The organism is Algoriphagus antarcticus, from assembly GCF_002150685.1.
GTDB lineage: Bacteria > Bacteroidota > Bacteroidia > Cytophagales > Cyclobacteriaceae > Algoriphagus > Algoriphagus antarcticus.
On record NZ_MSSW01000004.1, the window covers coordinates 57,672 to 115,342 of the forward strand.

At 40.9% G+C, this 57,671-nt stretch carries 52 protein-coding genes (2 of these 52 cut by a window edge); 44 read left to right on the plus strand and 8 right to left on the minus strand.

The window, feature by feature from the left end; all coding sequences use genetic code 11:
- The 5 genes from BVH04_RS03230 to BVH04_RS03250 all read left to right on the plus strand — a co-directional run.
- A protein-coding gene (locus BVH04_RS03230) for a tetratricopeptide repeat protein (protein WP_086539895.1) crosses the window boundary here: on the plus strand, nucleotides 1-1,143 show its 3' portion. It extends 51 nt beyond the left edge of the window; 1,143 of the gene's 1,194 nt are visible here — the last part of the coding sequence; the start codon falls outside the window, past its left edge; the stop codon is at nucleotides 1,141-1,143.
- A gap of 209 nt (nucleotides 1,144-1,352) precedes the next feature.
- On the plus strand, nucleotides 1,353-1,835 hold the full coding sequence (locus tag BVH04_RS03235) for an Lrp/AsnC family transcriptional regulator (protein WP_086539950.1): 483 nt from the start codon (nucleotides 1,353-1,355) through the stop codon (nucleotides 1,833-1,835).
- A gap of 56 nt (nucleotides 1,836-1,891) precedes the next feature.
- Nucleotides 1,892-2,434, plus strand: a complete 543-nt coding sequence (locus BVH04_RS03240) for an NUDIX domain-containing protein (protein ID WP_086539896.1) — start codon at nucleotides 1,892-1,894, stop codon at nucleotides 2,432-2,434.
- Nucleotide 2,435: 1 nt separating this feature from the next.
- Entirely contained in the window at nucleotides 2,436-3,791 is a 1,356-nt protein-coding gene (locus BVH04_RS03245) for an MATE family efflux transporter (protein WP_086539897.1), read from the plus strand.
- Between the two features lie 70 nt (nucleotides 3,792-3,861).
- A complete protein-coding gene (locus BVH04_RS03250) occupies nucleotides 3,862-5,214 on the plus strand; it encodes a M24 family metallopeptidase (protein WP_086539898.1) in 1,353 nt (450 codons plus the stop codon).
- On the opposite strand, the gene BVH04_RS03255 is transcribed toward BVH04_RS03250, so the two are convergent.
- From BVH04_RS03255 to BVH04_RS03265, 3 genes are all read right to left on the minus strand, one after another.
- The gene (locus BVH04_RS03255; RefSeq protein WP_086539899.1) at nucleotides 5,211-6,389 is read right to left on the minus strand and encodes an MFS transporter; all 1,179 of its coding nucleotides are present in this window, start codon (nucleotides 6,387-6,389) and stop codon (nucleotides 5,211-5,213) included. The two genes, BVH04_RS03250 and BVH04_RS03255, sit on opposite strands and share 4 nt — an antisense overlap.
- A gap of 50 nt (nucleotides 6,390-6,439) precedes the next feature.
- Nucleotides 6,440-7,541, minus strand: a protein-coding gene (gene prfB, locus BVH04_RS03260) for a peptide chain release factor 2 (protein ID WP_116116472.1) whose coding sequence is annotated in 2 segments (ribosomal slippage) — nucleotides 6,440-7,480 and nucleotides 7,482-7,541 — 1,101 coding nt in all. Because the reading frame shifts where the segments join, the coding sequence is not laid out codon by codon here.
- A 66-nt stretch (nucleotides 7,542-7,607) separates the two neighbouring features.
- Nucleotides 7,608-8,114: a hypothetical protein gene (locus BVH04_RS03265; protein WP_086539901.1), complete on the minus strand. Its 507-nt coding sequence runs from the start codon at nucleotides 8,112-8,114 to the stop codon at nucleotides 7,608-7,610.
- Between the two features lie 198 nt (nucleotides 8,115-8,312).
- On the opposite strand from BVH04_RS03265, the gene BVH04_RS03270 reads away from it, so the two are divergent.
- The 9 genes from BVH04_RS03270 to BVH04_RS03310 all read left to right on the plus strand — a co-directional run bounded on the left by BVH04_RS03270 (nucleotide 8,313) and on the right by BVH04_RS03310 (nucleotide 14,751).
- On the plus strand, nucleotides 8,313-8,747 hold the full coding sequence (locus BVH04_RS03270) for an RrF2 family transcriptional regulator (RefSeq protein WP_086539902.1): 435 nt from the start codon (nucleotides 8,313-8,315) through the stop codon (nucleotides 8,745-8,747).
- Between the two features lie 29 nt (nucleotides 8,748-8,776).
- On the plus strand, nucleotides 8,777-10,594 hold the full coding sequence (locus tag BVH04_RS03275) for a cbb3-type cytochrome c oxidase subunit I (RefSeq protein ID WP_240510819.1): 1,818 nt from the start codon (nucleotides 8,777-8,779) through the stop codon (nucleotides 10,592-10,594).
- A 3-nt stretch (nucleotides 10,595-10,597) separates the two neighbouring features.
- Nucleotides 10,598-11,611: a cbb3-type cytochrome c oxidase subunit II gene (locus tag BVH04_RS03280; RefSeq protein WP_086539904.1), complete on the plus strand. Its 1,014-nt coding sequence runs from the start codon at nucleotides 10,598-10,600 to the stop codon at nucleotides 11,609-11,611.
- A 4-nt stretch (nucleotides 11,612-11,615) separates the two neighbouring features.
- The gene (locus BVH04_RS03285) at nucleotides 11,616-11,885 is read left to right on the plus strand and encodes a hypothetical protein (RefSeq protein WP_086539951.1); all 270 of its coding nucleotides are present in this window, start codon (nucleotides 11,616-11,618) and stop codon (nucleotides 11,883-11,885) included.
- Nucleotides 11,886-11,888: 3 nt separating this feature from the next.
- Complete coding sequence (locus BVH04_RS03290) at nucleotides 11,889-12,311, plus strand: cytochrome C (RefSeq protein ID WP_086539905.1); 423 nt, start codon at nucleotides 11,889-11,891, stop codon at nucleotides 12,309-12,311.
- Nucleotides 12,312-12,330: 19 nt separating this feature from the next.
- On the plus strand, nucleotides 12,331-12,774 hold the full coding sequence (locus BVH04_RS03295) for a hypothetical protein (RefSeq protein WP_086539906.1): 444 nt from the start codon (nucleotides 12,331-12,333) through the stop codon (nucleotides 12,772-12,774).
- Nucleotides 12,771-13,499: an iron-sulfur cluster repair di-iron protein gene (gene ric, locus BVH04_RS03300; protein WP_086539907.1), complete on the plus strand. Its 729-nt coding sequence runs from the start codon at nucleotides 12,771-12,773 to the stop codon at nucleotides 13,497-13,499. The genes BVH04_RS03295 and ric overlap by 4 nt, the downstream gene beginning before the upstream one ends.
- A complete protein-coding gene (locus BVH04_RS03305; protein ID WP_205635783.1) occupies nucleotides 13,492-13,971 on the plus strand; it encodes a hemerythrin domain-containing protein in 480 nt (159 codons plus the stop codon). Before ric ends, BVH04_RS03305 begins: the two co-directional genes overlap by 8 nt.
- A gap of 393 nt (nucleotides 13,972-14,364) precedes the next feature.
- Nucleotides 14,365-14,751 (plus strand): GreA/GreB family elongation factor, encoded by a 387-nt coding sequence (locus BVH04_RS03310; RefSeq protein ID WP_086539952.1) that lies wholly within the window; start codon nucleotides 14,365-14,367, stop codon nucleotides 14,749-14,751.
- Between the two features lie 163 nt (nucleotides 14,752-14,914).
- On the opposite strand, the gene trpF is transcribed toward BVH04_RS03310, so the two are convergent.
- Nucleotides 14,915-15,535: a phosphoribosylanthranilate isomerase gene (gene trpF, locus BVH04_RS03315; protein ID WP_086539908.1), complete on the minus strand. Its 621-nt coding sequence runs from the start codon at nucleotides 15,533-15,535 to the stop codon at nucleotides 14,915-14,917.
- Between the two features lie 129 nt (nucleotides 15,536-15,664).
- On the opposite strand from trpF, the gene BVH04_RS03320 reads away from it, so the two are divergent.
- The 10 genes from BVH04_RS03320 to BVH04_RS03365 all read left to right on the plus strand — a co-directional run bounded on the left by BVH04_RS03320 (nucleotide 15,665) and on the right by BVH04_RS03365 (nucleotide 30,321).
- Nucleotides 15,665-16,324, plus strand: coding sequence for a hypothetical protein (locus tag BVH04_RS03320; protein ID WP_086539909.1), 660 nt, complete (start codon nucleotides 15,665-15,667; stop codon nucleotides 16,322-16,324).
- Nucleotides 16,311-17,975, plus strand: coding sequence for a S8 family serine peptidase (locus BVH04_RS03325; RefSeq protein WP_086539910.1), 1,665 nt, complete (start codon nucleotides 16,311-16,313; stop codon nucleotides 17,973-17,975). The genes BVH04_RS03320 and BVH04_RS03325 overlap by 14 nt, the downstream gene beginning before the upstream one ends.
- Nucleotides 17,976-18,344: 369 nt before the next feature.
- Nucleotides 18,345-19,004, plus strand: coding sequence for a ribulose-phosphate 3-epimerase (rpe, locus tag BVH04_RS03330; protein WP_086539911.1), 660 nt, complete (start codon nucleotides 18,345-18,347; stop codon nucleotides 19,002-19,004).
- 113 nt (nucleotides 19,005-19,117) lie between these two features.
- Nucleotides 19,118-19,627 carry a hypothetical protein gene (locus tag BVH04_RS03335; RefSeq protein WP_240510820.1) on the plus strand — a complete coding sequence of 170 codons (510 nt, stop codon included), beginning with the start codon at nucleotides 19,118-19,120 and terminating at the stop codon, nucleotides 19,625-19,627.
- Nucleotides 19,628-19,721: 94 nt separating this feature from the next.
- A complete protein-coding gene (locus BVH04_RS03340; protein ID WP_086539913.1) occupies nucleotides 19,722-20,753 on the plus strand; it encodes a hypothetical protein in 1,032 nt (343 codons plus the stop codon).
- A 97-nt stretch (nucleotides 20,754-20,850) separates the two neighbouring features.
- Nucleotides 20,851-23,424, plus strand: a complete 2,574-nt coding sequence (gene gyrA, locus BVH04_RS03345; RefSeq protein WP_086539914.1) for a DNA gyrase subunit A — start codon at nucleotides 20,851-20,853, stop codon at nucleotides 23,422-23,424.
- 27 nt (nucleotides 23,425-23,451) lie between these two features.
- A complete protein-coding gene (locus BVH04_RS03350; protein WP_086539915.1) occupies nucleotides 23,452-24,660 on the plus strand; it encodes a tetratricopeptide repeat protein in 1,209 nt (402 codons plus the stop codon).
- Nucleotides 24,661-24,835: 175 nt separating this feature from the next.
- Nucleotides 24,836-25,966 (plus strand): acyloxyacyl hydrolase, encoded by a 1,131-nt coding sequence (locus BVH04_RS03355; RefSeq protein WP_086539916.1) that lies wholly within the window; start codon nucleotides 24,836-24,838, stop codon nucleotides 25,964-25,966.
- Between the two features lie 82 nt (nucleotides 25,967-26,048).
- Complete coding sequence (locus tag BVH04_RS03360) at nucleotides 26,049-28,505, plus strand: PIG-L family deacetylase (protein ID WP_086539917.1); 2,457 nt, start codon at nucleotides 26,049-26,051, stop codon at nucleotides 28,503-28,505.
- 103 nt (nucleotides 28,506-28,608) lie between these two features.
- Nucleotides 28,609-30,321, plus strand: coding sequence for a sodium:solute symporter (locus BVH04_RS03365; RefSeq protein WP_086539918.1), 1,713 nt, complete (start codon nucleotides 28,609-28,611; stop codon nucleotides 30,319-30,321).
- Between the two features lie 297 nt (nucleotides 30,322-30,618).
- On the opposite strand, the gene BVH04_RS03370 is transcribed toward BVH04_RS03365, so the two are convergent.
- Entirely contained in the window at nucleotides 30,619-31,464 is an 846-nt protein-coding gene (locus tag BVH04_RS03370; protein WP_086539919.1) for a DUF2911 domain-containing protein, read from the minus strand.
- A 189-nt stretch (nucleotides 31,465-31,653) separates the two neighbouring features.
- On the opposite strand from BVH04_RS03370, the gene BVH04_RS03375 reads away from it, so the two are divergent.
- Together BVH04_RS03375 and BVH04_RS03380 are read left to right on the plus strand one after the other, a co-directional pair.
- Nucleotides 31,654-32,574, plus strand: a complete 921-nt coding sequence (locus BVH04_RS03375; protein WP_086539920.1) for a 2-hydroxyacid dehydrogenase — start codon at nucleotides 31,654-31,656, stop codon at nucleotides 32,572-32,574.
- 194 nt (nucleotides 32,575-32,768) lie between these two features.
- Nucleotides 32,769-33,611, plus strand: a complete 843-nt coding sequence (locus BVH04_RS03380; protein ID WP_086539921.1) for a universal stress protein — start codon at nucleotides 32,769-32,771, stop codon at nucleotides 33,609-33,611.
- Nucleotides 33,612-33,789: 178 nt separating this feature from the next.
- Here BVH04_RS03380 and BVH04_RS03385 read toward each other — a convergent pair whose 3' ends face one another.
- A complete protein-coding gene (locus BVH04_RS03385) occupies nucleotides 33,790-34,509 on the minus strand; it encodes a tetratricopeptide repeat protein (protein WP_086539953.1) in 720 nt (239 codons plus the stop codon).
- 402 nt (nucleotides 34,510-34,911) lie between these two features.
- Here BVH04_RS03385 and holA point away from each other — a divergent pair, with 402 nt between their 5' ends.
- The 16 genes from holA to BVH04_RS03465 all read left to right on the plus strand — a co-directional run bounded on the left by holA (nucleotide 34,912) and on the right by BVH04_RS03465 (nucleotide 52,901).
- Nucleotides 34,912-35,940 (plus strand): DNA polymerase III subunit delta, encoded by a 1,029-nt coding sequence (gene holA, locus BVH04_RS03390; protein WP_086539922.1) that lies wholly within the window; start codon nucleotides 34,912-34,914, stop codon nucleotides 35,938-35,940.
- A gap of 218 nt (nucleotides 35,941-36,158) precedes the next feature.
- Complete coding sequence (locus tag BVH04_RS03395) at nucleotides 36,159-39,149, plus strand: tetratricopeptide repeat protein (protein ID WP_086539923.1); 2,991 nt, start codon at nucleotides 36,159-36,161, stop codon at nucleotides 39,147-39,149.
- A 3-nt stretch (nucleotides 39,150-39,152) separates the two neighbouring features.
- Complete coding sequence (locus BVH04_RS03400) at nucleotides 39,153-40,871, plus strand: TonB-dependent receptor (RefSeq protein ID WP_086539924.1); 1,719 nt, start codon at nucleotides 39,153-39,155, stop codon at nucleotides 40,869-40,871.
- 67 nt (nucleotides 40,872-40,938) lie between these two features.
- Nucleotides 40,939-41,724: a hypothetical protein gene (locus BVH04_RS03405; RefSeq protein ID WP_086539925.1), complete on the plus strand. Its 786-nt coding sequence runs from the start codon at nucleotides 40,939-40,941 to the stop codon at nucleotides 41,722-41,724.
- Between the two features lies 1 nt (nucleotide 41,725).
- Nucleotides 41,726-42,415, plus strand: coding sequence for a MotA/TolQ/ExbB proton channel family protein (locus tag BVH04_RS03410; RefSeq protein ID WP_086539926.1), 690 nt, complete (start codon nucleotides 41,726-41,728; stop codon nucleotides 42,413-42,415).
- Between the two features lies 1 nt (nucleotide 42,416).
- A complete protein-coding gene (locus BVH04_RS03415; RefSeq protein ID WP_086539927.1) occupies nucleotides 42,417-42,806 on the plus strand; it encodes an ExbD/TolR family protein in 390 nt (129 codons plus the stop codon).
- Nucleotides 42,807-42,809: 3 nt separating this feature from the next.
- The gene (locus BVH04_RS03420; RefSeq protein ID WP_086539928.1) at nucleotides 42,810-43,766 is read left to right on the plus strand and encodes an energy transducer TonB; all 957 of its coding nucleotides are present in this window, start codon (nucleotides 42,810-42,812) and stop codon (nucleotides 43,764-43,766) included.
- Nucleotides 43,767-43,784: 18 nt separating this feature from the next.
- Entirely contained in the window at nucleotides 43,785-43,922 is a 138-nt protein-coding gene (locus tag BVH04_RS25360) for a hypothetical protein (protein WP_169714348.1), read from the plus strand.
- A gap of 407 nt (nucleotides 43,923-44,329) precedes the next feature.
- On the plus strand, nucleotides 44,330-45,724 hold the full coding sequence (locus BVH04_RS03430) for a bifunctional folylpolyglutamate synthase/dihydrofolate synthase (protein ID WP_086539930.1): 1,395 nt from the start codon (nucleotides 44,330-44,332) through the stop codon (nucleotides 45,722-45,724).
- Nucleotides 45,725-46,384, plus strand: coding sequence for a tRNA (guanosine(46)-N7)-methyltransferase TrmB (gene trmB, locus BVH04_RS03435; RefSeq protein WP_086539931.1), 660 nt, complete (start codon nucleotides 45,725-45,727; stop codon nucleotides 46,382-46,384).
- Between the two features lie 41 nt (nucleotides 46,385-46,425).
- Nucleotides 46,426-47,124, plus strand: coding sequence for an SIR2 family NAD-dependent protein deacylase (locus tag BVH04_RS03440; RefSeq protein WP_086539932.1), 699 nt, complete (start codon nucleotides 46,426-46,428; stop codon nucleotides 47,122-47,124).
- A gap of 49 nt (nucleotides 47,125-47,173) precedes the next feature.
- Nucleotides 47,174-48,109, plus strand: coding sequence for a DUF5996 family protein (locus BVH04_RS03445; protein WP_086539933.1), 936 nt, complete (start codon nucleotides 47,174-47,176; stop codon nucleotides 48,107-48,109).
- Between the two features lie 102 nt (nucleotides 48,110-48,211).
- A complete protein-coding gene (locus BVH04_RS03450; protein WP_086539934.1) occupies nucleotides 48,212-49,333 on the plus strand; it encodes a serine hydrolase domain-containing protein in 1,122 nt (373 codons plus the stop codon).
- A gap of 13 nt (nucleotides 49,334-49,346) precedes the next feature.
- Nucleotides 49,347-50,681, plus strand: coding sequence for a YfcC family protein (locus tag BVH04_RS03455; protein ID WP_086539935.1), 1,335 nt, complete (start codon nucleotides 49,347-49,349; stop codon nucleotides 50,679-50,681).
- A 22-nt stretch (nucleotides 50,682-50,703) separates the two neighbouring features.
- The gene (gene mgrA, locus BVH04_RS03460) at nucleotides 50,704-51,723 is read left to right on the plus strand and encodes an L-glyceraldehyde 3-phosphate reductase (protein ID WP_086539936.1); all 1,020 of its coding nucleotides are present in this window, start codon (nucleotides 50,704-50,706) and stop codon (nucleotides 51,721-51,723) included.
- Nucleotides 51,720-52,901, plus strand: coding sequence for an MFS transporter (locus BVH04_RS03465; RefSeq protein WP_086539937.1), 1,182 nt, complete (start codon nucleotides 51,720-51,722; stop codon nucleotides 52,899-52,901). Before mgrA ends, BVH04_RS03465 begins: the two co-directional genes overlap by 4 nt.
- Before the next feature lie 727 nt (nucleotides 52,902-53,628).
- On the opposite strand, the gene BVH04_RS03470 is transcribed toward BVH04_RS03465, so the two are convergent.
- Nucleotides 53,629-54,420 carry a hypothetical protein gene (locus BVH04_RS03470; RefSeq protein WP_169714349.1) on the minus strand — a complete coding sequence of 264 codons (792 nt, stop codon included), beginning with the start codon at nucleotides 54,418-54,420 and terminating at the stop codon, nucleotides 53,629-53,631.
- Between the two features lie 198 nt (nucleotides 54,421-54,618).
- Here BVH04_RS03470 and BVH04_RS03475 point away from each other — a divergent pair, with 198 nt between their 5' ends.
- On the plus strand, nucleotides 54,619-55,743 hold the full coding sequence (locus tag BVH04_RS03475) for a pyridoxal phosphate-dependent aminotransferase (protein ID WP_086539939.1): 1,125 nt from the start codon (nucleotides 54,619-54,621) through the stop codon (nucleotides 55,741-55,743).
- Complete coding sequence (locus BVH04_RS03480; RefSeq protein WP_086539940.1) at nucleotides 55,743-56,297, plus strand: GNAT family N-acetyltransferase; 555 nt, start codon at nucleotides 55,743-55,745, stop codon at nucleotides 56,295-56,297. Before BVH04_RS03475 ends, BVH04_RS03480 begins: the two co-directional genes overlap by 1 nt.
- Before the next feature lie 637 nt (nucleotides 56,298-56,934).
- Here the strand turns inward: BVH04_RS03480 and BVH04_RS03485 are convergent.
- Nucleotides 56,935-57,671, minus strand: the 3' portion of a protein-coding gene (locus BVH04_RS03485; RefSeq protein ID WP_086539941.1) for an Nramp family divalent metal transporter. It continues 493 nt past the right edge of the window; only the last 737 of its 1,230 coding nucleotides appear in the window; the start codon falls outside the window, past its right edge; the stop codon is at nucleotides 56,935-56,937.

The following is a 57,671-nucleotide window of genomic DNA, read 5'->3' on the forward strand; positions in this document are numbered from 1 at the left end:
ATCGCTCAGGCTCAGGGGGCAGAAGCAGATTCTATGATCTTTGCACCTTCCAAGTATCTATTGCTGGACAGAGGCCTTCAATTTAGGATTACCAAGTCGATCAACAGCATGTACAATTTTGATTTCCCTACGGCTGAGCGGGATTATGCTGTACTTGCGATTCAGTATCCAAATCATCCATTGCCCGAATTCTTGGTTGCCCTGGGCTACTGGTGGAGGATAGAGGTAGATGTGACCAATAAGAAGTATGATGCAATTTTCGTCAAATACTTGGATAGAGCTATCGCAAAAGCGGAGGTTATGTTTGACGAAGATGAGACTAATAAGGAGGCTGCTTTCTTTTTGGCAGCTGGATATGGATTTCAATCACGATTATATTCTGAACGAAAAAGCTGGACTAAAGCCGCTTGGGCAGGAAGAAACGCGCTGAAATACATGGATTTGAGTAGAGGTGAGGAAGAGTTTAATCCGGAATTGCTTTTGGGAGATGCACTCTTTAATTATTTCTCCGAATGGATTCCTGAAAATTATCCACTTATGAGGCCAGTAATGGCACTTTTTCCAAAGGGGAATAAGGAGCTAGGCTTGCAGCAACTGGAGCAAGTAGCGAATAATGCTTTTTACACCCGGGTGGAAGCGCAGTATTTTTTGTTTAGACTTTATGCATCTGAGGAGAAGGAACCTTTTAAAGCATTACAGATTTCAGAGTATTTGCATGGAAAATTCCCCAACAACCCCTATTTCCATAGATCGTATGCCCGACACCTTTACGCAGTGGGACGTTGGACGGAATCTGTGCAGCAATCAAGAGAAATCCTGGATCGAATAGATGCTAAATTGCCAGGCTATGAATCTAACAGCGGGCGTTATGCAGCATTTTATATTGCTCAATTCAACGAGCGGCTGGGAGATCGGGCAGAAGCCAAGAAATATTACCTCAAAACACTATCCTTTGGAGAGGAATCTGAGTCACAGGAAAGCGGATACTATTTACATTCCTTGGTACAATTAGGAAAGATAGCGATGGAAGAGAAAAACAAGACTTTGGCTAAAAAGTATTTCAAGGAAGTGAAGAAGTATGCTAAGCGAAAACACCCAGCTCATCAAGAAGCCAGAGAATTCATAAAAAAGAATAAACTTTAACTGAAAAAGTGACGTTCCCACACTAAATAACAGGAGATAATTTGAATTATGTAGAGGTGGCAAGTGATTTTGAAAGGATTGTTTGTATAATGGCTTAGAAATATTAAGAATATTTCGAATTTACTCTTCAAAATTCTGATGAATGGTTTAAAACAATCATCAATTATATTAACTTTGCACCGTATAAAATTCTGTAAATGCACGAGATCATGGATCATAGCTTAAGAATAAAATTCGATAAAATCGATAGAAAGATTCTGGAAATCCTTCAGGCTAATGCCAAAATTACAAACGCTCAACTTTCAAAAGATATAGGGCTTTCTCCTGCTCCTACGTTAGAGCGTGTGAAGAAATTGGAGCAATCAGGTATCATAAAGAGTTACCACGCTAAGCTAGATCCTGAGAAGATCGGGCTGGGTGTTAGTACGTTTGTTTTGGTCAGCTTGATCGGTCACAACAAAGGGAATATTGATGCATTTATGCGGGAAATCAATATAATTCCTGAAGTGATAGAATGTCATCACATTACCGGAACCGGCGATTTTATCCTAAAGATCATCGCAAAAGATATTACCTCATACCAGAGTTTGATGCTTGAGAAAGTATCAGAAATCAAGGAAGTAGATTCTATGCAATCCATGGTTATTTTATCTACTTTCAAGGATTCTAAAGTAATGCCTATCCCGGCTTAATCAGCCTTTAATTATTTTCTTAGGGTGGCGAAAGTCACCCTTTTTTTTTTGAACAAATGGAACACAATCCCTGGAAAACCAAGAAGATTAATCCGATGTATGAAAATCCCTGGATTAAAGTAGAGCATCATGATATCATAAATCCTGCTGGCAACGAAGGCATTTATGGTAAAGTGCATTTCAAGAACAGAGCAATGGGTATAATTCCCATTGACAAAGACGGGAATACCTGGATTATTGGTCAATTTCGATATGCGCTGGATGAATATGCTTGGGAGATCCCGATGGGAGGTGGGCCTTTGGATGAGGATAAATTAGAAAGTGCCAAGCGTGAACTTAAGGAAGAAACGGGGCTCATCGCTGAGAAATGGACAGAAATCATGAAAATTCACACCTCCAACTCCGTCACAGACGAAGTGGGTTTTGTGTACTTAGCTGAGAACCTTTTGCAAGGAGAAACTGAGTTTGAGGAAACTGAAGTTCTCAAAATAAAGAAATTGCCATTTACCGAAGTTCTTACAATGGTGATGAATGGAGAAATCACTGATGGAATCAGTATTGCCGGCATTCTCAAGGCAGCTAGAATTCTAAACTTATAATATGACTACCAAAGAACATTTCAACACCACCTTCACTTTGGCTTTTCCTGTGGTCATGAGCCAATTAGGTCAAGTATTGGTTGGAGTAGCTGATAGTATGATGGTAGGACGAATGGGTGCGGTGCCGCTGGCTGCTGCATCATTGGGTAATAGTATATTTTTCGTGATTCTGATGTTTGGAATGGGGATTTCTATGGGGATTACCCCGTTAGTATCCGTGGCAGAAGGAAAGGGAAAATTCAAGAGAATCGGCCATCTGTTTCAGCATGGTTTGTGGATCAATATTACCACAGCAGTGCTTCTCACTGTTGTGGTTGTAGGCTTATCTCAAGGATTACATTTTCTTGACCAGCCTGAGGAGGTAGTGACTCTTACGATTCCTTACCTCTATATAATCACGGCGTCACTTTTTCCTTTCATGATTTTCCAGTCCTTTAAGCAACTTGCTGAAGGAATTTCACAGACAAAGCAGGCGATGTATGTCACGATTTTCTGTAACCTAATCAACATATTTCTAAACTGGGTGCTTATCTATGGAAATTTAGGGGCTCCTGAAATGGGATTAAACGGTGCGGGATTAGCAACATTGATTTCCCGGATTTTGATGCCGATCGTGATGGGGCTTTATGTAATGCGATCTAAGAGATATCGCGTGTTCAATCTTCAATTGGGACTCAGTAAGCTGAGGTTTTTATTGCTGAATAGAATTTTGAAAATCGGCGTTCCTACAGGTTTTCAATTCATTTTCGAAGTGAGTGCCTTTAGTGCCGCAGCTATTATGATGGGATGGATAGGCGTAAATGCACTTGCTGCTCATCAGATTGCTATTAATCTAGCTTCAATTAGTTATATGATGGTTTCTGGTCTCAGTACGGCTGGGATGATAAGAGTAAGTAATCAGATCGGTCGGGGGAATTACAAAAGTATGCGGGAGGCTGGAATGGTTGTTTTTGGTATGGTTTTGATTTTTATGGCAATTACAGGATTGCTTTTCATTCTCATGCGATTCTATCTCCCTACGCTGTATATTGATAACGATGAGGTGATTGCTTTGTCTGCGTCTTTGTTGATCATTGCTGGATTGTTCCAGCTTTCTGATGGAGTACAAGTAGCGGGCTTGGGAGTATTGCGAGGTATGGAGGATGTTAGATTCCCTACTTTGATCACTCTGGTAGCTTATTGGGTGATTGGTCTCCCGCTTGGATATTTCTTGGCTTTTGAACTGGGAATGGCTGAACTCGGAATTTGGTATGGATTATTGATAGGCTTAAGTATCACTGCGGTCGTATTATTTTACCGCTTCCATAAGTTGAGTAATCGGATGATAGCTGCAAATAAACCGATAGTCACCGCTTAAGTATTCTCAATCCTAATTTTACTGCCTGTTCTTACTTTTTGTTTTATATTCAGCATTAATCAACCCTTTTATGATCAAAAAGCTACTATTCGTATTTTCCCTTTTCCTGATTTCTAATCTTAGTTCTGCGCAAGATGTGGCAGTACTGACTCAGCGAGAGCAAGCTGAAGTCATTGATGGCTGGCTTGACTACCGCATTCAAAATCTTCTTCCTAATTTGATGACGGAGACAGGCATTGACATGTGGGTGGTAATTTCCAGAGAGTACAATGAGGATCCGGTAATTCGAACTTTGCTACCAGCTACTTGGATGGCAGCGAGACGCAGGACGATCTTGGTAATGTATCAGCCTTCGGCAAATGCACCTGTGCAAACATATGCTGTCGCCAGATACGATGTAGGTAAATCTTTCAAAAGAGCTTGGGATCCAGAGGCACAGCCAGATCAATGGAAAGCTTTGATGGAATTAATCTCCTCAAAGAATCCTAAGAAAATAGGATTGAATTATGCCAAAGATTATGGGCATGCAGACGGTTTGACCACCAATGAGCATCAAATATTCTTAGAATATTTACCTCAAAATCTTCAGCAGAATGTAGTATCTGCACAAACTCTCGCCGTGCGTTGGTTAGAAACTAGAACTGAACCTGAAATGGCTACCTACAAACATATTCAGGAAATTGCCCATTCAATTATAAGTGAGGGGTTTTCGGAAGCTGTCATTACACCTGGAGCAACTACCACAGAAGATGTAGTCTGGTGGTATAGAGAGAAGATCAAGGAACTGAAATTGGACACTTGGTTTCATCCATCGGTGGATATTCAGCGAGCTGATCCAGCTAATATGGAGCAAAACAGAAACTTTGCTACTAAGTCTCCTGAATCAGTCATTATGCCTGGGGACTTGCTGCATGTGGATTTTGGGATCACTTACCTAAGGCTGAATACAGATACCCAGGAAATGGCTTATGTACTTAAAGCTGGCGAAACCGAGGTTCCTGATTATTTAAATAAAGCTTTTAAGCAGGGGAACAGAGTGCAGGATATCCTGACTTCTAATTACGTAGCAGGGAAAACTGGGAATGAAATACTTCGAGCTTCTCGTAAAGTGTTGGATGCCGAAGGTATCAGAGGAAGTATCTACACGCATCCACTTGGTTTTTATGGACATTCCGCTGGTCCAACGATCGGAATGTGGGACAACCAAGGCGATACTCCCGGAGCTGGCGATTTCCCTCTTAATGCAAATACAGGCTATGCCATCGAATTGAATGCAGTGGTATTTGTGCCAGAATGGAATAAGGATGTGCGGATTATGCTGGAAGAAGGAGCTTTTTTTGACGGGCAAAAAGTGACGTATTACAACGGTCGTCAGAAAGAAATTTTCGCCATACCAAGAGTGAATAAACACCTAGGTAATTAAATAGCTTCTGGGATTCGGTTTTCCTTTTTGATTAAAATCAGAAAAATGAAAGCGAGTCCTGCAAAGCCAGCACTGGTAAGAAATACCAAGCGGAAATTCTCAGGACTATTTGCAAAAAGAAATCCGGAAACTAGTGCGCCTATGCCTATTCCAGCTTCCAAAGCAATGTACATCGTAGCTAAAGCGCGTCCGCGAAATTGATCTAACGATAGATCTATGACCCATGCAGCTGTAGTAGGACTATACATCCCCACTGCACAGCCAAAGAGAACACCTGATCCCAATAATGCGAATTTACTTTCTGCAAAAGCAATCAAAGCCATTGCACAAACTAACGTAGCGCTGGCGGCGCGCATTACCGGAACTCTGCCGTATCGGTCGGAGGTTTTGCCTGCCAACAGCCTGATTCCCAAGGAAGAGACGGTAAAGACACCAAAGAAAAGCCCTTTGTTTTCTATGTCCAAATGAGTGGAGAAATCTGGTATGATTGTCAGCACTACTCCAAAAGAAAAGGCACATAGGAATAGTATTCCAGAGGGAACCAGAACTCTTTTCTCAATTATCTCATCCTTCTGTAACTGAAACATTTTCCAGGAAATCTTTTGCTTGTTTGGTAGTGTTTCTTTGAGCTTTAGTAAAATAAGAATTGAAAATATGGCTGTAAATGCGGATACATAGAAAACTGTGTCTATAGAAAATAGAGTGCCCAGCCATCCACCGACAGCAGGTCCTGCAGCCATTCCCATAGAGCCGAAGAGCGAAAATAAGCCCATCGCTTCGCCACGTTTTTGATAAGGGACAATATCAGCGACATACGCTGAAGCCCCAGTAGGGGTGAACCCTGTCGAGAAACCATGCGCGAACCTCAGAAATAGAAATCCACCAACGAAACTGAGTAGGGGATAGAGCATTCCGACCACAAAGCATACACTTGCTCCGATCATCATCACGGGAATTCTTCCGATTTTGTCTGCTAACTTCCCGCTGAATGGTCTAGAAAGTCCCGCTGAGAGTGTGAACAAGGCTATGATGAACCCCTTGTAGTCTTCTCCACCAAGTGAGGTGAGATATTCTGGAAGCTCCGGAATGATCATATTGAAGGAAGAGAAAAACAGGAAGGAGCTTAAACAGAGTAGAGAAAAATCTACAGTAAAAAATGAAGAGCTAATTTTCATATAAACCTTGATGTAGAAAAAAGGCCAGAGTTAAACCCTGGCCCTAAGTATTAATCTTTACTTGCCTGCTCTTCGCTTTGCGCCAGCAAAAATGCTTTCATAAACTCATTCAATCCGCCATCCAGTACATGCTGGGTGTCAGAGGTTTCATGTCCAGTTCGATTGTCCTTTACCAGTTTGTAAGGATGAAGCACATAATTTCGGATCTGCGATCCAAAATCGACACGCATTTTGGAAGATTCGATCTTTGCGATTTCCGCATTTCTCTTTTCCAATTCCATCTGAAACAAACGAGATTTCAGCATTTGCATAGCCTTCTCTCTGTTGGCAAGCTGGGAACGCTCGATCTGACAGACCACCACGATTCCAGTAGGCTTGTGAGTCAACTGAACTTTTGTTTCCACCTTGTTCACGTTCTGTCCACCGGCACCACCTGATCTAGATGTATGCAATTCCACATCTGCTGGGTTGATCTCGATTTCTATGGTGTCATCCACTTCTGGATAGGCATACACAGAGGCAAAAGACGTATGTCTTCTTCCCCCTGAGTCAAATGGAGAGATTCGAACCAAGCGGTGAACGCCAGTTTCAGATTTCAAAAATCCATAAGCCAGTGGTCCTTCAAATTCCAAAGTACAGGATTTGATCCCTGCCACTTCGCCTTGTTGTACATCTACTTCTCTGACCTTGTAGCCATTTTTCTCGCCCCACATGATATACATTCTCATGAGGATAGAGGCCCAGTCATTACTTTCTGTTCCCCCAGCTCCCGGATTGATTTCTATTACCGCATTCAGCTGATCCTCTTCCGATGAAAGCATTTTCTTGAGTTCTAGCTCTTGTACCTCAGCCTCAGCTTTGATATACTCAGCTTTGATTTCTTCTTCAGAAACCTCCTCTGCGCTATAGAACTCATATAAAACTTCGAGATCCTCAATGGTTTTACTAAGATTTTCAAATGAACTGGTCCAGGCTTTACGGGCTTGAATCTGTTTCATACTTTTTTCTGCCTCTTCTGGATTGTTCCAAAAATCAGGCTGGGCCGATACGGCCTCTAGGTCTTCTATTTCTGCTTTCTTACGATCGTAGTCAAAGATACCTCCTCAAAGCCGATGTGCGGGCTTTCAAGTCTTTCAGTTGTTCTGAAGTCATCTGTCTAGGTTAAAATTTAGGGTGCAAAAGTCCGAAAAAATATCTGTTTTTGCCAGTATTCCTCAATTAATCCATTCTCATCAGAATGAGCTGGATTTTATTTCGGCCAGTATTCTTAAATGTCTTGTACCGCAACGGAAGCAAAACGAGTCCAGTTCCCACTAGAATACCAGAAGCAAGCCCAACTCCGCTGCTGATGGCGAATTCATTGTCATGGTAAATGCTATTGATGGATTCGGCTCCGAACAATATGACTCCCGCACTTATGGTCAATACACTCAATGCTCTCAAAGTACTGTTTCTTCGATCTTTATCCCGAATGTCGATTTCAGTAATAGTCTCAGGCGAAAGGATGTTTTCGCTGAGATAGATGTAATTCTGATCTATGCTCTGGATCACATCTGTCACGAAGTAGTTTATTTTTGTGCTTTTGTAGGTGATTTCCTCGCCTGGATAAAATCGGATTTGGGATTTTTGTTTGGTTCCTTTTTTCAGTAGTATGAAGTCAGTTCCTTGAGCGAAAGAAGTGAGTGAGGATGTAAAAATCAGTAACAGGACTAAAAGACTTTTCATTCCGCTAAATAAAACAAAATGCGGAAAGAAGCATGCTGTATTTTCCAGAATTCTAGTCTTACGCAAACTTTATTTAACTAATCTCTTAAAGAAATGGTGTTCTAATTCTGAGAAGTTTCTGAGCTAACTGAAAGTTTATTTAAGATAAATTTGTCTTAAATAAAAATCTACTTACTTTTGGCATATCAAAACCTAACTATGTTTTCAAAAGCCTGCGAGTACGGAATCAAAGCAATCATATACATAGCCTCTCAGTCTATGCTCGAAAGACGTGTGAAGATAGGGGAGGTAGTGGAGCATATTGATTCGCCAGAAGCTTTCACAGCCAAAATCGTCGGAGCTTTGGTAAAGGAAAATATCGTTCAATCTGTCACTGGACCCTATGGCGGTTTTTATATTGATAAGTACCAAATGGGTCAAATAACCATGATAGACATAGTCACGGCGATTGATGGGGATTCCATATTTAATGGCTGTGGTCTTGGGCTGAAAGATTGTGATGCAGAACAACCTTGTCCTATGCATTCCAAATTTGTAAAAGTCAGAGCTGACCTCAAAAGCATGCTAAATTCCACTTCTATCTTTGAATTGGCTGAAGGCCTTAAATCTGGAAAATCTACTTTAATGAGATGAAAAAAAATTTGATTTTATTTACGACAAAAATGTCTGAAAAAAAAGTTGGATTAACGATCTTACTTTCATGCTTGGCTTATTTGCCACTAGCCGCACAACCAACGCCAAATCCAAGTACAAATAATTGGCTTGCAAGTCCAGGGATTATTGGCACTTTGGTATTGATTGCTTTGGTATTGATGATTGCGATCTTAATCGTGGTAAAGCGTGCATCATCCATCATGAATTTTTTCCAACGGAAAAACGAAAAAGTAACGATTCAAAAGCTCCGGGAGGAGCTATATCAACTTGAAGAAGATGAAATAGATGAAGTACTGGAGGAGCGGAAAACGGCCAAAACCTATAAGCTAACTGGCGATGAACTATATCAAGGTGGGAAAGCAGTGGACCGAAAAGGAATTGTCTCCAGCTATACGAATGATCCGCAAAATCCTCTTGTAGATGAAAAGAAGCGATCTCGCTCTGTCTTGCAGATTCCCGTTGAGCTGAAAAACTTAGTGGTTTGGTACATTGGTGCAGCTACTTTTTGGTTGGTTTTTGGAACCCTCGTAGGTCAGTATTTAGGGATGAAATTTATGTGGCCTGATTTAGATCAGGTGTCTTTTCTGTCATTCGGTAGATTGAGACCTGTTCATACGAATACAGTGTTTTGGGGATGGGCATCTCTGGCTATGATTGGGCTAGGGTATTTTGTAATTGCCAAAACCTCCAACACTAAGATTTATAACTATAAAATCGCTTGGACTACCTGGGTTTTGATCAACCTTACCTTAGTGATCGGCAATATCTTCTTGATGTCGGGGATCAACAATGGAGGTGGAGAATATCGTGAGTACATCTGGCCGGTGATGATCATGTTTGCCATCGGGCTGATTCTTACTTTTTACAATTTCTACAAGACCATTCAGCTTCGCAAAATTGAAGAAATCTATATTTCCAACTGGTATATTATGGGTGCCATGGTGTGGACAATCGTCTTGGCGATAATCGGTTACTTGCCATGGTACCAAAATGGCTTGGGAGAGACAGTGATTCAAGGGTACTACATGCACCAAGGCGTGGGAATGTGGTTTATGACCTTTACACTTGGGTTAGTCTATTATTACCTGCCTTCGTCACTCAACAAACCAATCTACTCTTATTCTCTTGGTGTATTGGCATTTTGGACTCAGATGCTGTTTTATACCATGATCGGTACGCACCACTTTGTGTTTAGTCCACTTCCATGGTGGTTGCAGACGGTGGCGATTGTATTCAGTGCTGGGATGTTTATTCCCGTAGTGGCCGGCACTACAAATTTTCTGATGACCATGCGCGGTAGCTGGAATGACATCTCCAAAAGCTATGTATTGCCTTTCTTTTTGGTTGGAGTGGTCTTCTATTTTGTAGGATCTACTCAGGGAAGTTTGCAGGCATTTCGCTTTACCAATTTTGTATGGCACTTCACAGACTTTAATGTAGCCCACTCGCATATGACCATGTATGGGATTATCACATTTTTGCTCTGGGCGGCTATCTATGCTTTACTGCCCAAAATTACTGGAAATGAACCCAAGCAGCTTTTTGTTGGTGTCCATTTTTGGCTTGCATTCGTGGGATTATTCGCCTATATGATTTCGCTGATGGCTGGCGGTACGCTACGTGGGCTGAGTTGGATTGCTGGCGATACCTTTATAACGTCAGTAGTACTGATGCAGCCTTATTGGGTTTGGAGAGCCATAGGCGGCACACTGATGTTCATTTCGCATCTGATCTTCGCTTATAATTTCTACGAGATGGTAAGAGAAAGGAAAGATGCTGCAAAGCCAGCAGTAGTTCCTATGAAATCCACACTAGCTAACGTATAACACATGTTTAATTTTCATAAAAATCTAAATAGTCTGGTTTTGACATCCTTCCTGGTTTTTCTGGGCTTGACGTTGATCGTGGCAGTGATTCCAGCTTTTCAACTTCAGAAAACAGAACCGCTTCCAACTATGCTCGAACCTACTGCAGATGAACTGGAAGGACTTAAAGTCTATGTAAGTGAAAACTGCGTCGCCTGTCATACCCAACAAGTACGGAATATCGAGATGGATCAAACCTGGGGCGATAGACCGTCTATTCCATCGGACTACTACTACAGCAAGCAACGACTGAATGTCTGGCAACAATCCCCTTCTGTATTGGGAAGTGAGCGAACCGGGCCAGATCTGACCAATGTAGGGAAAAGACAGCCCGGCAAAGAATGGCACCTTTTACACTTATATAATCCTCGGATAGTCGTAAAGGAATCCATCATGCCAGGTTATTCGTGGATGTTTGAGGAGAAAACTCCTGATCAAGTGAAGGAAACAGATGTAATCGTATCAGTTCCCAAGGAATACTTAAGCCATCCTGACAATAAGATTGTAGCTACCCAAAAGGCAATGCAGCTGGTAACTTATCTACAATCTCTGAAGCAAACCGATATGCCTGGAATGGATGCGACAGCTTTCATTCCTTCTTCGAAGAAAAAAGTGGCTCCTGCAAATTCGTCAACAGCAGGGGAGGCAGTTCTTCCAGATGGACTAGCACTATATTCACAGTCTTGTGCAGCCTGTCACCAAGCGAATGGTGAAGGTATAGCTGGAGCATTTCCACCGCTGGCTGGGTCGGAGATCATAAATGAAGATAATCTTGAGACACTTATCAGAATCATCTTGCAAGGATATGACGCAAGGCCTGAATATGGAGCTATGCCCCCTTTCGGAGACCAACTTTCGGATGAAGATATTGCTGCGATTACTAGCCATGAACGTAGCAGTTGGGGAAATTCCGCCAAGAAAGTAACCGCGGAAGAAGTGAGGAAAATCAGAGAATTAGTAAATCTTTCGAATAACTAAGATGATGAAAACAAAAATAATTGCGCTATCAATCCTTCTGTTTATTGTTTCTATAGGAGGAGCATTCGCCTGCGAAGTATGTAAAAGTAAGCAGCCAAAAGGGTTTGCGGATATTACTCATGGATCAGGTCCAGGCAGTAATTTGGAATATTTCATTGTTTGGGGAGCGGCAATACTCGTGACCATTACGCTAGGCCTGAGCTTAAAATTTCTGATCAAACCACAGGAAAATCAACCTGATCACATCAAAAATAGTATCCTAGATCATTTATAAATCATGGAAGACAAGAGAAGTATAAGAATATTCCTAGACGACGATCCAATACCATTTGCGGAGTTTGCCCCACCGGTAAAGTTTGTATTCGATTCTACCAAAATCCCAGACGGAAAACACGAATTGAAGATTGTGGCAGTTTCCTCCAATGGAAAAGAGGGAGTAAAGCACATTCCGTTTGAAGTTCGTAATGGGCCGTCCATCTCTGTCATTGGATTAAATCCAAATGAAGTAATCAATGAACAGATACCGATCACAGTCAATGCCTATGGTAGCGAAAGAAGTGATCTATTTATAGTGACAGGCTCCGAAAACCCCAAAGGAATACCTGCTTGGATTTGGGCGCTGGTGCTATCATTCGTCGGATTCGCACTCTTCTATCTAATCATGTATTTCAATCCGGATTTTTACAAATCATTTATATAAAATCAATCGATCAACCGATATGTCATTGGTCAAAAATCCCCTATCTCTGATTTCCACGTTTCTTTGGATAGGCTTTGTATGCGCAATTAGCTTTATGGAAGCTTGGCTGAAATTTCAGGCTCCGGGAATCACAGTAGCCTTGGGTTTGGGAATCGGGAGACTAGTCTTCTATGCGCTGAACAAAGTAGAATGGGTCTTTGCAATAGCCATTTTGCTGAGTAGTATCATAGCTAAGGAAAGGTTGCTCAGTTTTAAGACCATTCCTTTTGCTATTCCCTTGTTGTTCTTGCTCATTCAGACTTTCTGGCTTTTACCTGCGCTGGATGCACGAGCAGAATTAATCATTCATGTACATGATTTACCCTCTTCAAACCTTCATTTCTATTATGTAGGAATGGAAATAATCAAAGTATCAACACTTATCATATTTGGAATATTTCACTTCAAAACTATAAAATCATGAGTCTTACAGAACAATCTATCATCGGAGAATTAGTAGCAAAGGATTATCGCTATGCTACTGTATTTCAGAAAAACAAAATTGATTTCTGCTGCCAAGGCAATAGAACAATTGAAGAAGCTTGCGACAGAAAAAAAGTGAATATTGATGCTTTACTTTCTGAGTTGACAGAAGCAGCCCAAATAAATGAAACTGCCACTACAGATTTCAATTCATGGCCGTTAGACTTGCTGGCTGATTACATAGAGAAAAAACACCACCGCTATGTGGAATCTCGAATCACTGAGATCAAGCCTATGCTTGCAAAGATCGTAAAGGTTCATGGAGAAATGCACCCTGAATTACTCGAGGTAGAGGAGCTGTTTCTCGGATCGGCAGGAGAACTGACAGCGCATATGAAGAAGGAGGAGTTTATTTTATTTCCTTTCGTCAAAAAACTGGTTCAAGCATCTGAGGAGAAAACGGAATTGACACCTGGCCATTTTGGAACGGTCGCCAATCCAGTCGCTATGATGATGGAGGAGCATGCAGCAGAGGGAGAGCGATTCAGAAAAATTGCTGAATTAACTGATGATTATACTCCACCAAAGGGTGCTTGTACTACTTATATGGTTACCTTTTCCTTATTGAAGGAATTTGAGCAGGATTTGCATTTGCATATTCACCTGGAGAATAATATTTTATTCCCTAAAGCTATTGAATTAGAAAAATCCCAAGTCTATGCCTAATCAGCCTATAAAGAGACATATAGCACTTCAGCCTTTAAGCCGTGATCATCATCACGGCTTATTGTTCTGCTGGAAAGTTCGATCCGGAGTAAAGAGAGGCATTGATGTCAGCCGAATGAAAGCTCATGCTATTTGGTTCTGGGAATCACATTTGGTTTCGCATTTTGCTGAGGAAGAAGCAGTAGTATTTCCAATTTTAGGAAAAGAAAATGAATTGATCCAGCAGGCACTTGCCGAACATGCAGAGTTAAAAAAGTTGTTTTCCCAAGAGGAAATGGATTATGAGTTTCTGAATTACCTTCAGGTGGCCTTGGAAAAACACATTCGATTTGAGGAGCGGATTCTTTTTAATGAAATTCAAGAAGTGGCCAATGCTGATCAACTGGCGGCAGTAGATCAACACAATTCTTCCAATGACGAGGAGTTTGAATGGGCGGATGATTATTGGAATTGGAAGAAATCAGAGGCATAGTTATCAGAGGCATAGTTAATTATGCTTTTTATAGTGTTTTGACACTTCGGCTAATTTAAAAATTTTCTCTCTGTTCTTTTTGCTTCGTCAACCTTTTTCCGTGAACCAACGTTCGTGGTATATATTAAAGAGATAGCCTTACGTATAAACTTTTGGCTATTTTTTGTTTTAAATACGCTTCCCTTGAATTTACAGGTTTCACATATTTCCTTTGGTACTTCAACTGCATCTGTCAGACCGGATATTTGTGGGCTTTTCCGAAAGAATAAAGCCTTTATTTATTAGCCCCCAGTGATTTTAAGGATTACGTAGGTAGGGCAATTTTTCCAGACTTCTCACTTTTATATACCCGATCATATCATGCTTGGGTTCAAATTCTTACCTCAAAAAACCATGAAGCCAATACTCACAAAATCAGATTATAATACCATTAAGGATTTGATCGTCAATACTCCTTCTCACCTGATTACTAAGGAGATTTCTTTGCTTGCCAAAGAGATAGAAAAAGCTAAAAAAGTACCTGAGGAAAAAATTGATGCTACTGTGATTCGTATCAATTCTCATTTCGAAGTACAGGATGTAGCTTCTGGGCAACTTTTGAAATTCCAGATGACCTTACCAAAGTATAGTAACCTGGCGGAAAAGAAACTTTCAATACTTACTCCATTAGGAGTTGCTCTAATTGGTTGTCAAGAAGGAATGCAGATCGAATATGTGCTGCCAGGAGGATTGAAAAAACTTAAAATCCTAAGTGTAAAGAATCATGTGCATGCAGATTGAAAAAAGCTACCAATAGCCTTTTTTTTGTATGATAATTACCAATTATTGGCATCGTAGAACCAGCTCACTAATCTAAGTTTTCAGGAGAAGCAAAATTATCTGCTTCTCCAGTAGCTGGTCTTGCCATTTCTCAATTCAAGAAAGTTTTCTATGTGTTGGGCGATTACTCTTCTATCTCTAGTGCTTCCAGAATATCGGCTAATTCATTAAAGTCTTTAAAGCCAGGCTTGATCTCTAGTCCTCCAGTAAGAGAGATGCCATATAGGTTCAACTCAGCGATTAAATCTTGGACATTCTCGGCGGTAATGCCAACACCCAGGATAACTTTGCAATTTTCGCTAATAAGCTTTATGGCTTTGATGTCATCTTCATCAAGCACTGCATGATCTGAAGTGATATGAAAAATAATCCCGGATTGACTGAGTTTCTCAGCCACTTCCAATTCAATGTTCTTCACTTCCTTCAAATCCATTTTGTAGATCAAGCCCTGACCTTTACCTTCCAAATCAGCTAGATGTTCGATTCTGTCATGCTCGATCCATTTCACAGATGGATAGTTCTTTATGGTCTCGGATACCTGATATGCATCGTAGGTTTCAAATTCACCTACAAACTCAAGCCCGGAAACCCAACCTGTGATCTCATTATACTGAGTGGGAGTGATGAATTTTTCAGATTCTTCTTCCAAAGAAAAACCTAATAAATCCACATACATTCCGGCGCAATACCGAGCATCAGAGAGATTGGTGATGCCGCTTATTTTTACAAAAGTTCTTAGAGCCATGGTTAAAATATTGAAGTCGCTAAGTTAAACAGGATGATCGGCTAGAAAAATGTATTTCGAAACTGTAAGTAAACTCACTTATCCAGATATTTAAGAAAATACTAGTATTTTTAGTCATCGAAAGTCACCATGAATAGACGCCTACCCAGTATTATTTTAATCGTATTTGCTCTTTTTACTTCTTGTGCTAAAGAAATAGAAGAAGGACAAGTGGATTTAGGCTATGATTTCCAGCCGTTGGAAATTGGCTTATTCTGGATTTATAGCGTAGATCAAACTACTTATTTTGGTGAAAATGATTCTGTACAAGAGCTGTTTTTTTATAAAGACAGAATAAGAAGCTTTTATACAAATGCTGAAGACGAGCAGGCTTTTATCATGCAGCGTTCCAAATCCTCAGATGAAATTAATTGGGTTACTGAAATAGAATATACATTGATTCAGCGCGACTTGTCACTTGTGAGAACCATCCAAAATCAATCACTGGTTACCTTGGTCTTTCCTCCGAAAGATGGAGTTGTGTGGAATGGGAATGTCTATAGAAATGATGTAGAAGACGATTTTGAGTTAATCAATTCTGGTAATTCCATTCGTATCAATCAGGAGGATAGCGATGATAAAGTGACTTATAGGGATATTCGCTATGAGATATATGACAAGAATGTAGGCTTGGTGGAAAGGTATGATGAAGTACTGACTTACTGCTCCAGAAATGATTGCCTCGGAGATATGTTGATTGATTCAGGATCTAAGGTTCAAATGAAATTGACCGATAATGGAAAGGATTAAATTTTTAGCTTTTTTTTTACTTGGAGTGGCTTTTTCTGGGAGTCTCGCTGCGCAAGATCGCTATGCGGTATTCTACAAGTACAAGCCGCAGGAAAGTCTTTCATTGGAGAAACCAAATGAATTTCTAAGTCAAAAAGCTTTGGATCGTAGAATTAAAGAAGGAGTAGCTCCTGATAGTTTGGATCTTCCTGTTTCGCAGAAATATGTGGATGCAGTAGATGAGAAGTCTACTTACATCTTGTATTCCAGCAAATGGTTTAATGCGACGCTACTAGTAACTGATGAAGCTGGAGTTAAGGAATTGCAAGCTTTGCCTTTTGTAGAAAGAGTAGAGCTGGTGGGCAGAAGCTTTATCCCAAGACCAAATGCTAGACAAGACAGTAAGATTTTGGCCTCTATTACTAATAAGCATAGTCCTCCTACCGCAAAAAATGACCGGATTTTAGCTACTGATGAGGAAACTTACGATTTTCAGAATTCACTGCTGGGAATAGATAAAATGCATGAGGAAGGCTTTACTGGAAAAGGAGTGACTGTCGCCGTTTTTGATGCGGGTTTTCCAGGTACAAATACTGCGAGCTCTCTGGTTCATCTGCAGACAAACGGGCAAATAATTGGAACAAAAGACTTCGTAAGGCCTTGGAATACGAATGTGTATTCTGACAATCAACATGGAACTAATGTGCTTTCACTCATTGCATCAAACGAGCCAGGGAAAATGCTATCAGGAGCTCCGGATGCAGACTATATACTAGTGATGACAGAGGAAGTAGCTACTGAATATTGGGTCGAGGAGTACAACTGGGTTCGGGCAGCAGAATATGCCGACAGCCTAGGCACAGACATTATAAGCAGTTCGGTAGGGTATTGGGACTTTGATGATCCTGAGATGAATTACACGGTAGAGGATTTGGATGGCGAAACCACTATAATTGCCCGCGGAGCTAGTATCGCAGCCAGCAAAGGGATTTTAGTGATAAATAGCGCGGGCAATAGCGGTCCAGCATTATCTACAATTACTTCTCCTTCAGATGCAAAAGGTATTTTGGCAATTGGGTCTGTGAATAGAGAATTGGTCGTTTCCAGCTTCAGCTCACGCGGCCCCACTGGAGATGGTAGAATTAAGCCAGACTTGGCAGCTTTTGGTGAAGGTACAGTTTTGATCAGATCCAATGGCGCAGTAGGTTTTGCCAGTGGCACTTCTTTTTCAGCTCCTCAAATAGCCGCATTGGCGGCGGGACTATGGGAAGCCAAACCAGAATGGACAAAGGATAAGTTGCTGGAAAGTTTGATAAATAGCGGAACACAAGCCGAAGAACCGGATAATTTATTAGGCTATGGAATTCCCAATTTCTTTGATGCGCTTTACGGAGAAATACTTGCAGTAGAAGAAAACGAGGAAGCATTAGCCTGGAAAGTTTATCCTAACCCAATTCTTGGTGATGCGTTGAATATTTACTTTGGAAATAGCCTGAGTGCGGAATTTTCTATAATTGATCTACATGGCAGAACGTTACAAACTGAAGTGCTCAACAGATCCACCCTCAAAGAACCTTTCCAGATTCTTTTGCAAGGAGTTAAGCCAGGTTTATATATGATTCAGATGCAGAATAGCTCGTTGATCATGCAGGGCAAATTGATAAGGCAATAGGAATTTGGAGGCTGAGTATTATCTTGGTTTTTGAGGTTTTGAGCTATATTAACATTGAAAGAAACGCGATATTAATCCCATAAAACAGTTACTATAACGTTTCTTCCGTCATCTGCCTGCCCGATGCGGTGGGTTTTCCAGCCCTTTTATATAAGGAGAAATATTCTGTCTCTTCATTAAAAATTGTGATTATACGGAATCGTGCCAGTATAAAATTTATAGGATCGAAAATCCAAAGACACATTGAATTCTGGTTTACTCCGGTCTTCGGTCTTCCAACCTATTGACCAAAGAGAATTCGCTTACTGGCAGAATAGCGTATGTACAGATTAAAAATTATCTTAATATAAAACCTAACAACTAACATCCATGTCCCCATTAATTGCCCCTTCTATATTAGCTGCTGATTTTGCAAACCTTCAAAGGGAAGTAGAAATGCTCAATTCCTCAGTGGCAGATTATATTCATATAGATATAATGGACGGGGTATTTGTTCCGAATATTTCCTTTGGTATTCCTGTGATGCAGGCGATTCATCGCCATGCGAACAAGCCACTGGATGTGCACTTGATGATCGTGAATCCAGATAATTTTTTGGAAGCTTTTAGAGATGCAGGTGCTGAAGTCATCTCGGTGCATTACGAAGCTTGCACGCATTTGCACCGCACTTTACAGGCGATAGCCGACCTTGGTGCGAAGCCTGGTGTGGCAATTAATCCCCATACACCTGTGGAATTTTTGACCGATGTCATCCAGGATATTGACATGGTGTGCATGATGTCTGTGAATCCGGGATTTGGTGGACAGAAATTTATAGAGAATACCTATTCGAAAATTTCCCGCCTGAAGGACTTGATTTTGGCAAAGGGAGCTAAGGCAAGAATTGAAATTGATGGAGGTGTAAATCTTCAAAATGCGCCCAAATTGCTTGCTGCGGGTGCTGATGTGTTTGTAGCAGGCAGTTTTGTGTTCAATTCCTCAGACCCTGTCAAGACAATCAGTGAGCTTAAGAGTATTTCTCAGGATTAAACTTCTCTCACACCATTTATCCTAAAAAACCTTAAAAAGCTGATTTATTTCTTGAATTATTGACTTTTGGTTTTTTTATTGGAGAATATATAGAAATCAAAATCACAAAGTTTATGAAAAAGGTACTGCTTTTCGGAGCGTTGTTCGCGTTCCTAGGGCTTGCTGCTTACGCACAAGATGAGGAGAAAGTCACAGATGAAGACTTGGCTAAATATGCAAATGTAGAGGTGACATTTGATAATTACGTAAATTCAAAAACGGAAGAATTGAAGTCAATGATTTTGGAGAATGAGATTTTCCAAGGTGGTGGCAGATATAATGAAATCAAAGCGGCTTGGGATGATGAAGCTAAAATGACTGAAGCAAAAGTTACTGAGGAAGAAAAAGTCGCCTATGAAGAAGTTAAGGAATTCCAGGCCTCTCTTCAGGGAGTTTTGAAAGAATATAAGACAGGCTTAATTGTGGATGAGGAGATTTTGGGGGCTGGTACTTATAATAAAGTATTGAAAGCTACTAATGATGATCCAACCATTAAAGAGAAACTGGATAATATGATCGCTGAAATGAAAGCGAAACAAGCTGCTGAAAAGGCGGACACTACAAAAGTGACAGACGGAAAATAAATTCATTTTCAAGTTATTATGAAGATGCCTCCCAATCGGGAGGCATTTTTTTTTAATTTCACACCATTAGTCCCAAGCAATCGTTAAGAAAAGTATGAATTTTATAAAGCTGCCGCTCTCAATTATTCTTTGTTTTTTACTTACAGCTGTGTTTGCACAGGAAGAAGATATTTTCGGAATCTCTGCAAAAGCCAAAAATCCCAAAAGTGAGTCTGGTATGGGTAATGTTGCCCGGAATGTCTTGGAGATGCTAAGTGTGGAGCTTTCTGGAGGAGGTGCTTACCAGCAGTTTGGGACAAGTTTTTATTCTGCGAATCCAAGCCTTTACCCCTTTTCACGATATCAAAATCTAGATGGAGATCCTCTGGATATTACTGAAGAAAATCCGCTGGACATGAAAGGTGGAGACTGGATGTTTCCAATATGGAATGGGGGAGTGAGAATCAACCTTTTCAACCTTCTAACTATTGGAGGAGGTTACGGGCAAGAGTCGGGAAATCTATCACCTATTCAGGGGGATAATTATCAGTTTAATTTTGAAGGTGCTAACTACCGAGCTAGTAAAGTGTACGGCACCATAGGTTTGGTTCTTTACGATGCCAATAGAAGAAGGGCCTTTTTAAACTGGAGGTATAGAAATTACTCTTCTTCCAATCTTTATATGCAGTCAGAGCTCAGACAGCGGGCTAAGCAGAATTATCCTTGGAGATTTGTTTTAGAAGCTGAGTTGGGTAAACTGAATCTTAAGGAAGCATATAGAGGAATTGATTCAAGATTTCCTAATGGTCCAGTTTCAAGCGTTCCTAGACTGTTAGCTTCAGATGAGAACTATTATGGCCTAGGCTTGAGAATAGAGCGTGACTTCTCCGAGTACACCAAGATGTTTATCAAAGGAGGAGCTGATTTCCGCAAATTCACTTATGCTGCAGCTGATTTTTCGGAAGTACAAGACCTCGACCAAAAGTTATATGCGTTGCAATTTGGATTGGCAGTTCGCTTTCCAGGGACTAAGCGTTGCAAAATTGCTGGTTGCGGCGTGGTGATGAAGCATATGCACAACGGAATCGAGTACAGAGGAAGCGGGATATTCAATTTTCAAGACAGGAAAGTAGGACAGTGGTACTAAAAGTCTTACTTATCCACTTTGGTCTTGGTAATCTCTTTTCAAAACTAGTCTGTTTTTACTATCTTGCAGTCTTAACCGACCCCGTGAATAGCATTATATGGCTCAAGGAGAAAACGAGAACATCATACCCATTAATATTGAAGAGGAAATGCGTGGAGCCTACATCGATTATTCGATGTCGGTTATTGTTTCAAGAGCGCTTCCTGATGTCCGTGACGGACTGAAACCAGTACACCGCAGAATCCTCTTCGGAATGCAGGAACTGGGAGTATTACATAACAAACCTCATAAAAAATCTGCCAGAATTGTCGGTGAGGTACTCGGTAAGTATCACCCACATGGTGATTCTGCTGTTTACGAAACGATGGTTCGTATGGCACAACCTTGGTCTTTGAGATATCCATTAGTGGATGGTCAGGGTAACTTTGGTTCTGTCGATGGAGATAATCCTGCCGCGATGCGATATACCGAAGCAAGACTGAAGCGTATAGCTGAGGAGCTTTTGGTGGATATCAACAAGGAGACAGTAGATTTTCAATTCAACTTTGATGACTCCCTTAAGGAGCCGATCGTATTGCCTGCAAAAGTCCCTGCACTTCTATTGAATGGAGCTTCAGGAATTGCAGTAGGTATGGCGACAAATATGGCGCCCCACAATCTGGGAGAAGTTATTGACGGGATTGTCGCCTACATCGACAACAATGAGATTACCATAGAAGAATTAATGGTGCATATCATTGCGCCTGATTTTCCAACCGGTGGTATTATCTATGGTTACAATGGCGTGAAAGCTGCCTTTGAGACTGGCCGTGGTAGAGTGGTGATGCGTGGCAAAGCCAATGTAGAAATCAAAGATGGGGGAAGTAAGGAGATGATCATCATCACCGAGATCCCATATATGGTGAACAAGGCGAGCATGGTGGAGAAAACTGCCGCGTTGATCAATGAAAAGAAAATCGAAGGAATCTCTGCAATTCGTGATGAGTCTGATCGCTCAGGAATGCGAATTGTTTATGAATTGAAGCGTGACGCTATATCTAGCGTTGTACTTAATAATCTTTATAAGCATACACAGCTACAGACTTCATTCTCAGTGAATAATGTTGCCTTGGTAAAAGGTAGACCTTATACGCTGAACTTGAAGGATATGATCGTTCACTATGTCAATCACCGCCATGAGGTAGTGATTCGTAGAACGGAATATGAGCTGAGAGAAGCAGAAAAGAGAGCACACATTCTCCAAGGTTATTTGATCGCATTAGATCATTTGGATGAGGTGATTTCGTTGATCAGAAGTTCTGCAGATCCAGAGACAGCTCGAAATGGCTTGATTGAGAGATTTGATTTGAGTGAAATTCAGGCAAGAGCGATTCTCGATATGAGATTACAGCGTTTGACCGGAATGGAGCGAGATAAGATCATCAATGAATATGAGGAGATTATGGCTTTGATCGAACAACTTAAAGAAATTCTTACCAGCGAGGAAAGGAGAATGGAAATCATCAAAGAAGAGCTTGCAGAAATGAAGACTCGCTATGCTGATGACCGAAGAACGGAAATCGAGCATAACGCGGAAGATTTCAGTTATGAAGATATGATTCCAAATGAGGAAGTGATCATCACTGTTTCCCATGAAGGATATGTAAAGCGTACTGCGCTTTCAGAATATAGAACACAAGGTAGAGGTGGAGTAGGATCGCGTGGTGTAAGTACCAAGCAAGATGATTTCACAGAGTACTTATTTACCGCCTCTACTCACAACTACCTATTAATCTTTACAGATAAGGCAAAATTGTTCTGGTTGAAAACCTACGCTATTCCCGAAGGATCAAAGACTTCCAAAGGAAGACCAATTCAGAACTTAATTAGCATCGAGCAGGATGATAAGATACGCTCTATCATTCAGGTTGCAGATTTGAATAATCAGGATTACCTGAACAATCACTTCCTAGTAATGGTGACCAAACGAGGTATCATCAAGAAGACTACACTAGAGCAGTATAGCCGCCCGAGAACAAATGGTATCATTGCTTTGAACATACGTGAAGATGATCAATTGGTGAAGGTAGAGATGACAAATGGCAGTCAGCATATTGTGATCGCAGCTAAATCCGGTAGAGCAATCCACTTCAACGAAACAGCAGTAAGACCTATGGGTCGTACAGCCACAGGCGTAAAAGCTATCAAGTTAAATGATGATAATGATTATGTGATTGGCATGGTATGTGCATCTGAGGAAAATGCAACGCTGCTTGTCGTTTCAGAAAAGGGATACGGTAAGCGCTCCAACCTTGATGAATATAGAATCACCAATCGTGGAGGAAAAGGAGTAAAAGCGATGAGTGTAACTGAGAAAACGGGTACACTGGTAGCAATCAAAGAAGTAGTAGAAACTGATGATTTAATGATCATCAACAAATCAGGCATTACCATTCGTATTTCCGTAGATGGACTTCGCATAATGGGAAGAGCTACTCAAGGAGTAAGATTGATTAAAATCGGAGAGAATGACGAAATTTCTTCGGTAGAGAAAATATCAAAAGAAGAAGAGGTAGAAGCGATCGAAGAAGCAACAGTAGTTTCCGATGAAAATTCTGAAATAGCTACTGATGACCCTTCAACTGACGAATCCGAGGATTCTTCTGATGAATCAAATGAAATTAACGAATAACCAACCAAACAAGATAAACACGCTAAAATGAAGAAGCTAATTCTATCAATGGCCTTGATCGGTGCAACGACTCTGGCTTTTGCACAAAAAAAAGTGGTTCGCTCGGCAGAGAAAAACTTCAAATCCGGAGATCTAGCTGCTGCACTGACTGATGTGGAAGCTGCCAGTAATGATCCGGAAACAGGAAGCGATCCTGCCACTTATCTACTTAAAGCCCAAATTGAAACCAAAATCTTTGGTTCAGACTCTTCTAATACCGCTTCAACTCTGGAAACAGGGCAAGCAGCATTCGATACTTACAATAAGGCTTTTGAAATGGCTGGAAGTAATAAAGAAGATGGTATAGGGGAAGAGGTATATGCAGAGGATTTACCTGGTGTTCCGGCTAATCTTAGACCTTACTCAATTTTGACACTTAAAAACTTAGCCTTTGATAAGGGCGGTGAAAGGTACAATGCTGAGGACGTTGAAATGGCCTATGAATTCTTTGACTTAGCTGGGCAAGTAGATCTTACTGATACTACAGTGCACTACAACGCTGGTTTCATTGCAAATGATTTGGGCAAATTTGACGAGGCAAAGAAGCATTTTGGATATTTACTGGATATTGAGGAGTACAACAAATTAACTGTTTACTACTTAATGGTTCAAATATTAAGTGGTGAGGAAAATCCTGAAGCAGCGTACGACATCATCATGGCAGGTAGAGAAGACTATCCAGAAGATAAAGTTCTTGCTGAATATGAGATTCAATTGTTACTTCAACTGAACAAAATGGACGAGGCTATGGCATCTATTCAGGATGCACTGAAAAATGATCCTAATAATGCAGGTATTCTATTGAGATCAGGTTATCTAAAGGAGCAAGCTGGTGATATGACAGGTGCGCTAGAAGATTATAAAAAGTCTGTAGTGGCCGATCCTAGTTTCTATGATGGCAACTATTATACTGGAGCCCTTTTGTTGGAGAAATCAAGAGCTATTCTTGCTGAATTAAGTGCTCTTCCTGATGCTGAATGGGAAGCCAGATCAGAAAAAATGGGTGGTGAAGCAAATCTTTACTACAAAGAAGCAGTTCCATATTTCGAGAAAGCATTGGAGATCAGAGCTGATAATACGGACATAATGGCGATTCTATATCAGGTTCATACTAGATTGAAAAATGATGCAGAAGCTGAAAAGTATAACAAGAAGCTAATTGAATTGAAAGGTCCAAACTGGATTGAAGGCAATTAATAAGTAAATTGAAATTATAGTAAAAGCCTCCTGAAAGAATCGGGAGGCTTTTTTAATTTTGATTTTCTAACAAATGTTAGCTATACACTCTCTAATTCTTATGTAATTGTGTTTCAAAAATAATAGGCTGGTTTTACAATATTTTTATCTTTGCCAACAGAAATTCATAGCAGCTATGAGATTGCACAAAGTGCCAATTATAACTTTTATATTTTTTGGATTGGTCGCTCAGCAAGTAGAGGCGCAATCGAAAAATTTTTTTGAGCTTTCCTATGACCGAGGACCCATAATCAGTAATCACAACGACTGGTCAGATGTACTAATCGACAAAATAGGTTATGCCGGAGTTGATGTGAGAATTGGCTGGAGGAGTAGTAAGAATACCTACTACAATTACATCAATAGATATCCGAGCTACGGATTGGGGTTTACTACCGCTGTTAATTACTATTCAGAGATTGGGAGGCCGATGGGAATCTACGCATTTGGCGAGTTTCCTTTTGGTAAGAATATTTTTGACCGTAAACTCAATTTTAGCTACTACTCCCAAATTGGTTTGGGTTTCAATATGAATCCATATAGTGTCGAAACGAATCCAATCAATGGATTTGTAAGTTCAGCCATCAATGCACACATTCATTTTGGATTTAAAGCTTCCTATCAATTCTCTGAATTATTCGAAGTTTTTTCTTCAATTGGCACCAAGCATTATTCCAATGGCTCCATCAAAAAGCCTAATTCTGGAATCAATTTTATCCCTATTGCAATTGGACTTCGGGTGAATCTTGACAAAGAGGAATTCAATCCTGGCGCCAAACCTGATTTTCCTCTCTTAGAGAAGAGAGGATATTGGAATATAGCAGCTTACACCGGTTTGAAAAGCTATGATATAGGAGAGAAAACCTATTTTAGAGGAGGTTTGGGAGTGAATTACCTTTGGGAGTTTTCTTACAAATATAGAGGCGGAATAGGTTTAGATTGGTTTTATGGAGCTGGAGCGCACGATCGCTATCCTAATGAAAATATCTCTTTTTCAGATGTGAACTCTTTTGCCGTGGTTGGCTCCTGGGAATGGAAACTTACCGAGAATTTGTACATGCCTGTAGCGCTCGGAGTTTACCTGAGTAGGGCACAATACAACCAAGAAGTAAATGGTTTTTATGAGCGAATTGGTGTTCGATACAGGATGAACAATAATACTTTTGTAGGTATACAGATCAAAGCCCACAAGGCAAAGGCTGACTTTTTTGAGTTTACGTTGGGATACACTATTCCCGACAAACATAAAAAAGTCACAGGGCTTTAACTGGTTCTTCTTCCATTAATCAAATAATGTTTTTATTTCCATCTGGCTTGTTCTAGCTTGTAGCGTTAAATTATGCCCATTTATGACCAAGCTTATATTGCTCAGGTTTTTAGCGTTTCTTTTTGTTTCGCTAACCAGTTTGATCTGTGTTTCACAATCCCTACCATCTTCTGCCATTTATCATCAGCTACTTCAGCTCAAGGAAACCAAAAGAGTGCTGTATGTGGCAGCACATCCTGATGATGAAAATACGCAGCTGATTTCCGCTCTCCGAAATGGTGAGCATGTGCAAGTGGCATATTTGAGTTTGACGAGAGGTGATGGGGGCCAAAATTTGATTGGTAAAGAACTGGGAATTGAACTTGGCCAGATCCGAACGCAGGAATTGCTTCGTGCCCGCGAGACAGATGGCGGAAGACAGTTTTTTACCCGAGCAATGGATTTTGGCTACTCCAAGAATCCTGATGAAACCTTACAAAATTGGGATAAGCAAAAGGTGCTTTCTGATGTGGTTTGGGTAATAAGAAATTTCAGACCAGATATTATCATTACCAGATTCAACACCATTCCGGGTGGGAATCATGGACATCATACCACTTCAGCGATTTTGGCTGAAGAAGCATTTGATTTAGCCGCTGATCCTTTAGCGTTTCCAGAGCAATTGAAGTACACAGAAACATGGCAGCCGAAAAGAATATTTTGGAATTCTTACAATTTTGGAGGAGAATTTAAAGCTTTAGAATCTGAGCAATATGCTGTATTTCCAGTAGGGGAATTTAATAGCTTACTCGGAAAAACCTACAGTCAAATAGCTGCAAATAGCCGTACCATGCACAAGTCGCAGGGTTTTGGAGCTACGCCTAGAATAGGTGCCGCCGAGGATCATTTACAATTCATCAAAGGAGAGGCTTTTGAAATATCAGCTTTCGAGGGAATTCCTGATCGCTGGATGGAGCTGGATGGAGGCAAGGAAATAGAATCGATGATTCAAACTGCGATTGAGAAATTTGACTTTAAAGATCCTGCTTTCAACCTTAAATCTCTGATGCAAATCCGTTCAAAACTATTAGCTCTTAACTCCAAAACTTCATGGGTAATTGAAAAAACCAAGAAGTTGGATGAGGTTATTTTTGATGTGTTGGGTTTGAAGATAGAGTTTGTGACAAATCAGGAACTTGGTCATGCAGGTGAAGCGATCAAGGCAAACTTGGTGGTCAATAATCCTTCTGTTGTATTACTCACAGAAGCTTCATTTCAGCTTTACGATGCTTCCTATTCAGCGAAGAAAAATGTTATTGCTAATAATGATCCTGCTCTAATTCCTGTTGAATTTCAAATTGCTGAAAACGCCGCCTTATCTCAACCTTATTGGCTAGTAAATCAAGTAGTTGATGCGATCTACGATGTGAAAGATCAGCTTATGATCGGTAAACCTTTCAACGATATGAAAGTTGGAGGTGAGTTGACTTTCAAAATTGACAGCCAGGAATTTAAAACTTCCATTCCACTGGAATACAAATACAATGATCAGGTGGATGGAGAAGTAAAGCAGCCTTTTACTATTGTTCCTGAGATAGATTTAGAAGTTTCTGATCAAAATGTGTTTTTGATTTCAGGAGTAAATCCTGTTGTCACCGTTACTGTTAACTTCAATGGCGGATTGAAAGACGGAGAATTGACTTTTGGCAATCTTCAAAAATCTGAGTTTGAGATTTTAGGAATGGGTGAAAATTTACTCCAGAAGAAAAGAGTTTACAGAGTTACTTTCAAACTGGACAAAAATGAAAAGCGAGAAGTGGTAGCACAGTTTACCACCACTGAAGGAAAAGTGTATGACCAGATTACCCATCGCATCTCCTACAAACATATTCCGAATTTGACCTATTTTTCTCCAGCGGGGATGAATTTGATTCAGGAAAACTGGAAAGTGTCTGGAGCTAAAATCGGCTACATCATGGGAGCTGGCGACGATGTGCCAGCAGTGCTTTCTTCGCTAGGTTATCAGGTGAGTGAAATCACAGATTATTCCTTGGCAAATCTTTCCCAATATAAAAGTATCGTAGTAGGAATCAGAGCGTACAATACCAATTCAGATCTCGCCACCAATCAACCAAACCTCATGAAGTATGTAGAAAATGGGGGAACTATGGTACTGCAATACAATGTGAGTAGACCACTTCTGATTGACAACCTTGGGCCTTATCCCTTCGCTATCAGCAGAGATCGGGTGACAGTGGAAGATTCTCCATTTGAGGCTGATTGGGATCATCCGATTTTGGCGGGGCCAAATAAGATAACATCAGCTGATTTTGACGGTTGGGATCAGGAAAGAGGATTGTATTTTGCATCAGCTATCGCTCATGAATATTCCTCTCCGCTTACGTTCCAAGATCCAAATGAGGAACCTTTGAACGGCTCATTGATTTACACGAAATATGGCAAAGGGACATATATTTATACCGGAATCTCGTTCTTTAGAGAATTGCCAGCTGGTGTACCAGGAGCTACTAAATTATTCATCAACTTGATCGAGCAATAGTTTTGGACGAGAAACCTATCCGTTGGAAATACTTGTATGCAGGATTGATTGCATGTCTTTTTATACTCATGGCCTTATTTTATTGGCTTAATGTGGCCTACGCATGAGCACATTAGATTGGGTAGTACTATTTGGTACGTTGACGCTTATTGCTACCTATGGAGTGTATAAAACGTACGGCCCCAAGAGTTTGGATTCTTACCTACGAGGTAAAAACTCAACGAATTGGTGGACGATCGGATTATCCATTATGGCCACCCAAGCTTCGGCTATCACCTTTCTGAGTACTCCGGGACAGGCCTATGAAGATGGGATGAGGTTCATTCAGTTTTACTTTGGTTTACCCTTGGCGATGATTATTATCTCGGTAGTTTTCATTCCGATTTATTACAAACTGAAAGTTTACACGGCATACGAATTCCTGGAGAATCGCTTTGACCTGAAAACAAGGACACTTGCGGCCTTGCTTTTTATCATACAGAGAGGCTTGGCAGCTGGAATTACCATCTATGCACCAGCGATTATTCTATCTACTTTACTTGGCTGGAATCTGACGGTTACAAATATTCTGATTGGATCAGTGGTCATTCTCTATACCGTTTCTGGCGGTACGGAAGCCGTATCTATCACCCAGAAGCAGCAAATGGCTGTGATGATGGGAGGGATGATTCTGGCAGGAATTATTGTCATTCAGATGCTCCCAATTTCCTTTCAAGAAGCTATGCATGTAGCGGGAAAGATGGATAAGCTGAATATGATCAACTTCGAATTTGACATCTCGGATCGGTACAATGTCTGGTCTGGAATGACTGCAGCCGTTTTTCTTTTCCTCTCTTATTTTGGTACAGATCAAAGCCAGGTGCAACGGTATCTTTCAGGACAGACCCTTTCGCAAAGTCGGATGGGCTTGATCATGAATGGTTTTTTGAAGATCCCAATGCAATTCATCATTCTATTTATCGGAGTGATGGTCTTCGTGTTTTACCAGTTCTTTTTACCTCCAGTTGTTTTCAACAAAGTGCAAACCGATAAGCTTCGCCAAAGCGAGTATTCAGGCGAGTTTGAAGGATTGGAAGCCGAATACGCTGAGAATTTCGAAGAAAGTAAAACTTCCTATCTGAATATGCTTGATGCGATAGATCAAAAAGATCAAGCGCGTGAAACTGAAATTCGGGAGAAATTATTTGGTTTGAAAACGGAGCAGAAAGCAATTCGGGATGAGGTGAAGGAATTAATCGTTACCAATGATCCAGTGGCAGAGACTAGGGATACGGATTACGTGTTTATGCGCTTTGTGATGGACCATCTTCCTAAGGGCATTATAGGATTGCTTTTCGCTGTAATTTTCTCGGCAGCCATGTCATCTACGGCTTCTGAACTGAATGCACTCGGTTCCACTACTACAATAGATTTATATAAGCGATCCATCAAGAAAGATGCAAGCGATAAGCACTATGTGAAATCCTCCAAGCTGTTTACCGCTTTTTGGGGGCTGGGAGCAATTCTCTTTGCTACCTATGCGTCATTATTTGAAAATTTGATTCAGGCAGTTAATCTACTTGGCTCGCTATTTTATGGGACGATCCTTGGGATATTCTTGGTGGCTTTCTTTATGAAGTGGGTGCAGGGGCAAGCTGTATTTATAGCTGCTTTGCTATCCCAAGCGCTGGTTTTATTTGTGCACTTCAACAATGGGGATGTGGTGGATGGCAATCTCTGGGATATAGGATTTCTTTGGTATAATCCCATAGGCTGCCTGGCAGTAATGCTATTTGCGGCGTTGATTCAGCTGGTGTTTCCTCCTAAAAATGCCTAACCAAATCTACACAATAGAAGCCTCCTGATTGGGAGGCTTCATTTTTTTGAAATTTTTAACCACAGAGTTCGCTGAGGTTTACTCAGAGAGTACCATTTATTATTTCATTTGTATAGTCACTTTTCTGCCCGTATAGAAACGAAAGCATGATAGAATCCACAAAACACTCGCAGGACCTGACATCGGTATTAGGTTCCGCCGCTTAGGACAGGTACCTGTTTTCCCGCTTACCTCAGCGACTTAACCACGCCGTAGTCTGTGTCTCCACAGACCACCACATATTCCGGTCTATCAGACTTACTTCAACGACTTGATCAATCTTTCATTCAAGCCCACATAATCCTGATTTCCTGCTTCTTCTGCCAAGTCAATTGCCTCTTCGGCAGTTTCTGCTGCATCTGTTTTTTTGCCTAAAGCGGCTTCTATTTTAGCCTTGAGATGCATTGTCCAATACTTAGGATCATCTTCTACAGACTCATTTATCCAGCTGTATGCCTGATTCATGTCTTTGCTATTGGTGTAATAATAGCTTGCTGCAGAATATAATAAGCTCGGATCTGTGCTATTACCGTCGATTACATATTCCTTGATTTGAGCCATTACAAGTGGATCTACCTCAGTTTCTATTCTGAAATCTACCCGAGTATTTTCCCATTTCAATGAGAGATCAGAACCTGTATCGGTCATATTTGCAAAGCTGATTTCGAAGGTTTCATTCTTCTTGCTAAGTTTTGCAGGCTCAGTTTTGAATCTGATCACGTCCTCACTTTGCTCGTAACCAATAGCTCCCCAAAGCTTGATGTTTTTGGAAAGAATCATCGTCCACTCAGATTTGCCCGGAATAGCATAAAGTGCATATTGACCGGCTGGAATGGTCTTACCATCTACGATTACATCTGTGGAAAAAGAAAGCACGGTAGCTCCATTTGCACCAGTTCGCCAAACCTGTCCGTAAGGAACCAGCTCTCCAAAAATCTTACGACCCTTTGTACTTGGCCTGCTGTAATCTACCGTCACATCCGTCAAACCTACTTTTTGGGCAATCTTAGCCGATGGGGAGGCCTGAGGCATTTGGATTTGCTGCGCAAAAGAACCTAGACTGCAGAGCAAAAAGGCTAAAGTGAATGCTAATTTTTGTTTCATTGAAATGGAATTTATAATTTGGTTTTAAGTTACTTAAGCGTAAAATTTGATAGTATGTTTTGAAAAGAGCTGCAATTTGATGCTTTTTTATGCAATATTTTAAAATGCATCACTCATTTTTTATCGCATGAACTAGAACTTATTTCAAGTGTTTTTCATCATCAATTTATATCCTCCGTATAGATCATTATGAGTTTAGCTATTATTAGTCCCGGCAAGAATCCGAAAATTTGGATTAAAGAATTTAAAGTCCTAGCGCCCGATTTGGCCGTAGAGACCTATCCCAAAATCACAGAACCTGAAAAAGTAGAATATGTGTTCCTGTGGCAACATCCCGAAGGTATACTTTCTGATTACCCAAACTTGAAACTCATCAGCTCGATGGGGGCTGGAGTAGATCATATTTTGAAGGATAAGACGATCCCTTCATCTATTCCCATAGTGCGAATAGTGGATGAAAAACTAACTTTTTCTATGACCAACTATGTGGTGATGGCTGTTCTCAATTTTCATAGACAGAAGCTGCGCTACCAAGTAAATCAGACGCGGAAGATCTGGGATATGAGTAACCCAGAGTTAGATGTGACAGTAGGAGTGATGGGAGTGGGGGCTTTGGGAAAAGATGTAATGGACAAACTCAATTACATGGGGTTTCCTGTAGTTGGATTTGGCTTTTCAGATAAACCTGATTTTGAATATCCGTATTACAAAAAGGATAATTTGGATGAGTTTTTAAAGGAAGTTAATGTATTGGTTTGCTTGCTTCCACTTACTCCCGACACCGAAAACATCTTAAATGGCGAACTGTTTGAGAAGTGCAATCCTAATACGTATCTAATAAATGTAGCTCGGGGAAAACATTTGGTAGAGGATGATTTGATCATAGCTTTAGAAGAGGGTCATATATCCGGAGCGATGCTTGACGTGTATAGACAGGAGCCTTTACCTAAAGATCATCCTTTTTGGGAAAATTGGAAAATAACAATGACTCCACACATAGCAAGTGTGACTAATCCTCAAGCTGCTGCCCCGCAAGTGATAGAAAATATCAAGCGGATCAGGGAAAACAGAGAATTGGTCAATGTAGTAAATAGAACAAGAGGTTATTAAGCATATCTGTATATCCGCTTTTATGCCAGTAGGCTCACTTCTTTAGAGGCACAATGACGGGTGACCGAGGACCGAAGTACCTCATGGCTAGGTTTTAGCCTTTTTTTATTTTAGTTAACATATAAACTCTTAGATTCAAGTGATAAACGCATCGCCTCGTTGCAGAAAATGGGCAATTAAAAATAAGAATAGCTATGGCACCGACTTTTAAAATTTTATGTCCGACAGATTTTTCCGAATGCTCATTGAATGCCATTGAGTATGCTACTAGATTGGGCGAGAAATACAATTCTGATTTGATTCTATTCCATGTGTTAAATAGGGAAGATTATAAAAAACTATCTCCTATAGATGCCTCTGGAAAACATCAAATGGAATTTGTGCAAGAAAAGCTTCAAAACCTGCAGGATGCTGTCTTGAAAGAAAGCATAGAAAAGGGGCTAAAAAGTTGCATTACTGTAGTAAAAGAAGGGAGTATTGTCAAAGAGACATTAGCTTACGCTGCCGAAATAAATGCTAGTTTGATCGTAGTCGGAACTGAAGGGGTGAATGATTTTAGGGAAAATATTATAGGCTCACGTGCCAGCAGAATCGTCGAGCAGTCTGATCGTGATATCCTGGTTGTACCAAGAAAAGTTTATTTCAGAGCTCCCCGCAAGCTTGTCTATGCAAGTGACTACATGGAAGAGGATAAAATTGCCATTCAGAAAATCGTGGAACTAGCCAGATTTTTCGATTCAGAAATCGACTTGGTACACGTCAGCACTACGCACAAAGCACTTGACAAATCATTGCACATGGCCATGATCGAGGAAATACAGCCTTTTATCAAGTATGATAAAGTCAATTTCGTCTTAAAATCATTTCGTGACGATATTGCCTTGGGGTTGGAAAATTACCTGCAAACAGCAAAAGGTGATATATTGGTGACCCTAAGTGAAAAGAAGTCTTTCTTTGATCAGATTTTTTCAAAAAGCCTCTCGAAAAAAATGGCCTATTTCATCAGTAAGCCCCTGTGGGTGATCAAGTCTTTTTAGAGTTTTTTCTGAAGGTCTAATTTAACCACGGAGGTCACAAAGAAAGGCGTAAAGGTCACAGGTAATTTTATTTTTTTTATGACTACGAAGTGGTTTGACCCCGTTGGGATCTTTTAAAAAAATCCTTATGGAAAGGCTTCAGCAAATTAATTGTAGAGTTCAAGTATCGAATTTTCCCTCATTCCACTTTTCCGCCAACCAATTTTTTTAAATAATTAGTGAATTCTCTTCGAGTTTTAGCACTGGTGAAAACCGAACCAAGTGTTTTCACAAAATGTCCAAAACTCATTTCTTTTTTTCGAGATGTAATACCAGGTTTTGCTTTACCTTTTGGGTCGATCTCAGGGAAGTTTGAGCTTTCTTGTTTTGTCTTGGGAATCGAACTCTCTCCTGGCTTATTGTCTACTAAATCATCAGCCTTTTCAAAGCTCTTCTTTGACCTTTGCTGATATCCCAGTTTCTCCTCCACCATACCTTTATTATTATGCGAAACTGCATCTTCCGGATCCAGTTCTATAGCTTTCTCATAGTCTGCTATTGCTCCTTCCAAATCTCCGATTCGATCTTTTAAGTAAGCACGACTACTGTAGCGATACGGGTTTTTAGGATCGAGATTTGCCGCCCGATCCAATTCACTAAGCGCTTCCTCATTTCTTTTGAGCAAGTGCAGAACAACCGCTCGATCAGAAATAAAGTCAGTATTGTAGGGCTCTAGCGAGGTGATGAAATCAAAATCAACCAAAGCTTCCTCAGTTCTACCAAGTCGAGAAAGTATCCTTCCACGATTGAGATGTAGTTGAGGCTGATCTGCAGTAGCTTTTACCAACACATCAAAAATGACCAATGCCTCCTCAAATTTCCCTGATTTGTATAATTCAATTCCTTTTTCTAAACTCATGTTTTTGTCTTTTTTATCGCTTTTTTTTACCACAGAGGGCATAAAGGTTTTCGCAGAGAGCGCAATTAATATTTGTCACACGTGGTTTGAGTCTTATGATTTGCACATAAATCATTGCAGTCTTTAGACTGCCCTGTTCTACTTAACACTTTTCATCTCTCTCAATTCACTATTACTTACTACTTTTTACCTCTTACCACTTACTACCTCACCACTTACCCCTTACAACCCCTAACCCTTACCACTTACCACCTCTTACCACTTACCACTTACCACTTTCCACCTCTTAACAATAACAAGACAAATTTAAGCCCTGAATAGTTTAACAAAGAATCTTTCTCTGGTTTTTGCCAGCTATACGATCGGGATGTTATCTTTAAGCTCCCAAGAATTTATCACCTAATGCCTCAAAATCCACAAACGGTACTTAAAGACCTGAAAGCGAAAAAGTTTGCTCCCATTTACTTTTTGGACGGGGAGGAGCCTTTCTTTATTGATGAGATTGTAGACTTCATTGAAAAGAATGCGATAGCGGAGCATGAGCGTGGTTTTAATCAAGTTGTGCTATATGGCAAAGACTCCAATGTTGGTCTGATCCTGAACAATGCAAGGAAATTCCCGATGATGTCTGATCGACAAGTGGTGATCATCAAGGAAGCTCAAAGTCTTGCGGATTTGGGTAAGGAGGATATGCAAAAGCTGCTGATCAGCTATGTGCAAAATCCACTTCCAAGTACGATTTTGGTTTTTGCGCATAAGTATAAAAAACTGGACGGGAGAACTGCGCTTTATAAAGAACTGGACAAGAAAACGGTATATGTGCGCTCAGACAAGATTAAAGATTACAAGCTGACCGATTGGATAGAAGGATTCATTAAAGAAACTGAGCACTCAATTGATAAGCGAGCAGCACAGCTTTTGTCAGATTCGATTGGGAATAACCTGGAAGTACTTTCCAATGAGATAGGGAAGATGCTGATCAATTTTCGTGAACCTACGAAAATCACCAATGAGCACATTTCTAAGTATATAGGGATCAATAAGGATTACAATAATTTTGAGTTTTTGAATGCAATCGGATTCAAGGATGTGGTGAAGGCAAACAAGATCATTCATTATTTTATCCAAAACCCGAAAGCAAACCCAGTGATTCCTATGTTTTCGCTGCTGTTCAACTATTTTACCAGAATAGCTTTGATTCATCAGGCGAAAAAAACTGGAGCAAATGAACAACAACTTGCGAGCCTCTTGGGGCTTCCTCCTTTTGTAGTCAAAGAATATTTGGTAGCGTCCCGAAACTATAATTTGGGCAAGGTAATTGATGTGTTCGCATACATCAAAGAGGCTGATCTTCGTTTCAAAGGAGTTGACTCCGGAAGTCTGAGCGAAGCCGAAAACCTCCGCGAGCTTGTTTACAAGATTTTGCACTGATTACCAAAGCCACTCTATGAAATCGAGCATGACTGCAAGCTTTATATAGAGGGATGATTTTGCACCGTGCGAGATTCCACCAGCCTACCGGCAGGCAGGTATGCCCATTGAAAGTCAATTAAAAACATATGAAATCCAGCATTTCAACGGCCACATACGGGAATGATTACAAATCAAGCGAGATTCCATATGGCCTTTAAAAGACAAATAATAATCATATGAAATATCACCTTGTGCTCCTTGCGAGCCTTGGACTTAGTTTGGAGGCGTATTCCCAGTCTACCCTCTATCAGACCAGTCCACAACAGCAACTAGATCACAATCTGGAGCTTTTTGATAAGCAGCTTTTTTCTGCAAGTATCTATGACAATACCAGACTTCTAGAAAAACCTGTCAACTCCGGACAGGCAAAAGCAGCAGAACTGAATCGTGCGATGGCGGCATTGCAGTTGGAAAGTCCAGACGGGGCTGGCTTGATGAAAAGCTACATTTATGATCATGGAAATGATCCTTCTGTGACCACTGCAGGGTTGTATCTGGGAGATCATTTTTTCTTCAAAAGGAATTTCTCGGAGGCCATCGATAGTTATAAATTGGTCGATACCAATAGGCTACCTGTAGAGAATCAAGCCGAAGTGTTTTTCAAGCAAGGCTATTCACATTTCCAGCTCAACCAATATGCAGAAGCTGCTCCCTATTTCGATTCCGGTAAAGCGCTAAACCAGCAGGCGAGTTTTGATTCCTATTACTACAGTGGCTTCATCGCCATGGAAAACGGGAATACCGATAAAGCTATCGCTGATCTTCAGACTGCTTCCCAATCACCTTTCTACGCAGACAAAGTCCCTTACCTATTGGCAGCGCTTTATTACAGGCAAGGCAGCTATGATCAATTGATCTCTTTTGCGGAGCCGAAGTTGAAGACAGGGCAAAACCTTGAGAAAAAGGATGTTATTTATCTGTACTTGGCAGAGGCATATTATGCCAAAAGGAACTTCCCCAAAGCAGCAGAAAACTACGATGCTTTCATCAATTCGCAAAAAGGCAAAGAGTTAGGAAGAGAGGAAATCTATAAAGCTGGAATTTCTCAATTTGAAATCAAAAACTACCAACGCGCTACCGATTACCTTAAAGTATCAGCCTCAGCGTCTGACGAGATAGGTCAAGCTTCCAGTTATTATTTGGCTCAATCGTATTTGAAACTTGAAAATTATCAATTTGCTTCTACGAGCTTTCAGTCAGCTGCAAAATCTGATTTTAACCCGGCGATCAAGGAAGAATCAATTTTTAACTACGCTAAAGTAAACTTGCAGAAAGGGAGTTTCCAGGATGCGATCACCGCTTTGGATGAATATGTGGAAACGTATCCTTCAGGAAAATACAGGGCAGAAGCTGAGAATTTGCTTTCTGAAGCATTGGTAAATACCAACGATTACCTGCGCGCCATCGATCAGATGGATAAAATCCCCAAGAAATCTCCTAGGATCCAGGAAGCTTATCAAAAAGTAGCGTTCTATCAGGCGATGGTTTATTACCGTGATCAGAAGTGGAACCCATCATTGGCATATTTGGATAAATCACTGCAATATCCGGTTGATAAAAGTTTGCTTCTGGATTCTCATTTCTGGAAAGGAGAAATCAATTCTGCTGCAGATAATTTGCCGCAGGCGATCAAAGCTTACGAATCAGTACTTAGCAATCGTCCTTCTGGAGCAAATGGTACTGTTGCCAAAACCCATTATGGACTTGGCTACGCTTACTTCAACTCTCAGCAATATCCAAAAGCGGAGGAGCAATTCAGAAAATTCACAGAAAACAGACTAATCATCGCCAATAAGCAGCAATACGATGACGCGATATTAAGATTGGGAGATTGTTACTATGTGCAGAAGAGATTTGGTGAGGCAGCTTCCACTTTCCAGCGAGCGATCAACGAAGGGAATTCCGGAGTAGATTATGCCTACTATAGATTGGCTGTGGTTCAAAACTTCCAATCTAGCAATCAGCAAGCTTTAGGTCAACTGGATGTACTGATTTCCCGCTATCCCAATAGCTTGTATCTGGAAGATGCGCTGTATCAGCGTGGTCAGATCTATATGGAAGAAACCAGTTATCAAGCTGCTTCAGTTTCTTTCTCTGATTTGCTGAGCACCAAGCCAAATAGCCCATTTGTCCCATACGCATTAGAAGGAAGGGCTGTCGCAAATTTCTCTCTTCAAAATTACGATCAGACGATTAAGGATTACAGTACGATCTTAAATAACCATCCAAATTCAGAAAATTCTGAAACAGCGCTAAAAGGTCTCCAGGAAACACTGGCACTTCAGGGAAGATCTGGTGAATTTTCTGATTATTTAACCAAATATAAAGGAGCTAATCCAAGTAATGGAAGCGTTCAGTCTTTGGAATTTGAAGCCGCGAAAGGGACATTTTTCGATAAGAACTATTCTCAGGCAATACGGGGATTTGAAAGTTACCTGAAGAATTATCCTCAGTCAGCTCAGCGGGCAGATGCACTTTACTTTTTGGGAGATAGCTATATGCAAGTCGGTGATTCGGATAAAGCATTGACACAATTCAAAACCTTAGAAAAAGAACCTGCTTCTCCGCAGCGAATTCGTGCTATGCAGAAGATAGGAACCATTGAATTGGAACGAGGAAACTTTGCGCAAGCAATTCCATATCTGGAGACATCGGTTCAAAATGCCCGCAGCAAACCTGAGGAAGCCGAGGCTGTTCAGGGTTTGATGATTGCGAATTTTGAGACCAAGAAATATCAGCAGGCGATTACCCAAGCCGAGCGTTTAGCTACGCTGGATGGAGTGATTCCTGAATCTTCTCCAAAGGCATTGCTTATCAAAGCAAAGTCTCAACGTGATTTGAACCAAAAACCACAGTCAGAATTGACTTTGACGGCTTTGGTTGCTGATTACAAAACTGAGCAGGGAGCAGAAGGGCTTTATTTGTTGGCATTTGCAGCGCAAGAGAAAGGTGAAGTGACGCAATCCAATGAATTGATATTTGATCAGTCAGGCCCATTTGTCAATTATGACTATTGGTACGGGAGGATCTTCTTGCTTTTGGCAGATAACTATGTGAAAAGTGGAGAGGAGTTCCAGGCGAAAGCGACCTTGGAATCAATCGTTGGAAATTCTACCAATGCTGAAATCAAACAAATGGCTCAATCCAAACTTCAAACCCTTAAGTAAACCATGCAAATGCTAGCGAAAACTATCCTTTTGACAGGAATTATCGGTTTGACATCCGGATGGGCATTGGCACAAACCCAGAAAAGGGGTGCTGTCACGGATCAGGAATTTGTGATCCGAAAAGACCGTGTGCTCACTGTGCCAGTACAACCGAGAATGTTTGAAAAATTGCCAGTGCTTCCTAAGCCAACAGGTTTGAGCGAATATAATTACCTGGTGACAAGCTATCCGTTGAATCTAAAACCATTGGATTTGAAAGCGGAACCATCTCAGAAAGTCTATACGCCAGAGCGTATGGATTTATATCCTGGCTACGTACGCGCTGGTTACGGGAATTTTGCTTCGCCACTTTTGGAAGCAAGATATATGGCGACAGATATTGCGGACTTCAATTATGCAGTGCAGTTGAATCACCGGAGTTATGGAAAAGGGCCTGTTTTAGCAGAGGAATCCAAAGAGTCCCATACAAATTTGGGATTTGATGGTAGCTACTTTACTGATTTTTTTGAAGTATTTGGTGGACTCAATTGGAATCAGGATACTTATCAATTTTATGGTCTTGATCCTATCTATGCCACAGATGACAATGGGGCTTTTACGGGTTTTGATGGTAATGTATTGCAAGCCATAGAGTTCAAGGCAGGTATTCGTGAACTAGAGAAAGTTGGGCCTTTTTCTTATGAGGGGCAATTGAGCTTTAGGAATTTCACGGATAGTTATTTGGTCAAGGAGAACCAGATTGGGGTAGAGGCCAGTGGGACTTTTAGACCTACTGAAGATTGGGCTGGGAAGGTAGGTTTATCCTATTTTTCTACAAAACCCGAAGATTTAACCTACTCATTGAACAGAACTTATTTTGCCATTCGACCTACAATTTCATATCAATACGAAGCGTTTAATTTCACTGCAGGAGTAAATCTAGTTTCTGAAAATGATTCTCTAGCGGATAAATCAAGTGATTTCCATGTGTTTCCAGTACTTAAAGCAAACTATCAGTTTGCTGAGGAGTTTGGCTTTTTCGCGGAATTATCCGGTGATGTTCAGCGCAATACGTATTACAGTTTTGTAAATGAAAACCCTTATTTGGGACCAAGTGATCAACTGCTCAACACAATTCAGAATTACAAAGTTGAAGCTGGGATAGAAGGTCAGTTTAATGGAGCATTCAGCTATCGTGGAGCAATTAATATGAGTCGGTACAATCAGATGCACTTTTTTGTGAATAACTACACAAACATCTTGGTGACTACCGATTCAGCCAGGTTCAGTTTAGTGTATGATGACAGGACCACCGTTTTCAACGTCAATGCCGAATTGGGATATAAATTCTCGGACATGTATACGCTTAACAGTAGATTGGATCTGTACCAATATGACTTGAGTACACAAGCTGAAGCATGGAATAGACCATTGTGGGAATTGAGAGTCAACAATCAATTTACTCCAATAGCCAGATTGATCGTTCAGGCAAATCTAAATCTGATGGGCGGAATAAAAGCCCGCGGAAATGATTTGAGCGATGTGGTTGGATTTCCTGGGCCATATGAGGTAGTGAAATTGAAAACAATAGCTGATCTACAGTTGAAAGCGGACTACGGAATTACCGATAGAATTTCAATTTTTGCCGAAGGAAACAATATCCTGAATGGCAAAAACATGCGTTGGCTAAATTATCCAGTAAGGGGAATTCAGTTCATCGGAGGAGCCTCTTTTAAATTCTAAGATTGTTTGAGCCTTAGGTTGGGGTTTAGACTCAATTCATTTAGTTTCGTAACATTCCCCCAAAATAATGAATGGTAAAACCGAAGATTATAAGCAATGGACTGATCCAAAGGATTATGGACTTCCTTTTGTAGAAGTCGTTCCTTTAAGCCAAGCCTCCATATCTAAGAAGGAAGATGAAATATCAGCACCAATAGATGTAGCCGAAGTCAAAAAGAAGACTATTCATGCGGTAAGAACTTCCGTTGTTGAGCGTCAAGAGAGTACAAAATCCGAAAGCAAAATTGAGGAAAAGAAATCCAATAATTCATGGATTTGGATTGCTGCTGTTTTTACTGTGGCAGTAGTGATTGTGATTATTTGGCAAATGAACAAATCTGTAATTCCTGCTTCAGATTCTGGTGAAATTTTTTCTGATTCGACAGAAGGATTAGCGAGCCAGGAAAATGATGAAGTTGCCATCAATTCTACCCCAAGTAAAGAAACGCAAACGTCTGATATCCAATCAACTATTTCAGACTCCATAAGTTCTGTTTCGCCTGCGTCTATATCAGCCCAAACTGGTACAACTATTGCGTCTAGGGTGTCTGGAACTTTGGTTCGAGTTACAGAGAAAGCTGACAGAGCTCAATTCTATATCATTGTGGGAAGTCTTCCCAATGAAGCTATGGCTTTGAAAGAAGCTGAGCAATATAAAGATAGAGCGGAGAAAGTTTACCTGATTTTACCATACGAAGATGTAACAAACTATCGTTTGGCAATAGGGACTTCAAGAGGCTGGACTGCCATCAACGAAGAGCTAGCTCTGGTCAAAGACCAGTACACTGAGGAATTATGGATTTTGAAATATTAATATGATTTTACTTCAAACGCTCTCTACAGATACTCTTTCTGCAGCAGACAACCTGGCGATGGGTGCCACCAAGGATAACATCGGACTCCTCGATCTTTTAATCAAAGGCGGATACATGATGGTTCCGCTTTACTTATTGTTTATTCTTGCGATTTACATCTTTGTAGAGCGATTGATTACCCTTAATAAAGCTTCCAAAACCTCCTCGTATCTCATGGATCAGGTTAAGGTATTGGTTCAGAGTGGTCAAACTGAAAAAGCTAAAATCCTCTGCGCCGGTGAGCATACTCCAGTTGCAAATATGATTGCCAAAGGCGTCGAGCGTATTGGTTCGCCTCTGAAAAATATAGAAGTAGCTATCGAGAACGTAGGCAAGATCGAGATTTATAAGTTGGAGAAAAACTTGAATCTTCTAGCGACCGTGTCTGGTGCAGCGCCGATGATTGGTTTCTTAGGTACGGTTGCTGGTATGATCCAGGCGTTTATTGCGATAGCGCAGGAAGAAGGTATGGTTTCACCAAAGCTTCTTTCGGAAGGTATCTATGAAGCGATGATAACCACTGCCGCAGGATTGGTGGTAGGTATTATAGCTTATTTGGGATATAATTTTCTAGTATCGAAAGTGTCGAAGCTTGTTCACAACATGGAATACTCTTCGATAGAGTTTATTGACCTGCTTCAAGACAAATAAAATGGGACTTCAGGCTAAAAATAAAGTAGATCCGGCATTTAGCATGTCATCGATGACAGATATCATATTTCTGTTATTGATCTTTTTCATGCTTACTTCTTCCTTCATCACGCCTTCAGGTTTACCTGTGAACCTGCCATCCAGCGAGACTTCAGATATCGTTATGCAGGAAGTTAGCGTTACTATAACTAAGGATCTTAAATACTCTGTAAACGATAGGATAGTCCCAAGGGAACAAATCAAGTCCGAATTGACTTCTTTACTTAAGGATAAGAAAGGTCAGGTTGTTTTGCATATTGACAAAGATGTTCCTGTAGAGTATTTAGTGGAGATAGGAGGAATAGCAGCAGGATTGGAAGCAAATGTTTCCATCGCAACTAAACCATTTTAAGCAATGGAATACTGGAATGCAGAAAAGATAGAGAGCGAAAGCAAAAAAAAATCGTGGGTAATTACAATTATCTTCAACGTGTTGCTTTTGATTGCGCTCTATTTTATTGTAGTCTGGAAACAGCCTGTTCCACCTTTACCTACTTTCGGGTTGGAGCTAAACCTTGGTTTTACTCCTACGGGATCAGGTGAAAGAAACAGTCCCGATGCACCATCAGAAATCCCTACACCAGTAGTAGAAGCAGCGGCACCTGGAGAAATAGCTCCTGAAGTGACCAAGCCGGCTACTCCAGCTCCAAGTCCAAAGACGGAGACAGCGAAGCCAACCGCTCAGCCAAAACCATCAGTGAATAAGGCTGTGACTACAAAGCCATCTCCAATCAGAGGAGAGGAAAAAGCCACAGAACAGACTAAAAAGCCTGAACCAGTTAAAAAGGAAGTTGCCAAGCCAGTAGAAACTCCTGCCAAAGCAGAGGAAAAAGAATCTGTGCAAAAAGCACCTGAAAAACCAAAAATTGATCAGAGAGCGATCTTTGGCGCTGGCGGCACATCAGGCACAGGCACAAAGCCTGCATCGGGAGGAGCTCAAGGAACATCCAATGAGAAAGGTGACGAGGGTGATCCAAAAGGAACAGTAGATGGCCGTGCTATCATGGGCGTGGGCTCTGGAAAAGGGGCCAATTCTGGTGATGGATACAGCTTAGATCTTGCAGGGTGGGATTTTGCTAATCGACCAAATATCAATGATAGAGTATCTACCAGAAATGGTAAAATTGTTTTTAAAATTACCATTGACGATTTGGGAAGAGTAGTACAGGCAGTTCCTCTAGAATATAATGTCTCGAATGATGTTTTGGCTTATTATCGACAGGTAGTCAATCAAATATCTTTTAAGAAGCAAGGTGGCGCAGCTGCTGAATTCTCTTCCGGGAAGATTACGTTTGTGGTTAAGGTTGATTAAGTCAAGTGATCCGCAAGGATGCCAATCACCGTATTTCCTTTGGCTTATCGATTGGCTGGAAGACCGATGACAGATGACCGAAGTGGCCGATTCGCTAGTACCGTGGCTATCGGGATAACCATCGCCGCTGAGCTTTTTAGTCTACTAATTGCATAAAATGTGGACACCATTTTTAATTCTTTCATATTGAAGTGATATCTTAAACCAGTCATAAAAGCTAGGTTTGAAGAGTTCACTTGCTTAAAAAATTATTCATACTTTGTCGATCGAAATCCTAAACCCGAAAGCCCTAGAGTTGCTTACTGATTTGGAGTGAAAGGGATTGATAAGAATAGTCGATGATCCAAAAACTAAGCTCCAGAATTACTTAGCTGAATTGAGGAAGAACGCTGATTCAGTTCCTTTTTTGGAAGAAATAACGGAGGAGGCTGATTCAGTAAGGACTTTCCGAGAAATCAAAAACAAAATTTCTGAGAAGATGCAAGGCATGACTTTAGAAGAAATTAAAGATTACCTAAAAAAGCATAGCCTAAAATTTCAAGCTAAATAGCAGAGCAAAACTCATGAATTATCAAGAGACGTTGGATTATCTATACAAAGAACTCCCCATGTTCCAGCGAGTGGGAGCATCAGCTTTTAGAAAAGACCTTCTAAGTACGATTTTGCTTTGCGATCACCTCGGCAATCCTGAGCGTAAATTCAAATCAATTCATGTAGCTGGAACGAATGGAAAAGGAAGTTCTTCCCACAGCTTGGCGGCTATTTTTCAAAGTGCTGGTTATAAAACCGGACTTTATACCTCACCGCATCTCAAGTCTTTTACCGAGCGAATCAGAATAGATGGGCAAGAAATCAGTTCTGAGCTAGTCGTTCAGTTTGTGGAAGAAAACAAAAGCTTCCTCGATGACTTGAAGCCTAGTTTTTTTGAAATGACCGTTGGAATGGCTTATTGGCACTTTGTAGAACAAAAAGTTGATATTGCAATAGTGGAAGTAGGTATGGGCGGGAATTTCGATAGTACCAATGTCATCACCCCTGAGCTTTCGTTGATCACTAATATCGGCTATGATCATATGCAGTTTCTAGGAGATACTTTGCCATTAATAGCTGGGGAGAAAGCGGGCATCATCAAGACAAATATCCCGGTGGTGATCAGCGAAACCCATGAAGAAACAAAAGAAGTTTTCATCAAGAAAGCTCAACAAATGAATGCCCCGATCTGCTTCGCCGATCAAAAATGGAAAGCTGTAAAAATTTATGAAGAAGATGGGAAGGCGAAGTATAAGGTTGAGAATTGTGATTCAAAGTTAAATCTGACTAATGAATCAAACTGGTCTGTGGAGACACAGTCCACGGCAACGGATGTATCGAATCGGTCTGTGGAGACACAGACCACGGCAAAGAATGAAAATACCTTCGATCTGACTTTTGGATTGAATGGAAATTACCAGAGATATAACCTTCTTGGTATCCTGGAATCCGTGGCTCAAATGAGGCAACTAGGCTGGGATTTGCCAGATGAGTCTGTATCAGAGGGATTGAAAAACGTTATTGAATTGACCGGCTTGAAAGGTAGATGGCAGACGCTTTCTGATAATCCAACAGTAATTTGCGACACAGGACACAATGAAGCTGGATTCAGAGAGGTACTTTCCCAATTGGAAACCTACACTTTTGCGAAGCTATGGCTGGTGCTTGGTATGGTACAGGATAAGGATATCTCCAAAGTACTCTCCATGCTGCCGAAGAAAGCCAACTATGTCTTTTGCGAAGCAAAATTACCAAGAGCTTTGCCTGCTGATCAATTGGCAGAAAAGGCTCTTTCTTTTGGTTTGACGGGTGAAATTGTTCCCGATATAAATGAGGCTTTAGCTTTTGCTAGAAAAAATGCAACCGAAGATGACTTGATTTTTGTGGGAGGGAGTACTTTTGTGGTCGCAGAAATCGAAGAGCTTTAGATGAGTAGAAAAAAACTGGTTCGCTTCCAAGAAAATGAAGAGAACCCAAATGTAATCCAGGCCGGAAAGCCAATTTTTGACACAATCAAAGGAAACTGGAGTGAAGTACAGTTTCAGAATCCCAATCCAATCGTAGTAGAACTAGCCTGCGGAAGAGGCGAATTCACAGTGGGCTTAGCTCGGAATTTCCCTAACCAGAACTTTATCGGCGTTGACATCAAAGGCAGCCGAATCTGGAAAGGTAGCTCTACTGCAACCGCCGAAGGTATTCAGAATGTTGCTTTTCTCAGAACTCAAATTGAGCTTTTGGAAAAGCACTTTGCTGCTGATGAGATTTCCGAACTTTGGATCACATTCCCCGATCCATTTCCCAGAGAGGGAGACGAGAAGCGCAGATTGACATCCCCACGGTTTTTGGATATGTACAAATCCATGTTGAAAAAGGATGGTGTTTTACACTTCAAAACAGATAATACGGACCTTTTCAATTATTCCCTGGACCTTTTTCAAAGTAGGGAAGACATTGAAGTGATCGGCTTCACACATGATTTCTATCAAAGTGAATGGAAGGATGATCACTTTGGGATAAAGACTCGCTACGAAAAGATGTTTTCTGATAAGGGAGAAAAGATCAAATACCTTAAATGCAGGTTTATTTGAGTAGGACTTGCATTTGCATTTGATTCAATTCAACTTTAATCATGAGTAAAAAGAAACATTTGGTAGTGCTTAGTGGGGCAGGGATTTCCGCAGAGAGTGGGATCAAAACTTTTAGAGATTCTGGTGGTCTTTGGGAAGGTCATGATGTGATGGAAGTGGCTTCACCAGAGGGCTGGAGAATCAATCGACCACTCGTACAGGATTTCTATAATCAGAGGAGAAAGCAATTGCTCGATTGTGAGCCGAATGAGGCGCATGTGATTTTGGCTGATTTAGAAAAAGATTTTGATGTGTCCATCATCACTCAAAACGTAGATGATCTGCATGAACGTGCTGGTTCTTCTCAGGTAATTCATCTTCATGGAGAACTTAAAAAGGCTCAAAGTTCTCTGGATCCGAGTTTAGTTTATGACTTAGATCACTGGGAAATAAAAGATGGTGACAAATGCGAGAAGGGGAGTCAGCTACGTCCTCATATCGTATGGTTTGGTGAGCAAGTTCCTAAGATGGAGGAAGCTGCAACTATTGCTGCTAAAGCGGATATTTTCGTGGTGATAGGAACTTCACTGCAAGTTTATCCAGCGGCAGGCTTAGTTGAGTATGTGGCAGCCGAAACCAAGATTTATGTAATTGACCCCAAAAGGTCAGATGTAAATTTTGGAAGGAAAGTGGTTCATATTATCGAAAATGCCACAAATGGGATGAAGACACTTGAGAAAATCATTAAGTCTGAAAATTAATTTTTGTTCAGTAAGGAAAACCTATAAATTGAGGGATTAACTTTTAATTATGGCAATCAAAAAGAATTCGTGGCCAGTATTTCAATTTGAAGAGAATAAAGACACCATTTATCTCTTGCATCAGTGGACACAGATAGTGGGCAAAGTACGGCTCAGGAAATCACCATGGCAAAACCACTCGTGGCACGTGTCATTGTATGTGGACGCGCAAGGATTGACTACGGGAAACATTCCTTTTGAAGGAGGAGTATTTGAAATCAAATTTGATTTCATCCATCATGAATTGAGAATCAAGACCAGCAATGGTAATCGTGATCGTTTTGCATTGGGTGGTCAGACTGTTGCCAGCTTCTATGAGCACCTGATGGAAAAGTTGAAGTTTTTAGGTATTGAGGTGAAAATTCATGAAAGTCCTAATGAAGTTCCTGATCCTATTCCATTTCCAAAAAACAAGAAACGCATCATGTACCAAGCCAATGCTGCGCAAAGTCTTTGGAAAGCATTGGTTCAGATTCAAAATGTTTTTGGAGTTTTCAGAACGAAATTTACAGGAAAAAATAGCCCGATTCACTTCTTTTGGGGGTCTTTTGATTTGGCTTACACCCGATTTTCGGGCAATAAGGCGCCGGAATTTTCTGGTCGGGTTCCCAACATTCCTGCTTCAGTGATGCAGGAAGCTTATTCTCATGAAGCATTTAGTGTGGGATTTTGGCCAGGGAGTGAGGTTTTCAAAACTCCGGTTTTCTACGCCTACAGCTATCCAAATTATCCGGACTTTCAGGATGCTAAAATTTCTCCTGATAAAGCATATTGGAGCAAAGAACTGGGAGAGTTTATGCTGAACTACGAGGAGGTAAGCAAGTCTTCAGATCCAGCTAAAATGCTGCTTGATTTCTTACAAAGCACCTATGAAGCTGCTGCCAAGTCTGGAAATTGGAATCGTGAGAATCTAGATTGCGATTTTTCACACATGAATAAAAAGTAAGTAGAAATGAATAGTTTCTAATTCCATGAAGATAACTAGATCTCATTTTTATAGCATAATTCTCATATTCAAAGTCTAATTTGACTAAACGTTGTTTTTTTTATGAGCAAGAAAATCAAAATCTTATTTGTTGTTTTGGTTTTCTGGTTAGCTCTATTTATCACTTGGGAATGGTGGCATAGTTTTCCTAAAGTCCGATTTAATCCCAGTATAAAAGTATCGTCCAAAAAAGAAGGCATTGACTCCATATTGACCCAGGCCATGTCCAGCTATCTGTTGCCAGGCGTATCTGTTGCGATTGTAGAGGAGGGTAAAGTTTCCTATCTGAATGCATTTGGTTATGAAAATTTAAAAACCAAAGACTCCCTAACTGTAGAAAGCCAAATTCTGGTGGCATCTGTATCCAAGTTATTCACGGCTTTGGGAGTAGCAAGTGCTTTTCAGGATAAAGAAATCATTTCCCAGGATTACGTTTCCTCACTTGGATTGGGAAAAAAAGTCAATTCATCTTCCCTCGCCAACCTCAGGTTAAAGGATCTTTTGTCCCATCAGTCGGGTGTCCGTGACAAAAATTTTTCTGAGATGATTTTTTCTTTCTCAAAATTCCAAAGTTTGAATGAGTGGGGAGTGGAGTTTTTAGAGAAAGGCAACAAGTACCAAACTGATTCCATTACCTATAATTACGCAGACTCAAATTACGATTTACTTGGTTTTTTGCTCAGTCAGTCGGATAATCTTGATTTTGATTCCCTTATACAAAGGGATGTTTTAACACCATCAGGAATGGTGAATTCTAAGTTTTTGTCCAGCTGGCCGGTTGAAGAAAATGGCATTACAGGATATCAGAAGACCTTTCTCTGGAAAAGGCTGGAGCCTAAGCGCATTAGTTTTCAAGTATATCCTTCTCCTTCCTCAGGCCTACTTACCACTACGAGAGATATGAGCTTGGCCATGGTTCATTTGCTGAGAGGAGAAATGGGAGTGTATCAGAATGCCTTGTATTGGCTTACAATAGGAGGTAGTGATGTGCCTCTAGGCTTCCAAAAAGTTCAAATTAATGGAAGCGAATGGATAGGCCATTTTGGTGGACAGGCAGGGTATTCCAGTCTTCTGTTTTACTCCAAAGAGGCAGAAACGGGAATTTTCTTATTTGCGAACGCCAGAGACAAGGAGGATTTCAGAATTTCAATTGCCAGTCAAATCATATCCTATATTTCTCCATGACTTATCTTTTTAAATGAAACTATCCTTCCCACATCCGATAATCATTCTTTTGGGGTTTATTATTCTTGCAGGCGTGGCCAGCTATTTTGTACAATCAGGCAGCTATGATCGGGTCTTGGATCCGGATACTGGAAGGGAAATAATCGTCCCAGGAAGTTATCGCACGATCGAAGATCAAAATTCGAGTATTTATGATGTAGCTCTGTCCATTCCTGAAGGAATTATTTTGGGGGCAGATATTCTAGTTTTGATTTTGCTGATTGGCGGTGCTTTTTATGTGATTGAGAAAACTGGGGCACTTCAAGTCGGTATTGAAGCACTTATTTATCGTTTTCGAAATGGGCAATATTTACTCCTTTATCTCATAGGTTTTGTCTTTGCTTTTTGTGGTAGCACCATTGCTATGCAAGAAGAAATCATTGCCCTAGCTCCCGTATTGGTGCTTTTAGCAAAGAAAATAAATTACGACAAACGAGCGATTGTGGCTATAGCTCTAGGCTCTGCTATTGTTGGAGCGAGTTTTTCACCCGTCAATCCCTTTGGTTCATTGCTTTCTCAAACTATCGCCGAACTGGATTTCAACGAGGGATTTGCTTACAGATTGATTTTCCTGATTATGGCGGTTACGATTTGGTGCAGCTATCATATCAAGTATGGTAAGATGAAAATCGCTTCTTCTGAGACTTATAATATGAAGCCAGTAAAAATATCTTTTCAGCATGTGGTGATACTTTTTCTGGCTTTTGGTGGAGTGGTAATTATGGCTTGGGGAATAATCTATAGAGACTGGGGCTACAATGAAATGAGTGCATTGTTTTTTGTAGTAGGCGTGAGCTGCGGTCTAATCGGAAGATTGGGACTTAATGGAACCGCAAGGGCATATTCGGAAGGTTTCAGTGAAATGATCTTTGCTGGGGTGATCGTGGGATTAGCTCGAAGTGTTTACTTGATTTTGCAGAATACAGCTATTATTGATCCGATTATTCAAGCAATGTTTGAACCACTCGAAAGTATGCCTACACAACTGGCAGCCGTGGGGCTGTACGTGACTCAAGCACTAATCCATATCCCTGTTCCGAGTACTTCTGGCCAAGCAGTTTTGACTACACCGTTGGCAGTTCCTTTGATGGATTTGTTAGGTATTTCCAGACAAGTTGCAGTGCTTACATATCAATATGCGGGAGGATTAATGGATTTACTCACACCAACCAATGGCGGTATGATGGCAGTAATAGCTGCTGCAGGAATTAGTTTTAATAGCTGGATTGGCTATCTATGGAAAAGTTGGTTACTTCTTATGGCTTTAGGTTTGATATCAGCATTAATCGCTCTATTTTGGTTTGCTTAATCGTACACTCAAACCTTAAATAATGGATATCAACGATCATTCACCACTTTTGCCTTATCAGCCTGCAGCTGATCGCTATCACCAGATGAAGTACCGCAGATGCGGAAATAGTGGTTTAGTTTTACCTGAAATTAGCCTTGGATTATGGCATAATTTCGGCCATAATGCGGATTTTACACTTGGGCGTTCTATTCTCAGAAGAGCTTTTGACCTTGGAATTTGCCACTTTGATCTGGCAAACAATTATGGTCCTCCGTTTGGATCTGCAGAGGAAAATTTTGGTAGAATCCTGAAAAAAGACTTTTCTACCTTAAGAGATGAATTGATTATTTCTTCCAAAGCTGGCTGGGATATGTGGCCTGGACCGTATGGGAATTATGGTTCCAAAAAGTATCTGGTGGCCAGCTGTGACCAAAGTTTGAAACGAATGGGATTGGACTACGTGGATATTTTCTACCATCATCGGCCAGATCCGGATACACCACTGGAAGAGACTATGGGAGCACTTGATCTTTTGGTAAGACAGGGCAAGGCACTTTATGTGGGGATTTCCCAATACTCTGCAGAAGATACTGCCAAAGCTTATGAGATTTTAGCACGTCTTGGAACGCCACTTTTGATTCATCAGCCAAGATATTCCATGATAGATCGATGGGTGGAAAATGGCCTGATGGACGTGTTGGGAGAAAAAGAAGTAGGAAGTATAGCTTTCTCTCCATTAGAGCAAGGTCTGCTTACTGACAAATATCTGAAAGGAATTCCTGAAGATTCCCGTGCTGCCAAAGACGGTAGATACCTGAAAGCTGAGCAAATTTCTGATGAGAAGATCAGCATGATTTCAAAGCTAAATGACCTTGCGATCGGTAGGGGGCAAACACTGGCTCAAATGGCAATCGCCTGGCTGCTGAAGGATGAGCGAATTACTTCTGTATTGGTAGGAGTTTCCAAGCCAGAGCAATTGGATGATAATGTTGCTGCTGTTAAGAACTCTTTATTCAGTGGTGAAGAGGTAGCTACTATCAGAGGAATCTTAGGAGCTTGAATTCCCAACTAACATCTCGAAGTGCCCTGATATTGATAGTCATTGCTCAGTTTCTGGGCACTTCGCTTTGGTTTGCAGGGAATGCTGTAGCCCCTGAAATCAGTCAAATTCTTGGTATCCCCGGAATTTTGGCCACAATAACTTCTGTGGTTCAATTGGGATTTATTCTGGGAACGTTGGTTTTTGCAATTTTTTCAATTCCAGATCGCTTTTCACCGAGCGATGTGTTCTTCTTCAGTTCGATTCTGGCGGCTTGTTTCAATCTCTTTATTGTGATGTTGCCCATGCACTTGACCACGGTATTGGTCTGTAGGTTTTTGGTTGGTTTTTTCTTGGCAGGCATATATCCAGTCGGAATGAAAATCGCCGCAGATTACTTTCAAAAAGGGCTGGGCGCTGCCTTGGGTTTTTTGGTAGGGGCTTTGGTTTTAGGAACCGCTTTTCCGCATCTGTTAAAGGGATTGGATTTAAATTTCTCTTGGAAGCTTGTGCTGTGGTTCACGTCAGGCTTAGCATTGCTGGGAGGATTTATTGTAGGATTCTTTGTTCCAGATGGGCCGTTTCATAAAATCAATTCAAGATTTGATCTCAGTCTTTTACCAAACCTTTCCAAAATCAACGCGCTGAAAAGTGCCGCTTCTGGCTATTTTGGGCATATGTGGGAGTTATACACTTTTTGGGCTTTCGTACCGATGTTGATTGTTTTGTTCAGAGGAAATGAAGTGATGGATTCCAGTGATAGTTTACTTTCATTTTTCGTGATTGCCATAGGAGGGGTTTCATGCGCAGTAGGGGGAATTATAGCTGATGGATTAGGAAGTAAAAAAGTCGCTCAATTTGCCCTTGCAGGCTCAGGGCTTTGCTGCCTTTTGGTATTATTTGTTGGTGGTTTACCTAGCTGGATCTGGATGGGATTGCTACTCATCTGGGGAATATTGATTACTGCAGACTCTCCTCAGTTTTCCACGCTTGTAGCCCAAAGTGTCCCTGCAGAATATAGAGGAACAGCGTTGACTCTGGTCAATTCTATGGGCTTTGCCATTTCTATTCTGAGTATTCAGCTTGCTCAGTTTCTCCTGAACTGGCTTACCATTGATCAGGTCCTTGCTCTGTTGTTTTTTGGGCCAGTGATGGGGCTTGTTCTTTTCAGATTTTATGATCGAAGGATGATTGTATAGCGGCAATGAACACGGTGGTTTCGTGAGAAGCGCAAGTATTCCTGGACTTCGAATGGTTCTCTATGCGACGATGTTCTAGGATTTATAACGAAATGTTTTTGACCGTATATCTGCATAGAATACATAGTTTATCATAAAGTATCCGTGTGATCTTTGGCCTCAATTCAAATTGTTGCCCCTTGAATTTGATCATTGATTACTAAGCCATCGGTCCACTATGGTTTAAAAATCTTAAACCCTTTTTTTTATTCAACTTTTCCGCCCCATCGGGGCTAACTATGGGTAGTTATTGATTAGCGTTATATTTTGCTGTGCCTTTAGGTACAGGCCTATTATGACCGTGAATTTTAGTGCCCTACCTGAAGGCACGGCTTGGTAGGCACCCTGAAGATTGTTTTTTTACCCATAGCTAGTCCCTAAAGGGACGTTTTGAAAAGGGGCCAACTAACAAAAAGTGTTTTTCACTACATAGATCATATTACTCAAGGTTTTGAAATTAGATTTGACTATTCTCAAAACTGATTCAATTGGCTATGGCGCAAATGGGTATGTGTTTTTTAAGGTAATATTTTCAATTAGCAAGCATGAAATAACGATGAAATTCAAGCTTCAGGAGAAGCAGGACGATAGCGCTCTCTGCGTAATCCTCTGCGCTCACTGTGGTTTAAAATAACACACAAAAAAAAGAGGCTTCTTTCAAAGCCTCCCCACGTAAGTTGCTACCGGACTATCGAACTACGTTTTCTAATGTTGCTAGGTAAACCCATTTTTGATCCCGAGAGTTTAGACCCTTATTCACAGCTTCTCGCTGTGATGCTGTTTGATTCATGTCTTCATAGGATTGAGCGTTAAAGAACTGCATGTAATCCTTGTAAACATTCATCGTTAAGTGTGTGGATTTGGCTTCTGATCCTAGAGGCAAAGCAGTTCTCAATAAACTCCAATGTCCCATTAATCCCTGCTCGACAAATTTTTGATGTATTGGCTTGAAAATCTCTGATTCAGCCTTTTCATAGACGTCAAATTGACCTTCGTTTGCTTTCATCAAATCAAAAGAAGCCAACACGCCAGGCTTCATCTGGAATTTATCGTTGGTCTCAGCGATTTCCTTCATGTAAAGCCTCATGGGCATATCCCGCATACCAAGTGACTCTTGGAACAATTTGTTGACCTGAATGCTGTTTAGATGTGGATAGGCGATTTTAGTGTACTCCATCATGGATTGCTCATCGAGGCCATTCATCATTTGTACTGGATCATTGTAATAGGTGACCATTATATACTGGAAAGCCGCCTGATCACCACCGGATTGGAGAGCCCAGAAGTCCCAGCCTTTGATTCGCTTGTCGTTTAAGGCTTGCCTGTATACTTTCTCCATTAGATCTTTGAACTCGATATAATCAAAAAGTTGATCGTTTTCAACCTTGACAAATTCGAATACCATGTACTGCGTTTGCTGAGCCTTGAGACTATGTACCCAAAGCATCCCGCAAACCAAGAAAAGTAATAGCTTTTTCATGAATATTAGGGTTTAGGGTTAATTTCGCTTTTGTATAATTTAGAGAAATATTTTGTTGATACACATATTAAAGAGAGATAATTTTATTGGAACCTAGTTTTACCAAACATGCTGTAATTGAAAGAATTGCTTAAAAAATGAAGATATTTTAATATCTGTGCTGAAACATTACTATTTTAACAATTAAATAGAAAAATCATGTCAGGAATTTCAAGAAGATCATGGCTAAAAAAAGCTTCTTTAGGAAGTGGTTTGGCTGCGTTGGGTACTACGGGAATAATCAGTTCGCTTTCTGCGGAGGAAATTAGAAAGTTTAATCCTAGATCAATCGAGGGACCCATCCGCTTAGGTTCAAATGAAAATCCGTATGGCCCTTCCGAATCCATGCGAAAGGCGATGATCAAAGCCTTTGATAATGGCTGCCGTTATCCTTGGGGGTACAATGCGGATTTGGTCAAAATGATTGCTGAAAAAGAAGGTGTGCCTGAGGACCATATTGTTTTGGTAGCAGGATCTACAGAAGGTCTGAAGATAGCAGGGATTACTTTTGGAGGTGGGGGAGAGATTATCTCTTGCTCGCCTACTTTCCTTTCTATGATGAGCTATGCCGAACTTTGGGGTACAGATATCAATTGGGTACCGCTAAATAAAGACTTGGACTTTGATCTGGAGGAAATTGAGAAACGCGTTTCTTATAAAACCAAGATGGTTTTCCTCTGCAATCCCAATAACCCAACAGGCAAATTGCTTCCCGCAAATCAAGTGGTTGATTTTTGCAAAACAGTAAGCAAGCATGCGGTGGTGTTCTCCGATGAAGCGTATTATGATTACATCACCGAACCGAATTATCCCTCAATGGTAGAGTTGGTGAAGCAAGGCTACGATGTGGTAGTTTCCCGGACTTTCTCAAAAGTGTATGGATTGGCTGGAATCAGAATGGGTTATTTGATTGCAAAGCCTGAATTAGCCAAACTCCTTTCGGATCGTGTGGTCGCCAATACAAATATTATGGCCATCGAAGCGAGTAAAGCTGCGATGCTGGATAAGGAGTTCTATCAGTTTTCCCTTCAAAAAACCAAAGAAGCGAAAGTAATGCTCACCAAAACGCTTGACGACTTGAAATTACCCTACTTAGATTCTCATGCTAATTTCATTTTTTTCCAGTCAGGTAGAGATATCAAAGAATTGAATAAGACGATGTATGACAAAGGCTTTATTGTAGGCCGACCTTTTGAGCCATTGAATGATTGGTGTAGAGTTTCCACCGGCACGATTGAGGAAATAGCGCTATACAATACAGCCATTCAGGAAGTTTTAGGCTGATGTTGAATCCGAAGTTGATTTTAGAAAACGAAAGGATTTTACTCCGTCCGATTTCCGAACAGGATTTCCCTAGTTTGATGCGTTTGGCAAATGACCCGAGTCTTTGGACATCTTTCACCTATGACTTGAGTATCCCAGCCGAATTTGATGAATGGGCAAGGCCAGCGCTTTTAGGACAGCGCTTACAGTTTGTGGTGATCGAAAAGTCCAGCAAAGCCATCGTAGGAAGTACTGCTTTTGGGAACTTTTCTCCAAGGGATCAGCGAATAGAAATCGGTTGGACCTGGCTAGGAAGAGCCCATCATGGAGCCGGAATCAATCACCAAATGAAACTTTTAATGGTACGCTATTGCGCCGAGGTATTAAAACTCAAAAGGGTGGAGTTGAAAACGGATGTGCTGAATATTCCAGCTCGGAACGCTATGTTGAAAATGGGTTTTGTCGAGGAGGGAATTCTCCGATCCCATACGCAAATGACTCATGATAGGCGAAGGAATACGATTTACTACAGCTTGTTGGAAGGGGAGTTTATGGGGTTTTTGGAGGGCAAATAATTAATCCTCCGTACATCGTGGTGGTATAAAAGTTCGACAGCTTCGCCGTCATAGGGTCATTTTGTATTTCATTGTTACCCCGCATTTCATACCGGGCTATTCGTGGTTTGACCACTTCATGGTCGTAAAATGGTATAAAGGTATGTGTGTCATCAATCAAATAATTGATCCTGAAATCTCGGCTTGCCATGGCGGGATCGAACCCTGAATAACTTGTCCGCTAAGCCACTGCGCTCAGGCGTTGCGGAGCTATGGTTGAAGCCCGTGGTAAAAAACGGTGAATGGTAATTTATCCCCCAAACCCAACGGATTGAACAATTAAGTTCGACAGCTTCGCCGTCGTGAGGTCATTTTGTATTTCATTGTTACCCCGCATTTCATACGAGGCTATTCGTGGTTTGACCACTTCGTGGTCGTAAAATGGTACAAAGGTGTGTGTGACATCAATTAAATAATTGATCCTGAAATGCGGCCCGAAGTGGCGTGGATCGAACCATGAATAACTGCTTGGAAATGCTCATTTATCGATAACAAAGAGATCGTTGCTTTAAAATGTATTTCTCCGCTCTTTAACAATTTATTTTCATTACGATCCTGAAATGCACATACCGTTGCGCCGCTGCGAGAAAAATTCTTTCTACAAGCTGATTCCCAAAACAGCCAAAATACTTTTCAATCCCAATACCAAGGTTATCAGCCAAATTAATGCAGCTAGGATTGTATAAAATGGCTTATTGCGGAAATCACCCAAAATATCTTTTTGCGAAGCAACCCAAATAATCCAGCCACTGATCAAGGGAAGTAGCACCCCATTTGCCAACTGAGCAAGCGTAATCAATTGTATTGGTTTGATTCCCAAGGATGCAAAAATCAATCCCAGGCCGACGATTGCTCCCATGGATGCCCGCATTGACTTTGATCGGATGCCTTGATCCCAACCCATAATTCCACAGATTACCAATCCTGCCGCCAGTGGAGCTGTGATACTTGAGGTAAGTCCAGCTGCCATCAGCCCAAAGCCCATGAGGTATTTTGCGAAGCTTCCAAAAACCCCCTCCAATCCTTTGCTCACGTCTAACGCACTAGTAATTTGAGCGCTCACATTCGCAGCTCCCACCATCAAAATTGCCATCGATACTATGCCACCAAATACGATGGAAATGACAATATCTCTACGCATCCACGGGATATCAGAAGATCCTGACCAACGGTTTTTGGCCAAACTTGCATAGAGAAATAGGTTATAAGGGACGACTGTTGTCCCTATCAAAGCGACTAGCGTGGGGAGATTAGCGTCATTCCAACTAGGGATAAAACCTGCAAATACTGCTGACCAATCTGGTTTGGTGAGAATAGCTGCGGCTGTAAAGGCTA

Excerpts from the sequence above, each read along its gene's own strand:
- BVH04_RS03235 (WP_086539950.1), top strand. The coding sequence starts at position 1,353 with ATGGATCATAGCTTAAGAATAAAATTCGATAAAATCGATAGAAAGATT.
- BVH04_RS03240 (WP_086539896.1), top strand. The coding sequence starts at position 1,892 with ATGGAACACAATCCCTGGAAAACCAAGAAGATTAATCCGATGTATGAA.
- BVH04_RS03245 (WP_086539897.1), top strand. The coding sequence starts at position 2,436 with ATGACTACCAAAGAACATTTCAACACCACCTTCACTTTGGCTTTTCCT.
- BVH04_RS03250 (WP_086539898.1), top strand. The coding sequence starts at position 3,862 with ATGATCAAAAAGCTACTATTCGTATTTTCCCTTTTCCTGATTTCTAAT.
- BVH04_RS03255 (WP_086539899.1), bottom strand. The coding sequence starts at position 6,389 with ATGAAAATTAGCTCTTCATTTTTTACTGTAGATTTTTCTCTACTCTGT.
- BVH04_RS03265 (WP_086539901.1), bottom strand. The coding sequence starts at position 8,114 with ATGAAAAGTCTTTTAGTCCTGTTACTGATTTTTACATCCTCACTCACT.
- BVH04_RS03270 (WP_086539902.1), top strand. The coding sequence starts at position 8,313 with ATGTTTTCAAAAGCCTGCGAGTACGGAATCAAAGCAATCATATACATA.
- BVH04_RS03275 (WP_240510819.1), top strand. The coding sequence starts at position 8,777 with ATGTCTGAAAAAAAAGTTGGATTAACGATCTTACTTTCATGCTTGGCT.
- BVH04_RS03280 (WP_086539904.1), top strand. The coding sequence starts at position 10,598 with ATGTTTAATTTTCATAAAAATCTAAATAGTCTGGTTTTGACATCCTTC.
- BVH04_RS03285 (WP_086539951.1), top strand. The coding sequence starts at position 11,616 with ATGAAAACAAAAATAATTGCGCTATCAATCCTTCTGTTTATTGTTTCT.
- BVH04_RS03290 (WP_086539905.1), top strand. The coding sequence starts at position 11,889 with ATGGAAGACAAGAGAAGTATAAGAATATTCCTAGACGACGATCCAATA.
- BVH04_RS03295 (WP_086539906.1), top strand. The coding sequence starts at position 12,331 with ATGTCATTGGTCAAAAATCCCCTATCTCTGATTTCCACGTTTCTTTGG.
- ric (WP_086539907.1), top strand. The coding sequence starts at position 12,771 with ATGAGTCTTACAGAACAATCTATCATCGGAGAATTAGTAGCAAAGGAT.
- BVH04_RS03305 (WP_205635783.1), top strand. The coding sequence starts at position 13,492 with ATGCCTAATCAGCCTATAAAGAGACATATAGCACTTCAGCCTTTAAGC.
- BVH04_RS03310 (WP_086539952.1), top strand. The coding sequence starts at position 14,365 with ATGAAGCCAATACTCACAAAATCAGATTATAATACCATTAAGGATTTG.
- trpF (WP_086539908.1), bottom strand. The coding sequence starts at position 15,535 with ATGGCTCTAAGAACTTTTGTAAAAATAAGCGGCATCACCAATCTCTCT.
- BVH04_RS03320 (WP_086539909.1), top strand. The coding sequence starts at position 15,665 with ATGAATAGACGCCTACCCAGTATTATTTTAATCGTATTTGCTCTTTTT.
- BVH04_RS03325 (WP_086539910.1), top strand. The coding sequence starts at position 16,311 with ATGGAAAGGATTAAATTTTTAGCTTTTTTTTTACTTGGAGTGGCTTTT.
- rpe (WP_086539911.1), top strand. The coding sequence starts at position 18,345 with ATGTCCCCATTAATTGCCCCTTCTATATTAGCTGCTGATTTTGCAAAC.
- BVH04_RS03335 (WP_240510820.1), top strand. The coding sequence starts at position 19,118 with ATGAAAAAGGTACTGCTTTTCGGAGCGTTGTTCGCGTTCCTAGGGCTT.
- BVH04_RS03340 (WP_086539913.1), top strand. The coding sequence starts at position 19,722 with ATGAATTTTATAAAGCTGCCGCTCTCAATTATTCTTTGTTTTTTACTT.
- gyrA (WP_086539914.1), top strand. The coding sequence starts at position 20,851 with ATGGCTCAAGGAGAAAACGAGAACATCATACCCATTAATATTGAAGAG.
- BVH04_RS03350 (WP_086539915.1), top strand. The coding sequence starts at position 23,452 with ATGAAGAAGCTAATTCTATCAATGGCCTTGATCGGTGCAACGACTCTG.
- BVH04_RS03355 (WP_086539916.1), top strand. The coding sequence starts at position 24,836 with ATGAGATTGCACAAAGTGCCAATTATAACTTTTATATTTTTTGGATTG.
- BVH04_RS03360 (WP_086539917.1), top strand. The coding sequence starts at position 26,049 with ATGACCAAGCTTATATTGCTCAGGTTTTTAGCGTTTCTTTTTGTTTCG.
- BVH04_RS03365 (WP_086539918.1), top strand. The coding sequence starts at position 28,609 with ATGAGCACATTAGATTGGGTAGTACTATTTGGTACGTTGACGCTTATT.
- BVH04_RS03370 (WP_086539919.1), bottom strand. The coding sequence starts at position 31,464 with ATGAAACAAAAATTAGCATTCACTTTAGCCTTTTTGCTCTGCAGTCTA.
- BVH04_RS03375 (WP_086539920.1), top strand. The coding sequence starts at position 31,654 with ATGAGTTTAGCTATTATTAGTCCCGGCAAGAATCCGAAAATTTGGATT.
- BVH04_RS03380 (WP_086539921.1), top strand. The coding sequence starts at position 32,769 with ATGGCACCGACTTTTAAAATTTTATGTCCGACAGATTTTTCCGAATGC.
- BVH04_RS03385 (WP_086539953.1), bottom strand. The coding sequence starts at position 34,509 with ATGAGTTTAGAAAAAGGAATTGAATTATACAAATCAGGGAAATTTGAG.
- holA (WP_086539922.1), top strand. The coding sequence starts at position 34,912 with ATGCCTCAAAATCCACAAACGGTACTTAAAGACCTGAAAGCGAAAAAG.
- BVH04_RS03395 (WP_086539923.1), top strand. The coding sequence starts at position 36,159 with ATGAAATATCACCTTGTGCTCCTTGCGAGCCTTGGACTTAGTTTGGAG.
- BVH04_RS03400 (WP_086539924.1), top strand. The coding sequence starts at position 39,153 with ATGCAAATGCTAGCGAAAACTATCCTTTTGACAGGAATTATCGGTTTG.
- BVH04_RS03405 (WP_086539925.1), top strand. The coding sequence starts at position 40,939 with ATGAATGGTAAAACCGAAGATTATAAGCAATGGACTGATCCAAAGGAT.
- BVH04_RS03410 (WP_086539926.1), top strand. The coding sequence starts at position 41,726 with ATGATTTTACTTCAAACGCTCTCTACAGATACTCTTTCTGCAGCAGAC.
- BVH04_RS03415 (WP_086539927.1), top strand. The coding sequence starts at position 42,417 with ATGGGACTTCAGGCTAAAAATAAAGTAGATCCGGCATTTAGCATGTCA.
- BVH04_RS03420 (WP_086539928.1), top strand. The coding sequence starts at position 42,810 with ATGGAATACTGGAATGCAGAAAAGATAGAGAGCGAAAGCAAAAAAAAA.
- BVH04_RS25360 (WP_169714348.1), top strand. The coding sequence starts at position 43,785 with ATGCCAATCACCGTATTTCCTTTGGCTTATCGATTGGCTGGAAGACCG.
- BVH04_RS03430 (WP_086539930.1), top strand. The coding sequence starts at position 44,330 with ATGAATTATCAAGAGACGTTGGATTATCTATACAAAGAACTCCCCATG.
- trmB (WP_086539931.1), top strand. The coding sequence starts at position 45,725 with ATGAGTAGAAAAAAACTGGTTCGCTTCCAAGAAAATGAAGAGAACCCA.
- BVH04_RS03440 (WP_086539932.1), top strand. The coding sequence starts at position 46,426 with ATGAGTAAAAAGAAACATTTGGTAGTGCTTAGTGGGGCAGGGATTTCC.
- BVH04_RS03445 (WP_086539933.1), top strand. The coding sequence starts at position 47,174 with ATGGCAATCAAAAAGAATTCGTGGCCAGTATTTCAATTTGAAGAGAAT.
- BVH04_RS03450 (WP_086539934.1), top strand. The coding sequence starts at position 48,212 with ATGAGCAAGAAAATCAAAATCTTATTTGTTGTTTTGGTTTTCTGGTTA.
- BVH04_RS03455 (WP_086539935.1), top strand. The coding sequence starts at position 49,347 with ATGAAACTATCCTTCCCACATCCGATAATCATTCTTTTGGGGTTTATT.
- mgrA (WP_086539936.1), top strand. The coding sequence starts at position 50,704 with ATGGATATCAACGATCATTCACCACTTTTGCCTTATCAGCCTGCAGCT.
- BVH04_RS03470 (WP_169714349.1), bottom strand. The coding sequence starts at position 54,420 with ATGAAAAAGCTATTACTTTTCTTGGTTTGCGGGATGCTTTGGGTACAT.
- BVH04_RS03475 (WP_086539939.1), top strand. The coding sequence starts at position 54,619 with ATGTCAGGAATTTCAAGAAGATCATGGCTAAAAAAAGCTTCTTTAGGA.
- BVH04_RS03480 (WP_086539940.1), top strand. The coding sequence starts at position 55,743 with ATGTTGAATCCGAAGTTGATTTTAGAAAACGAAAGGATTTTACTCCGT.